Source organism: Micromonospora sp. SD19 (genome assembly GCF_054462275.1).
On record NZ_JBTLMN010000010.1, the window covers coordinates 171,423 to 228,698 of the forward strand.

General features: G+C 70.4%; 49 protein-coding genes and 1 pseudogene (2 of these 50 running past the window's edge). 30 read left to right on the forward strand and 20 right to left on the reverse strand.

The genetic code is table 11. The annotated features are described in order from the left end of the window. From ACX27O_RS27225 to msrB, 3 genes are all read right to left on the reverse strand, one after another. A protein-coding gene (locus ACX27O_RS27225; protein WP_210857673.1) for a TetR/AcrR family transcriptional regulator crosses the window boundary here: on the reverse strand, positions 1 to 487 show its 5' portion. The gene continues 170 nt to the left of window position 1, outside the view; the window shows 487 of its 657 coding nt (coding positions 1-487); it begins with the start codon at positions 485 to 487; the stop codon falls past the left edge of the window. A 283-nt stretch (positions 488 to 770) separates the two neighbouring features. Next, positions 771 to 1,277, reverse strand: a complete 507-nt coding sequence (gene msrA, locus ACX27O_RS27230) for a peptide-methionine (S)-S-oxide reductase MsrA (protein WP_030328375.1) — start codon at positions 1,275 to 1,277, stop codon at positions 771 to 773. Then, on the reverse strand, positions 1,274 to 1,765 hold the full coding sequence (gene msrB, locus ACX27O_RS27235; protein ID WP_210857672.1) for a peptide-methionine (R)-S-oxide reductase MsrB: 492 nt from the start codon (positions 1,763 to 1,765) through the stop codon (positions 1,274 to 1,276). Before msrB ends, msrA begins: the two co-directional genes overlap by 4 nt. Positions 1,766 to 2,209: 444 nt before the next feature. Here msrB and ACX27O_RS27240 point away from each other — a divergent pair, with 444 nt between their 5' ends. Further along, on the forward strand, positions 2,210 to 3,127 hold the full coding sequence (locus ACX27O_RS27240; protein ID WP_210857683.1) for an NADP-dependent oxidoreductase: 918 nt from the start codon (positions 2,210 to 2,212) through the stop codon (positions 3,125 to 3,127). A 49-nt stretch (positions 3,128 to 3,176) separates the two neighbouring features. Here ACX27O_RS27240 and ACX27O_RS27245 read toward each other — a convergent pair whose 3' ends face one another. The 5 genes from ACX27O_RS27245 to ACX27O_RS27265 all read right to left on the reverse strand — a co-directional run bounded on the left by ACX27O_RS27245 (position 3,177) and on the right by ACX27O_RS27265 (position 6,821). Continuing rightward, on the reverse strand, positions 3,177 to 3,584 hold the full coding sequence (locus ACX27O_RS27245; RefSeq protein WP_210857671.1) for a GNAT family N-acetyltransferase: 408 nt from the start codon (positions 3,582 to 3,584) through the stop codon (positions 3,177 to 3,179). Positions 3,585 to 3,630: 46 nt separating this feature from the next. Next, a complete protein-coding gene (locus ACX27O_RS27250) occupies positions 3,631 to 3,924 on the reverse strand; it encodes a DUF6510 family protein (RefSeq protein WP_051708151.1) in 294 nt (97 codons plus the stop codon). Between the two features lie 2 nt (positions 3,925 to 3,926). Continuing rightward, positions 3,927 to 4,667 (reverse strand): ferredoxin reductase, encoded by a 741-nt coding sequence (locus tag ACX27O_RS27255; RefSeq protein WP_458940300.1) that lies wholly within the window; start codon positions 4,665 to 4,667, stop codon positions 3,927 to 3,929. Then, on the reverse strand, positions 4,637 to 5,233 hold the full coding sequence (locus tag ACX27O_RS27260; RefSeq protein WP_458940301.1) for a sulfite oxidase-like oxidoreductase: 597 nt from the start codon (positions 5,231 to 5,233) through the stop codon (positions 4,637 to 4,639). Before ACX27O_RS27260 ends, ACX27O_RS27255 begins: the two co-directional genes overlap by 31 nt. A gap of 283 nt (positions 5,234 to 5,516) precedes the next feature. Then, complete coding sequence (locus ACX27O_RS27265; RefSeq protein ID WP_387217810.1) at positions 5,517 to 6,821, reverse strand: hypothetical protein; 1,305 nt, start codon at positions 6,819 to 6,821, stop codon at positions 5,517 to 5,519. A gap of 742 nt (positions 6,822 to 7,563) precedes the next feature. On the opposite strand from ACX27O_RS27265, the gene ACX27O_RS27270 reads away from it, so the two are divergent. The 7 genes from ACX27O_RS27270 to ACX27O_RS27300 all read left to right on the forward strand — a co-directional run bounded on the left by ACX27O_RS27270 (position 7,564) and on the right by ACX27O_RS27300 (position 21,634). Further along, the gene (locus ACX27O_RS27270; RefSeq protein ID WP_458940302.1) at positions 7,564 to 10,443 is read left to right on the forward strand and encodes a helix-turn-helix transcriptional regulator; all 2,880 of its coding nucleotides are present in this window, start codon (positions 7,564 to 7,566) and stop codon (positions 10,441 to 10,443) included. Positions 10,444 to 10,594: 151 nt separating this feature from the next. Beyond that, positions 10,595 to 11,620: a hypothetical protein gene (locus ACX27O_RS27275; RefSeq protein WP_210862638.1), complete on the forward strand. Its 1,026-nt coding sequence runs from the start codon at positions 10,595 to 10,597 to the stop codon at positions 11,618 to 11,620. A 146-nt stretch (positions 11,621 to 11,766) separates the two neighbouring features. Next, positions 11,767 to 14,037 carry a TOMM precursor leader peptide-binding protein gene (locus tag ACX27O_RS27280; protein ID WP_458940303.1) on the forward strand — a complete coding sequence of 757 codons (2,271 nt, stop codon included), beginning with the start codon at positions 11,767 to 11,769 and terminating at the stop codon, positions 14,035 to 14,037. A gap of 81 nt (positions 14,038 to 14,118) precedes the next feature. Continuing rightward, positions 14,119 to 15,582: a SagB/ThcOx family dehydrogenase gene (locus tag ACX27O_RS27285; RefSeq protein ID WP_458940304.1), complete on the forward strand. Its 1,464-nt coding sequence runs from the start codon at positions 14,119 to 14,121 to the stop codon at positions 15,580 to 15,582. Beyond that, entirely contained in the window at positions 15,579 to 16,388 is an 810-nt protein-coding gene (locus tag ACX27O_RS27290) for an HlyD family efflux transporter periplasmic adaptor subunit (RefSeq protein ID WP_030328351.1), read from the forward strand. Before ACX27O_RS27285 ends, ACX27O_RS27290 begins: the two co-directional genes overlap by 4 nt. Beyond that, a complete protein-coding gene (locus ACX27O_RS27295; RefSeq protein WP_210862668.1) occupies positions 16,385 to 18,568 on the forward strand; it encodes an NHLP family bacteriocin export ABC transporter peptidase/permease/ATPase subunit in 2,184 nt (727 codons plus the stop codon). The genes ACX27O_RS27290 and ACX27O_RS27295 overlap by 4 nt, the downstream gene beginning before the upstream one ends. 24 nt (positions 18,569 to 18,592) lie before the next feature. Then, on the forward strand, positions 18,593 to 21,634 hold the full coding sequence (locus ACX27O_RS27300) for an ATP-binding cassette domain-containing protein (RefSeq protein WP_458940305.1): 3,042 nt from the start codon (positions 18,593 to 18,595) through the stop codon (positions 21,632 to 21,634). 8 nt (positions 21,635 to 21,642) lie between these two features. Here ACX27O_RS27300 and ACX27O_RS27305 read toward each other — a convergent pair whose 3' ends face one another. Next, positions 21,643 to 22,422 carry a MerR family transcriptional regulator gene (locus ACX27O_RS27305; RefSeq protein ID WP_210858251.1) on the reverse strand — a complete coding sequence of 260 codons (780 nt, stop codon included), beginning with the start codon at positions 22,420 to 22,422 and terminating at the stop codon, positions 21,643 to 21,645. A 323-nt stretch (positions 22,423 to 22,745) separates the two neighbouring features. On the opposite strand from ACX27O_RS27305, the gene ACX27O_RS27310 reads away from it, so the two are divergent. The 5 genes from ACX27O_RS27310 to ACX27O_RS27330 all read left to right on the forward strand — a co-directional run bounded on the left by ACX27O_RS27310 (position 22,746) and on the right by ACX27O_RS27330 (position 28,351). Continuing rightward, entirely contained in the window at positions 22,746 to 23,108 is a 363-nt protein-coding gene (locus ACX27O_RS27310) for a hypothetical protein (protein WP_156057267.1), read from the forward strand. 147 nt (positions 23,109 to 23,255) lie between these two features. Next, entirely contained in the window at positions 23,256 to 23,630 is a 375-nt protein-coding gene (locus tag ACX27O_RS27315) for a class IIb bacteriocin, lactobin A/cerein 7B family (protein WP_030328340.1), read from the forward strand. Positions 23,631 to 23,657: 27 nt separating this feature from the next. Further along, entirely contained in the window at positions 23,658 to 24,824 is a 1,167-nt protein-coding gene (locus ACX27O_RS27320) for a YcaO-like family protein (protein ID WP_458940306.1), read from the forward strand. After that, positions 24,817 to 26,214 (forward strand): TfuA-like protein, encoded by a 1,398-nt coding sequence (locus tag ACX27O_RS27325; RefSeq protein WP_458940307.1) that lies wholly within the window; start codon positions 24,817 to 24,819, stop codon positions 26,212 to 26,214. The genes ACX27O_RS27320 and ACX27O_RS27325 overlap by 8 nt, the downstream gene beginning before the upstream one ends. Before the next feature lie 10 nt (positions 26,215 to 26,224). After that, a complete protein-coding gene (locus ACX27O_RS27330) occupies positions 26,225 to 28,351 on the forward strand; it encodes a B12-binding domain-containing radical SAM protein (RefSeq protein ID WP_210858255.1) in 2,127 nt (708 codons plus the stop codon). 308 nt (positions 28,352 to 28,659) lie between these two features. On the opposite strand, the pseudogene ACX27O_RS27335 reads toward ACX27O_RS27330, so the two are convergent. After that, positions 28,660 to 29,556, reverse strand: a pseudogene (locus ACX27O_RS27335) (caspase family protein); the annotation flags it as partial. 92 nt (positions 29,557 to 29,648) lie between these two features. Here ACX27O_RS27335 and ACX27O_RS27340 point away from each other — a divergent pair. After that, complete coding sequence (locus ACX27O_RS27340) at positions 29,649 to 29,882, forward strand: hypothetical protein (RefSeq protein ID WP_309140725.1); 234 nt, start codon at positions 29,649 to 29,651, stop codon at positions 29,880 to 29,882. Between the two features lie 112 nt (positions 29,883 to 29,994). On the opposite strand, the gene ACX27O_RS27345 is transcribed toward ACX27O_RS27340, so the two are convergent. Together ACX27O_RS27345 and ACX27O_RS27350 are read right to left on the reverse strand one after the other, a co-directional pair. After that, on the reverse strand, positions 29,995 to 30,900 hold the full coding sequence (locus ACX27O_RS27345; RefSeq protein WP_210858257.1) for a ferritin-like domain-containing protein: 906 nt from the start codon (positions 30,898 to 30,900) through the stop codon (positions 29,995 to 29,997). A 199-nt stretch (positions 30,901 to 31,099) separates the two neighbouring features. Beyond that, the gene (locus ACX27O_RS27350; RefSeq protein ID WP_458940308.1) at positions 31,100 to 33,556 is read right to left on the reverse strand and encodes a hypothetical protein; all 2,457 of its coding nucleotides are present in this window, start codon (positions 33,554 to 33,556) and stop codon (positions 31,100 to 31,102) included. A 645-nt stretch (positions 33,557 to 34,201) separates the two neighbouring features. On the opposite strand from ACX27O_RS27350, the gene ACX27O_RS27355 reads away from it, so the two are divergent. From ACX27O_RS27355 to ACX27O_RS27365, 3 genes are read left to right on the forward strand one after another with little or no spacing between them, the layout of a single operon-like run. Further along, positions 34,202 to 34,546, forward strand: a complete 345-nt coding sequence (locus tag ACX27O_RS27355) for a CU044_2847 family protein (protein WP_210866580.1) — start codon at positions 34,202 to 34,204, stop codon at positions 34,544 to 34,546. Next, a complete protein-coding gene (locus ACX27O_RS27360) occupies positions 34,543 to 35,553 on the forward strand; it encodes a S1 family peptidase (protein WP_030328326.1) in 1,011 nt (336 codons plus the stop codon). Before ACX27O_RS27355 ends, ACX27O_RS27360 begins: the two co-directional genes overlap by 4 nt. 5 nt (positions 35,554 to 35,558) lie before the next feature. Next, positions 35,559 to 36,545 (forward strand): hypothetical protein, encoded by a 987-nt coding sequence (locus tag ACX27O_RS27365; RefSeq protein ID WP_030328324.1) that lies wholly within the window; start codon positions 35,559 to 35,561, stop codon positions 36,543 to 36,545. 47 nt (positions 36,546 to 36,592) lie between these two features. Here the strand turns inward: ACX27O_RS27365 and ACX27O_RS27370 are convergent, their stop codons facing one another. Further along, complete coding sequence (locus ACX27O_RS27370) at positions 36,593 to 37,306, reverse strand: HAD family hydrolase (protein WP_357637862.1); 714 nt, start codon at positions 37,304 to 37,306, stop codon at positions 36,593 to 36,595. A 100-nt stretch (positions 37,307 to 37,406) separates the two neighbouring features. Between ACX27O_RS27370 and ACX27O_RS27375 the strand changes: the two genes are divergently transcribed. Continuing rightward, entirely contained in the window at positions 37,407 to 39,371 is a 1,965-nt protein-coding gene (locus ACX27O_RS27375) for a peptide deformylase (protein WP_210866578.1), read from the forward strand. Here ACX27O_RS27375 and ACX27O_RS27380 read toward each other — a convergent pair. Beyond that, positions 39,304 to 39,678: a CU044_2847 family protein gene (locus ACX27O_RS27380; protein ID WP_051708143.1), complete on the reverse strand. Its 375-nt coding sequence runs from the start codon at positions 39,676 to 39,678 to the stop codon at positions 39,304 to 39,306. The two genes, ACX27O_RS27375 and ACX27O_RS27380, sit on opposite strands and share 68 nt — an antisense overlap. 181 nt (positions 39,679 to 39,859) lie before the next feature. On the opposite strand from ACX27O_RS27380, the gene ACX27O_RS27385 reads away from it, so the two are divergent. Further along, entirely contained in the window at positions 39,860 to 40,792 is a 933-nt protein-coding gene (locus ACX27O_RS27385) for a helix-turn-helix domain-containing protein (protein ID WP_210858259.1), read from the forward strand. Positions 40,793 to 40,825: 33 nt separating this feature from the next. Here ACX27O_RS27385 and ACX27O_RS27390 read toward each other — a convergent pair whose 3' ends face one another. Both ACX27O_RS27390 and ACX27O_RS27395 read right to left on the reverse strand, forming a co-directional pair. Further along, the gene (locus ACX27O_RS27390) at positions 40,826 to 41,488 is read right to left on the reverse strand and encodes a response regulator transcription factor (protein ID WP_210866577.1); all 663 of its coding nucleotides are present in this window, start codon (positions 41,486 to 41,488) and stop codon (positions 40,826 to 40,828) included. Beyond that, the gene (locus tag ACX27O_RS27395; RefSeq protein WP_210866576.1) at positions 41,485 to 42,633 is read right to left on the reverse strand and encodes a sensor histidine kinase; all 1,149 of its coding nucleotides are present in this window, start codon (positions 42,631 to 42,633) and stop codon (positions 41,485 to 41,487) included. Before ACX27O_RS27395 ends, ACX27O_RS27390 begins: the two co-directional genes overlap by 4 nt. A 195-nt stretch (positions 42,634 to 42,828) precedes the next feature. Between ACX27O_RS27395 and ACX27O_RS27400 the strand changes: the two genes are divergently transcribed. Together ACX27O_RS27400 and ACX27O_RS27405 are read left to right on the forward strand one after the other, a co-directional pair. Beyond that, positions 42,829 to 43,341 carry a DUF1772 domain-containing protein gene (locus ACX27O_RS27400; RefSeq protein ID WP_036410727.1) on the forward strand — a complete coding sequence of 171 codons (513 nt, stop codon included), beginning with the start codon at positions 42,829 to 42,831 and terminating at the stop codon, positions 43,339 to 43,341. Next, on the forward strand, positions 43,338 to 43,847 hold the full coding sequence (locus ACX27O_RS27405; RefSeq protein WP_458940309.1) for a hypothetical protein: 510 nt from the start codon (positions 43,338 to 43,340) through the stop codon (positions 43,845 to 43,847). Before ACX27O_RS27400 ends, ACX27O_RS27405 begins: the two co-directional genes overlap by 4 nt. 4 nt (positions 43,848 to 43,851) lie before the next feature. On the opposite strand, the gene ACX27O_RS27410 is transcribed toward ACX27O_RS27405, so the two are convergent. Then, positions 43,852 to 44,379, reverse strand: a complete 528-nt coding sequence (locus ACX27O_RS27410) for a cupin domain-containing protein (RefSeq protein WP_030328307.1) — start codon at positions 44,377 to 44,379, stop codon at positions 43,852 to 43,854. Positions 44,380 to 44,615: 236 nt separating this feature from the next. Here ACX27O_RS27410 and ACX27O_RS27415 point away from each other — a divergent pair, with 236 nt between their 5' ends. From ACX27O_RS27415 to ACX27O_RS27440, 6 genes are all read left to right on the forward strand, one after another. Further along, a complete protein-coding gene (locus ACX27O_RS27415) occupies positions 44,616 to 45,851 on the forward strand; it encodes a low temperature requirement protein A (protein WP_210859327.1) in 1,236 nt (411 codons plus the stop codon). A gap of 89 nt (positions 45,852 to 45,940) precedes the next feature. Continuing rightward, positions 45,941 to 46,510 carry a TetR/AcrR family transcriptional regulator gene (locus ACX27O_RS27420; protein WP_279518697.1) on the forward strand — a complete coding sequence of 190 codons (570 nt, stop codon included), beginning with the start codon at positions 45,941 to 45,943 and terminating at the stop codon, positions 46,508 to 46,510. An 83-nt stretch (positions 46,511 to 46,593) separates the two neighbouring features. Continuing rightward, positions 46,594 to 47,769 carry a GDSL-type esterase/lipase family protein gene (locus ACX27O_RS27425; RefSeq protein ID WP_458940310.1) on the forward strand — a complete coding sequence of 392 codons (1,176 nt, stop codon included), beginning with the start codon at positions 46,594 to 46,596 and terminating at the stop codon, positions 47,767 to 47,769. 188 nt (positions 47,770 to 47,957) lie between these two features. Continuing rightward, a complete protein-coding gene (locus ACX27O_RS27430; RefSeq protein ID WP_030328301.1) occupies positions 47,958 to 48,257 on the forward strand; it encodes a hypothetical protein in 300 nt (99 codons plus the stop codon). 68 nt (positions 48,258 to 48,325) lie between these two features. After that, entirely contained in the window at positions 48,326 to 48,883 is a 558-nt protein-coding gene (locus ACX27O_RS27435; RefSeq protein ID WP_030328299.1) for a hypothetical protein, read from the forward strand. Between the two features lies 1 nt (position 48,884). Beyond that, the gene (locus ACX27O_RS27440) at positions 48,885 to 50,324 is read left to right on the forward strand and encodes a dihydrolipoyl dehydrogenase family protein (protein ID WP_458940311.1); all 1,440 of its coding nucleotides are present in this window, start codon (positions 48,885 to 48,887) and stop codon (positions 50,322 to 50,324) included. Between the two features lie 64 nt (positions 50,325 to 50,388). Here ACX27O_RS27440 and ACX27O_RS27445 read toward each other — a convergent pair whose 3' ends face one another. Beyond that, complete coding sequence (locus ACX27O_RS27445; protein WP_458940312.1) at positions 50,389 to 50,988, reverse strand: TetR/AcrR family transcriptional regulator; 600 nt, start codon at positions 50,986 to 50,988, stop codon at positions 50,389 to 50,391. Between the two features lie 218 nt (positions 50,989 to 51,206). On the opposite strand from ACX27O_RS27445, the gene ACX27O_RS27450 reads away from it, so the two are divergent. Next, a complete protein-coding gene (locus ACX27O_RS27450; protein ID WP_458940313.1) occupies positions 51,207 to 51,956 on the forward strand; it encodes an alpha/beta fold hydrolase in 750 nt (249 codons plus the stop codon). 85 nt (positions 51,957 to 52,041) lie between these two features. Here the strand turns inward: ACX27O_RS27450 and ACX27O_RS27455 are convergent, their stop codons facing one another. Next, entirely contained in the window at positions 52,042 to 53,262 is a 1,221-nt protein-coding gene (locus ACX27O_RS27455) for a PQQ-dependent sugar dehydrogenase (protein WP_030328292.1), read from the reverse strand. 450 nt (positions 53,263 to 53,712) lie between these two features. Between ACX27O_RS27455 and ACX27O_RS27460 the strand changes: the two genes are divergently transcribed. Next, the gene (locus ACX27O_RS27460; protein WP_210866571.1) at positions 53,713 to 54,291 is read left to right on the forward strand and encodes a hypothetical protein; all 579 of its coding nucleotides are present in this window, start codon (positions 53,713 to 53,715) and stop codon (positions 54,289 to 54,291) included. Between the two features lie 393 nt (positions 54,292 to 54,684). Then, positions 54,685 to 55,365 carry a lytic polysaccharide monooxygenase auxiliary activity family 9 protein gene (locus ACX27O_RS27465; RefSeq protein ID WP_210862966.1) on the forward strand — a complete coding sequence of 227 codons (681 nt, stop codon included), beginning with the start codon at positions 54,685 to 54,687 and terminating at the stop codon, positions 55,363 to 55,365. A 155-nt stretch (positions 55,366 to 55,520) separates the two neighbouring features. Here ACX27O_RS27465 and ACX27O_RS27470 read toward each other — a convergent pair whose 3' ends face one another. Continuing rightward, positions 55,521 to 57,276, reverse strand: partial view of a HelD family protein gene (locus ACX27O_RS27470; protein WP_458940314.1) — the 3' portion only. 410 nt of this gene lie beyond the right edge of the window; the window shows 1,756 of its 2,166 coding nt (coding positions 411-2,166); its start codon lies beyond the right edge, outside the window; its stop codon occupies positions 55,521 to 55,523.

A 57,276-nucleotide genomic window follows, 5' to 3' on the forward strand; every position in this document is an offset into this window, starting at 1 on the left:
GGCGCAGGAGACCACTGTCCCGCATCCGGTGCAGACCATCACTGATCAACTTTTCCCATGCCGCGAACGTCTCCGACAGCGACGATCGAGCCTGCTCATCTTGATCGGACAGCTCAAGGGCCATCGACCCGAGGCCGCACCCGTATTTGCCGTTGTTGAGTGAGTTGGCCTGGACCAGCGCGTTGCGCCACCGGACCAGCCCGGAGAACGATCTCAGTCGTTCGAGCCCCGCGCGCTCGCGCTGAAGCACGAGCGCGCCTCGATACTTGACCAAGGCGCGCACGAGTTCCTGCTTGTCGGCGAAGTGGTGGTAGAGCTGGGACTTGCTCGTCTGGCTTGCCTCGCGGATGTCGTCGAGGGTCGTCGCGTTCACTCCGCGCACGAGCATCAGCCGGTTCGCTGCGTCGAGGATCCGCTCGCGGGTCGCGATGCCCCGTTGACTGATCCTCCGCCTATTCGTCGGCGCAGCCACCTGCTCGTCGCTCATCTGTCAAGTGTATCCAGCGCGCCAGATAATCTCGTGCGAATGGGACTGTTGAGTCCACCTCGTGTCACGTCCCATTACCCGATGCGTCGTCCCAATGACCGTGTTTCCGCACCGCCAGACATCTTTAGCGGCAGCTGTTATGGACCATCTGGTCCTATTGGAAATGGGGTTTCCGGTGTTGTGCCGCGACGTCTCGGGTGCCGCACTCCGGCGAGAGCCGGGGTGAGACACCTGGATGGGTACGGACCGGCGCGCGGACCCTGAGGTCCGCGCGCCGGGGGTGTCAGGCAGTCGCCCGCTTCGGCAGCTTCCATCCCGGGCGGGGGAAGTGGCAGGTGTATCCGTTGGGGTACGTCTGCAGGTAGTTCTGGTGCTCCGGCTCGGCCTCCCAGAAGTCTCCTGCCGCGGTGACCTCGGTGACGACCTTGCCGGGCCACAGGCCCGAGGCGTCGACATCGGCGATCGTGTCCTCGGCGACCCGCTTCTGCTCGTCGCTGGTGTAGAAGATCGCCGAGCGGTAACTGAGGCCGATGTCGTTACCCTGGCGGTTCTTCGTCGACGGGTCGTGGATCTGGAAGAAGAACTCGAGCAGCGCGCGGAAGTCGGTCTTGTCGGTGTCGTAGACGACCTCGATGGACTCCGCGTGGGTGCCGTGGTTGCGGTAGGTGGCGTTCGGGACGTCGCCGCCGCTGTACCCGACGCGCGTCGACACGACGCCGGGCTGGCGGCGGAACAACTCCTCCATGCCCCAGAAGCAGCCGCCGGCGAGGATTGCCTTCTCGGTGTTCACATCGTCTCCTTGGCTGATGTCGTGCCCGTGTTGGTGTCACTCGTGAACAGGGTGCGGTATTCGCCGTACCCAGCGTTTTCCAGGTCGTCGCGGTGGATGAACCGCAGCGACGCCGAGTTGATGCAGTAACGCAGTCCGCCCTCCTCGGGGGGACCGTCATTGAAGACGTGGCCGAGGTGGCTGTTTCCGTGCAACGAGCGGGCCTCGGTCCGGATCATTCCGTGGCTCGAGTCTTGGCGCTCCACGACGTTCGTCCTGGCGATCGGCCTGGTGAAGCTCGGCCAGCCGGAGTTGCTGTCGTACTTGTCGACGGACGCGAACAGCGGCTCGCCGGACACGACGTCGACGTAGATGCCGGGCTCATGGTTGTCCCAGTAGGCGTTGGCGAACGGTCGCTCGGTGCCGTCCTGCTGGGTTACCCGGTACTGCTCCGGGTTGAGCCGCGAAACGGCCTCCGGGTTCCTGTGGTACTGGGTCTGCTGGTGCACAGCTCTCCCTTCGTGGCCTCAGCTGCGGAGCCAGGCGGAGCGCACCTGGACTCGCAGGTACAGACAATCTCCGGGCCGGCCGTATTCCCGCAGCCGTCGTCACACCTGGACGCCAAAGTCCAAGCAGAAGTCCATCCTCGCCCGAAGAGGTCTCGTTATAACGGTCCTGAACTGCAATTACTGCGGCTGCGGCGATGACTGGACGGTCGCATACTGGACTTGACAGACCACTTTTGCCATGGCTAGGTTCGGGACGGCCGACGAGCTGGCCGACTCGCCCGTCGGCATCGAGGTCGACAGGCGTTCCCGCCGACACCCCACCGCACTCCGGTCGCTACCGGTCGGCGTGGTGTGGCACGGCGCCGAGGCGTGGCGCCGCCGGTGTTGGGAACGAACAGTGCTTCTCGTGGCAGTGCGGCGAGGGCGGAATCCAGGAGGTATCTGATGAAGGCGATCGTGGTGACCGACGAGGCCGCCGGAACGGCCGGAATGACGTTGGTGGACCGGCCTGCGCCGGAACCTGCCATCAACGACGTCGTTGTCCAGGTTCACGCGTCGGGATTTGTGCCGACCGAGCTGACGTGGCCCTCGACCTGGACCGATCGCCTCGGTCGGGACCGGACGCCGTCGGTACCCGGGCACGAACTGGCCGGAGTGGTCAGCGCACTCGGGTACGGCACGACGGGGCTGTCAGTGGGGCAGCGGGTCTTCGGCCTCACTGACTGGAGCCGAGACGGCACCCTGGCGGAGTGCGTGGCGGTCGAGGCGCGCAACCTCGCACCGCTGCCCGGCGACGTCGACTTCACGGTGGGCGCGAGCCTGCCGATCTCTGGCCTGACCGCTTGGCAGGGACTCTTCGAGCACGGCCGCCTCCGGGCGGGGCAGAGCGTCCTCGTGCACGGCGCGGCCGGCGCTGTCGGTTCGATGGTGACGCAGCTCGCCCATGAGTTCGGCGCCTACGTCATCGGTACCGGGCGCGCCGCCGACCGGCAGCGGGCGCTCGACTTCGGCGCGCAGGAGTTCGTCGACCTCGAGAACGACGTCCTGGAAGACGTCGGTGGAATCGATCTGGTTTTCGACGTCATCGGCGGTGACATCGGAAAGCGGTCGGCAGGCCTGATTCGCGCCGGCGGAAGCATGGTGTCCGTCGTCGGGCCGCCCGAGGTGCGACCCGCGGACGCCCTGACGATCGACTTCGTCGTGACGTCTGATCGCGCCCAACTGGGTGAAATCGTCCAGCGGGTACGGGACGGGCGACTGCTGACGAACATCGCCAAGGTCGCGGACCTCGACGACGCCGTCGCCGCCCTCAACCCGACCGAACGGGCCACCGGCAAGACGATCATCCGCGTTCGCTCGTAAGGACTCGGGGGACAGCGGTCGGGGCGCGTTCAGGCGTGCCGACGGGTGCTCAGTGCCCTCGCTGGCCGGGGTGTGACCGGAATGTCGGGTCCAGCACGTCGGCGTACTCGGGATGAGCATCAACGAACGCTGCCGCGAACGGACACGTCACGGCAGCGGTCTTTCCCTGCCCGCGCAGCTCGTCGAGGACGCCGCCGAGAAGCCTGCTCGCCACTCCCTTCCCCCGGAACTCGGGGAACACGGATGTCGCCGACAGGATGACGCGGTCCCCGGCCGTGCTGTAGACGAGCCCTGCCGCTGTCCGGCCCCCTACCGTGGCCTCGTAGATGCCGTCCGCGCTGTTGTTGGTGATGACGAAGTCCTCCGCGTCAGCCGGGCCGGCGGGCGGCAGGGTCGAGTCGCCCGAGTCCTGCTCGGCGCTGGTCAACGCGATCATGTCTTCGGCGTTGTTCGCCACACTGTCTCCTGAATCCCGCTTCGTCGCGATTGTTCGAATCTCGTGCTCAGACCCGCGGCAGCGGGAGGCTGACCACGAGCGATCCACGCAGGTCTACCAGGGCCCGCGCGGTAGTGCGTACCAGGCGCATGACGACGTCCCCGCAGCCGGGGCAGCGGGCCACCAGGCCGGGCGCCCGGTCGAAGACGCGCATCGCGGCCAGCGGACGGGTCATCCGGCAGCCGGCGCAGGTGAGGTCGGCAACGGTGAGGTCGGCCCCCATGATCTCGCCGAGCGGGCCGGCGAGGGCGTTACCGTCCACCCAGTGTGGGTCGTCTGCTCCGACGGTGGTGGTCGACATGATCATCCTTTGGTGGGTCCGAAGCGTTCGGTGCGGATGGTCGCCGGGTTGTGGCCGATGGTGACGAGAAGGTCGGCCACGGTCTCGACGAATCCGGTGGGCCCGCAGACGAACGCGACGGCGTCGGCGTCGTGGGGCCACGCGACGCGGGCCAGGGTGTCCGCGTCCAGTCGTCGAGGTGGGGCCGGCCAGCCGGCGGGCGCCACCCGGGTGTAGACGTGGGTGACGGCGACAAGACCGCCTCCTGCGGCTTCTGCACTCGCGAGATCAGCCGTGAACAGCGCGTCCGACGGGGACCGGGTCGAGTAGAGCAGCCTGGTCGGAGCCGTCGCCGCCCGCACCATCGACATCAGCGGCGCCACGCCGGATCCGCCGCCGATCAACAACGCCGGGCGCGGATAGGTGGGTCGGCGCACGAACCAGCCGCCGAGCGGCCCACGGATCTCAAGCTGGTCACCCGGTTCCGCGACATCGACGAGGTACGGCGAGACCTCACCGTCGGCCACCGTCTGAACTGTCACCTCAAACCGGTCGGCCAGCGGGGCGGATGAGATCGAGTAGCTGCGCTGCGCCGTGTAACCGTCGGGAGCCGTCAACCGGACGTCGACGTGCTGGCCCGGCACGTGACCCACCCAGCCGTCGACGTCGAGGACCACCGTCCGCGCCGTCGCGGTCTCCGCCCTGGTGCCCGCGACGGTCGCCGGCCGCCAGGTCAGTCCGCCAGGTAGCGTTGCTCGCGCCACGGGTCACCGTAGTTGTGGTAGCCGGCCGTCTCCCAGAACCCAGGCTCATCGTCGTGACGTAGTTCCAGGGCGCGCAGCCACTTCGCGCTCTTCCAGAAGTACAGGTGCGGAACGAGGAGGCGGGCCGGACCGCCGTGCACCGCAGTCAGCGGCTCGCCGTCGAACTCGTACGCCACCCAGGCCTGGCCGTCGAGAAGGTCCTCAAGCGGAATGTTCGTGGTGTAGCCGCCGTAGGAGTGGGCGACGACGTACTCGGCCGAGGATTCGACATCGGCCAGCAACGTGTCCACCGAGACGCCCCGCCAGCGCGTGCCGAGCTTCGACCAGTGCGTGACGCAGTGGATGTCGACGGTTGTCTCGTCGGCAGGAAGGGCGGTGAACTCCGCCCATGACCACATGCTCCGCTCGCCAATCTCGGTGATGACGGCGAGCTCCCACGTGTCGAGCCCGATGCGGGGCGTGGGTCCCGCCGACAGCACCGGAAAGTCGTCAGTGCGGTACTGGCCGGGCGGAAGATCGGTGTCGTCGCGTCGGCGGCCACCGAAACCGCGTGAAATCACTGCCATGCGCCCCTCCCAGAGCAGCGGCCGCATGATCGCGACATCAGTAATTGGACCATCTCGTCCATGGTAAGCCGATGTGCTGGCTGGCGGCAAACGTTGCTCACCGTCGGCGAGTGCGCCCAGCAGCGATTGCCGTCCGACACGGCGGCGCAGGTGGTCCGACGGGCCTCGCCGCACTGGCGACTTGATGGACCAGACCGTCCATGTGCTCGCGGCCGGTCGGCAGAAGAAGTCAAGCGGCGGCGGGGGTGCGCGGAATGCTCGCACCAGGGACGACGCCGGCCGATCAGGATTCCTCTCTGCTGCCCAACTGGCGCTGCGCCCGCTCGGCGATCTCGCCGGAGGCCCTGCCCATCATCGACCTGGCCCGGCCGAAGGCCGCCACACCGAACCGGCTGGCGACGCCCACACCCTCCGCCCCGGTCTCCAGAACCTTCTCTCCCATCCCGGTTCCGGTGTCGAGGACCTTGTCGCGTACCTCGGTCCCCGTTTCGAGGACCTTGTCACGCACTTCCGCGGCGGCGTCCAGCCACCGCCTGGCATCCCACGACCGTCGGTCGCGTTCGAGGCCGAGCCGCCCGTGAAAGTCGACGACGGTGGTCGCCACGTGGTTGGTCGAGTGCACCACGGCACGGGATGTGCTCGGGTTCAGCAGCACCTTCGCGTTGGCGGTGCCGGCGGCAGCGTCCATCCGGGACAACAGGCGCGAGGTGCTGCGCGAGATGAGGTCGAGGCGGTTGCGGCGGGCGGCCCGGATGGCGACGCGATGCTCCTCCAGCTCTCCCGGGGACGTGTCCAGCACTCGGTCGAGTTCGAGCACGGCGACCGCGTCCTGGAGTTGGAAGCAGCGGGCCAAAACGGCGAGCCACTCCTGAACCTTGCTCTCGGCCTCCTTGGCCGTCTTGGCCAGGTCGCCAACCTTGGTCTGGGTCTCCAGCTTCTCGGCGATGGCGTCGAGCTGCCGCAACGCGTACACCTGGGTCCGGGCCAGCGGCACCGGCGTGGCCTGCACCTTCGACCAAGTGACCTCGGAGACCCGGCCCACCTGCTCGCGGATGGTCAGGGCTTCGTCGATGACGAACTCCACCCCGATCATGTCCGCCACCACGGCGTCGGTCTGCGCGCGCAGCACGGCGTCGACCTTCGCGTCGATCACGGCGAGATAGTCGGTGATCTCCTCCATGGTCTGTTGCATCGCGAGCTGCGCCATGAGTCCGGCGGCGCCGGTCAGGATCGCCGGGTTGGTCAGCATCGCGCTGGGGGTCCGAACCACTTCGAGCAGACCGGTGATCTTGCCGTGGTCGGTCAGTACGGCCCGGCTGACACCGCTCTCCGAGCCCGTCATGAGGTTGTACTTCTTCATCGCCTCGGCGGACTCCGCGGTCAACCGGACCCAGCGGCCGGAATGGTCGGCGATCTCGGCGCCGCCCTTGGCGATGGTGGATCCGGTACGGAGGGTGGAGCTGAGTCGCTGCAGCCCGAGGTCTTTCGACGGCAGTCGCTCCGCGGTGAGGAAACGATCGACAGCCGCCGGATGCCCGATGACCGCCAGGCCATCGCCGTCGCTGATCAGTTGGATGGCGTTGTCCACCGTCGGCTCCTTGAGGCGTGGCACGGATTGGCCTCACGCTACCGCCGGCGTCGTCGGCCTCACCATGGTCCGCTCGTCTCGATGATCTCGGGATCGGAGGATGTCGTACCGCCGCCCGTCCGGTGGCCAGTTCGTTCAGCGGCGGTGAAGGTGGCGCAGTGAAGAGGTGCGCGGTGCGTTTTTCGTGGGCGGGATCGCCTGCGACTTTCCCTCCGTTCGTGCCGCGTCTGCATGTTGCGGATCGCATGTTGAACGCCGACGACCGCCGGTCAATTCTGGGCGCGGCATTGCGGCCATTTGTCCGCAGTGGGAACCCGCGCCGATGGTTCACCAAGTGGGACGGGCGTCAGGGTGAAGGCGAAGGCAGGAATATGACCGCTTAGGGTGATTCACCATAGCCGGCCATGATCGTGGTGATATCAGATTAGACGTGGCCGTACGCGGGATTGACCAGGTGCCCGGGTGGTCACAGCGCAGTCCGGCAGCCGTCGCGGGTCGTTGACGGTCGTAGCCCGAGACCGGCAGGTCGCGGGCGATGTAGGGGTTTCCGGGATATTGTTCCGCGCTTCTGGCCACCGGTCCTTTTCTGCGGCTTGTGAGGTGATGTCGGAAAGAACCTGCACCGCGACGCCAACTGTTGGAATGGGAGTGGCTGGCATCGGTATGTTTCGACATTCGGCGGTGCTTCGGTATAGTGCGATCAATTCCCCTTGAGTGTGCCGGAAGGCGTCTGGTCTGCGTGATGACACCTGGGCTGGAAAGCGCATCATTGAGCCCGCGCTTCGTTGGGCGGCGACCACAGTTGGCGCGTATCGGGAGAGCCCAGGCGACTGTGCTGAGCCGACGGTGGCAAATGGTGTGCGAGGTGGTCGGAGAGCCGGGCATCGGCAAGACCCGGTTCGTCCACGAGGCTCTGCAGCGGTGCGGGCCCACCATCCCCTGGGCCGTCGGGACCTGTTCGCCGGACGAACGAGGAGTTCCGTTCCACGTGTTCCGACACGCCTTCACCGAGGGGCAGTCACTTCGCCACGAGGTGCGTGCCGGGCAGCCCACCGAGGAGACCTGGGCGGAGTCGGTCGCGGCGGTGCCAGCCGCGCCGGCGCGGGCGTCGGACGCCCGGCGGTTCCGGACGTACCAGCTGGCCCGCCGGCTGATCGGTCTGGCCGCCCGGGACGGTCTCGTGCTGGTCCTCGACGACCTGCACTGGGCGGATGCCTCCTCCACCGGTCTGATCGCCCACCTGCTGCGATACCCGGTGCCCGCCCCGCTGCTGCTCGTCCTGGTCTACCGACCGCGGCAGATGGCGACGCCGATGCCTTTCGGGCCACCGGTTCCCGCCGAGCACGCCGACGCGGAACCGACGTCACACGATCGGATCGAACTGCACCCGCTCAGCGTCGCCGAGGTCGGGCTCCTGCACCCCCACGTCGACCAGGTGGAGCTGCGCGCCCGGTACGACCTGAGCGGTGGCAACCCCGGTTACCTCGCGGTGCTGCCCAGCGGCCCCACCTCGACCAGCGCGGACCCGATCCGGGAAGCACAGGGCGCCCGGCTGGCCGACGCGGCGGTGGCCGTGCTGCGCCGCGAGTGGGTGGACCTGCCCCCCGTCGAGCTGACCTGCCTGCGGGCCGGGGCGATCGTCGACGCGCCCTTCACCACGGACCTGCTCGCCGAGGTCGCGCAGGTCCCGCCGCCAGTGGCGGTCGAGGCCAGCTGGCGGTTGGCCCGGCTGGACCTGATCCGCCGCGTACCCGGAACGGGACGGTTCGCCTTCCGACACCCGGTGCTGCGGATGGCGGTCGCTCAGGACACCGACCCGGCGTGGCAGGTGAAGGCGTGTGTGCGCGCGCTCACCGCGCTCGTCGAGCTGGGCGCGCCACCAACGGACCGGGCCCGCTACGCGGAACGCCTGCTCTCCCTGCCGAACGGTGGCTGGGTCGACCGCTGCGTCACCGTGCTCTGCCGGGCCGCGCAGGAGGTCCGGCGCGAGACGCCGGACCTGGCCATCCGCTGGCTGCGGCTGGCGCTGTGTGCGTTACGGCCGACGGCCGGGCTCACCCAACGTCGCCAGGACGTGTCGCTCGCGCTGGCCCAGATCACCGGGGAGGCGGGCGATCTGGCCGAGAGCAGGGCCCTGCTCCAGGAGATCGTGCCGCTGTTCCCCGTCGACGCGGACGGGCGGCGGGCGCGGGCGGTGGCTCTCTGGGCGCGGGTGGAACGTCTGCTCGGCAACTACGCGGAGGCGGCGGCCATCAGTCGGCGGGAACTGGCCGCCCTGCCAGCCGGTGCCGGACCCGCCGGCGGTTACCGACTCGCCACCGAGATCGGCGTCGCCGGCATCCTGGCCGGGCACCCCGTGACCGGGCTGCCCGACATGCTCAGTGGAGACCTCGGCGGTTCCGGAGCGGACCGGGCCAGCCTGCTGGCCGTCAGCAGTCTGGCCGCCGCCCACGACGGCGCGCTCGACGACGCCCGGGGCCTGCTCGATGCCGGTGCCCGGATCGTCGACGCGCTGCCGGACCGGGACATGCGCGATCACCCCGACTGCTTCACCGCGCTCGGTCTGAGCGAGCTGTACCTCGAACGGCAGGCCGATGCCGCACGACACCTCGACCGCGGGCTGACGCTCGTCCGCGCCTCGCACCGCGACGACGGGCTGTGCCAGCTGCTGCTCGGACGTAGCCAGGTGGCCTACCACGGCGGGCAGCTGACCACCGCCATCGCACTGGCCACCGAGGCTGGCATCGTTGCCCGGCGCATCGGCAGTCACCACCTGCTGAGCTTCGCCCTGGCGTTCGAGGCCGAGGCGACGGCGTGGCGGGGTGGGCTTCGGGACGACGACCGGGCGGTGGCGCTGGCCCGCAGCGCCGTCGGCATCGCCACCGACCTCAGCACCTGGTGTGGTCGTACCGCCGCGACGGCGTTGGCGACCGCGGCGCTGCTGTCGGGTGATCCGGCGACCTGTGCCGAGCTGGTGCTCTCGGCCGGCGGCGACAGCCGACTCAGCCGGCTCCAGACGTCCCTGCGGCCCCGGTGGTACGAACTGCTGTGCGCCGCCGCGCTCGCCGCCGGCGAGACGGCTGACGCCGAGCGGCAGGCGCGGCTGGCAATGACCGAGGCGGACCAGGTGGGTCTGCGTGGGCAGCGGGGCTTCGCCGAGTCGGCGTACGGCGAGGTGCTGCTCGCCCGCGGCGAGTTCCGGGCGGCGCTGCCGCACCTGCAGACCGCTGCCGACCTGTTCCGTACCGGCGGCATGGTGCTGCGGCGCAGCCTTGCGCTGGCCTCCCTGGCCCGGGCGGCGGAAGCCGCCGACCAGACCGGCCTGGCGGCGCGGGCCCGCCGCCGGGCGTTGGAACTGGCCGGGTGGTGCGCAACGGAACGGGTCGGCCTGCGACTGGCCCGTCCGGTCGGTCCGCGCGAGGTCGCCGCCCTGACCGACCGGGAGTGGCACATCGCCCGGCTGGCGGCGACCGGGGCCACCAGCCGACTGATCGGTCGGCAGCTGAACATCAGCCCCCGCACGGTGGAGGCGCACCTGACCCGCATCTACCGCAAGGCGGGCGTCGCCTCCCGATCGGCTCTGGTCGCCTGGGTCGCTCGGCTCGATGACACCGATCGGTGACCACGACCCGGGCCGGATGACGTCGTTTCGTGCAACGTCGACAGGCCGGGCAGCACGAGGCAGCGCCGCCGCCGTCGTAGCCCGACAGCCGCTCACATACTCGACTGCATCCGGTGCGATTCCCGTGCGCCGGTGGTGGATGGAGGACGAGATGCTGCGCAGAAGGTCCGTCAGGAACCCGCGTACCCTCGCCGCGCCGGTGCCGGCGATCCCGTTCGCCGCCGCCACGGTGGCGCTGCTGGTGCTGACCGGCTGTGGTGGCGAGCCGGTGGACGCGGCCACCCCGGCGCCCCACGGCTCGGCCGCGTTCGGTCGGGACCGGGCCGCACTGGTGCTCACCGCCTTCGACCAGGCAGACTCGGCCGCCTCGGTGGCCGGTGACGTCGAGGCGCTGCGGACCCAGGAGGTGTCGCCCTCGCTGGACCTCAGCATCGCCGCGGTGCGGCGGGCCGAGTACAACCAGCGTCCGCAACCGTCCTTTCAGCACATCAACCCGGCCTTCGCGGTGCCACCCGGCGAACCGTCCTGTTTCCTCGCCACCGCCACGCTGCGGCTGACCGGATCGGAGCTGGCTCCCACCGATGTCAGCCAGTTCGTGCGCGGTGCCGATGGTCAGTGGAAGCTCAGCCACAACGTTCAGGTCACCCAACCCTCGCTGGTGGTGGCCCGCAGCCTTGACGGCCGACCGGCCACCGCGGGCGGCGCCGCCCTGGACGAGACCAGTCGCCGGGCCCTCGCCGCCGAGGTGTTCGCCCGCAGCATCGGGTCCACGACGGGCAACCGTTCCCTCGTCGCGTCGAGTCCGCTGCTCGACGGCCAGTTCGCCGGCGGTTGGGAGGTGTACGGGCAGCAGCTCGCCGGTGTCGGCGGGGCGGTGCGACGGACGATGGACCGGGCCGAGTGGTCCGACTGCGCGGTCGCCGTGCCGACCGGCACGCTCACCTTTCTGACGATCCACGCCACCGACACGCTGCGTCCGGCGCCGGGCGGCCCGGCGACCGTCCGACTGGAGCCGCAGAGCCCGGACCTGATCGCCACCGGTCATCGCACGGCGGTCAGCGGAAAGTCGATCCGGGTCACCCGGGTGGAGACCTTCGCGCTGCTCGTGCCGGCGCAGACCGTCGGCACCTCGGTGCTGGGGCTCAACGACACCGCGTTGACAGTCACCGCCGGCTGACCCCGCCGCCCCGTAGCCACGGCACCGGCGACGGCAGAAACCGGTGGCATCGCTCGGATCGGGGCGCACCGGACCGCGACGATGGCAGCAGCCGTGATCAGAGCAGGCCCCGCTCGGTCCGGTCACCAGGCCCGGGAGGAACCCAGATGTGGCGTCCGCGCTTCCGAACGGACTACGTGCCGGTGCGGCTGCCCGACGGCCCGCTGGTGGTGCTGGGGGAGACCCGCAGCCTGCTCATCGACGACCCGGTCGCCGCGGACCTGGCGGACCAGCTCGACGGTGCCGCGCCGCTGGCCGACGTGGTGGCCCGGTTGGCCACCCGGCACCCGGTCGCCGCCGTCGCCGCGGCCCTCGCCCGGCTGCGCGACCACGGCCTGCTGGTGTCCGGTCCGGCGCACACCACGCCGGCCGAGGCCGCAGGCTGGGACGCCCGGGGTGTCCCGCCCGACGCCGCACGACGGTGGATGGCCGGGGGAGCGGTCACCATCGTGGACCTGGGCGCGCCCCGGGTGGCCGAGACCGCCGACGCCCTGCGCGCCCTCGGGCTCGCCCCGACGGTCGTCGGGCCGGACGCGCCGGACCCCGGCGCGGCCACCGACCAGGTGTTGGTGCTGCCGTCGTCGATGCTCGACCCGCGGCTGGCGCTGATCAACGACCGGCACCTCGCCGCCGGTCGCGCGTGGACCCTGGCCCGGCCACACGGCAACGTCGTCTTCCTCGGCCCGCACCTCGTGCCGGGCCGCACCGGCTGCTGGGCCTGCCTGCGGCAACGCTGGCAGGAGAACGAACAGGTGAACGCCTTCCTCGACGGGCAGGACCTGGCCGGTCCGCTGCCGCAGCCCGGCCGTGCGGTACTGCCCGGTCTGGCCACCATGGCGGCCGGGCTGCTCGCCGCCGAACTCGCGGTGCTCGCCGTCCGGGGCGCGTCGCCCCGCCTCACCGGCCGGATGGTCGCCCTGGACACCCGGGACCTGAGCACGGAGAGCCACCAACTGGTACGCCAGCCGCAGTGCCCCGCCTGCGGCGACCCGGACCTCGTCCGCAAGGCCGAGGCGCGGATCGACCTGCCACCGAGCGGCGCCCAGCCCAGCCGGACCGTCGACTCCCGCACCAGGCAACCCGCCGAGGCGTACGCCGCGCTCGTCCACCACGTCAGCCGGTACCTGGGCGTGGTCAGCCGGCTGACCCCGCTGGAGGCGACCGACAACGGCGTCACCCACACCTACTCGGCCGGGCACAACTTCGCCCAGCCCCGCCAGCTCGCCGCGTTGCGCCGCAACCTGCGCGGGCAGAGCGGCGGCAAGGGCCGGACCGACCTGCAGGCCCGGATGAGCGCGCTCGGGGAGGCGGTGGAGCGCTACTGCGGGGTGTGGCGCGGCGACCGGCCCGTACACCGGGCGACCTACCGGCAGCTCGGCCCGGACCGAGCGGTGCACCTGCGGGAGCTGCTGCTGTTCTCGGAACGCCAGTACGCCGACCGGGAGCGGCTCAACCGCGACCTGGGGCACCTGCACCGTGTTCCCCGCCCGCTGCCCGACGAGGTGGAGCTGGACTGGACCACGGGTTGGTCGCTGACCCGTCAGACACCGCGCGAGCTGCCCGCAGCGCACTGCTGGTACGGGCATCCGGAGCTGACCGGGCTGGGGGTGTGCTCGGCCGACTCGAACGGCTGCGCGGCCGGCGGCAACCTGTCCGACGCGATCCTGCAGGGCTTCTGCGAACTCGTGGAGCGAGACAGCGTGGCCCTGTGGTGGTACCACCGCTCCCGGATGCCCGGTGTGGACCTGACCTCGTTCGCCGACCCGTGGACGGCCGCCTGCGTCGACCATCACGCCACCGCCCTCGGCCGCGAACTGTGGGCCCTCGACCTGACCGCCGACCTGGGCGTACCCACGTTCGCGGCGGTGTCCCGTCGCGTCGACCGGGGGCCGGAGGACGTCCTGGTCGGCTTCGGCGCGCACCTGGACGCGCGGGTCGCGCTGACTCGGGCGCTGACCGAGGTGAACCAGTTCCTGCCCGCCGTCGCCGGCCCCGGGCGCAACCGGTACGGCGTCGACGACCCGGACACCGCGCGCTGGTTCGGCACCGTGCGGGTGGCCGAGCAGCAGTGGCTGGCCCCGGATCCCAGCCGGCCGCCGCGCACCGCGGCGGACCACCCGCCGCTGACCACCGGCGACGTCGGGGACGACGTGCGGTGGTGCGTACGCCGGGCCGAGCAGGCCGGCCTGGAGGTGATCGTCGTCGACCAGTCCCGACCGGACGTCGATCTGGCGGTGGTGAAAGTCGTCGTTCCGGGCCTGCGGCACTTCTGGCGTCGACTCGGTCCCGGCCGGCTGTGGGACGTGCCGGCCCACCTTGGCCGGAGCCCACTGGCCGTCGACGAGACGTCGGCCAATCCGCTGAACGTCTTCTTCTAGCCGGTGATCCCGGGCCCACCGGGACCGCGGGAAGGATGTGGGGATGACCACCGTCGTGGACCCGGTCGGTCGGCGACCGTCATGAGCGGCTCCGTCGTCGGTCCGCCGATACAGGAGTCGTACCGGCTGCGCCGTGACGCGGAGCTGCGGATCGGTGCGGACGGCGCGCTGACGCTGCGGCAGACCCGTTTCCAGCTCAGCCTGGAGCAACCGGGCATGGGCCGGCGGGCGCTGCTGCTGCGGCTCGCCGCCGACTGGGTCAACGACGTCGAGGTCGGCCGGCTGATCAGCGGCCTGGAGGGGGAGAACCGGGTGTTGCCCGCGCAGCTGCTGCTGCGCCGGTTGCTCGCCCACTCCTGGTTGGAGCGCCGCGTCCAGGTCGACGATCGGCCGCTGCTCGACCTGGTGCCCACCGGCCTGGGCCGGGGCAGTCTGCCGGAGACGCGCCCGCACACCCCGGGGGTCCGCTACCGGCTCTCCCGCTTCGCCACCCTCCAGCACGACCGGGACATGCTGGTGGCCGCGTCGGCGCTGAGCACCCTCGTCGTCGGCTGCGCCGACGCCGCCCTCGGCGCGGTGCTGGCCGCCGCCGCGCCGGGCGTCGGACCCGACGTGGTGGCCCGCACGCTCGGCGTGCCGCCGGATGTCGCCGGCCGGGTGCTCGACGAGTTGACCACCGCCCGGGTCCTGGTCACCGACGCCGAGTTCGAGGCGGAATGCGACGAGGCGCCGCTGGCCTACTGGTCGCCGGAGGAGCTGCGGCTGCACCACCGCTCCCGCGCCGGCCGGCACGCGCTGCCGGTGGGCGGCACCTACCGGATGCGGGAGCGCTTCACCCCGCAACCGCTGCGCCGCCCGTACGACGGGAGTCGGGCGGTCGAGCTGCCGCTGCCGGACCTGGCGACGATCGCCAAGGAAGAACCCTCGTTCAGTCAGGTCGTCGCGGACCGGCGCAGCGTGCGCGAACACGACGACGCGGCACCGCTGCCGCTGGAACGGCTGGCGGAGTTCCTGTACCGGTCGCAGCACACCACCGCCGTCGGCGAGGCCGGCGGGCAGGAGGTCGGCCACCGGCCCTACCCGGGTGGTGGCGGCGTCTACGAACTGGAGATCTATCCGCTGGTGGCGCGCTGCGCCGGGCTCGATCCCGGGCTCTACCACTACGACCCGGTGGGGCACCGGCTGGAGCCGGTCGCCGCCTGGGGGACGGCCGCCGACCGGCTGCTGGCGTACGCCCGGGCGTCCGGGGCCCTGCCCCGGCCGCCGCAGACGGTCCTGGTCGTCACCGCCCGCGTGCAGCGGCTCATGTGGAAGTACGAAGGGATGAGCTACGCCATGATTCTCAAGGACGCGGGTGTGCTGACCCAGCAGATGTATCTCGTCGCCACCGCCATGGGGCTGGCGCCGTGCGCCCTCGGCGCCGGGGACTCGCAGGCCTTCGCCGAGCTGTCCGGGCTCGACCCGCTGGTCGAGCCCAGCGTGGCCGACTTCCTGCTCGGCTCGCGTCGCGCCACCGGCCCGGCCGCCGGGGAGGGCCGGCCATGAAGTTCCGGCGGCAGGCGCTGCGCCAGCTGGAGGCGCCCGAGCAACTGGACCGGGCGGTCCGGCTGACCACGGTGCCGAACTGGCTGGCCACCACCGCTCTGGTCATCGTCGTGGTCGCCGCGGGTGTCTGGTCGGTACGCACTGTGGTGCCCCGGACCGTCGAGGCGGCCGGGGTGCTGATCCACTCGAACGGGATCTCCGCGCTCGACGCGCTCGACGCCGGCCAGGTGACCAAGGTGTGGGCGGCACCGCACCAGCGGGTGCCGAAGGGCACGCCTCTCTACAGCCTGCGCACGGCCGACGGCAAGGTACGGGTGGAGACGGCGCCGGGTGACGCGTACGTCGTCGCCTGGCTGGTCTCCGAAGGCGAGATCGTCACCCCCGGGACTCACCTGGCCGACCTGGAACGGCTCGACGCCGCCGGGGACGCGTTGCAGGCCGTCGTCTACGCCCCCGCCGTCGCCGCGCCGCTGCTGCAACCCGGCGTCTCCGTCGAGGTGGCCGCCGCGGCCGCGCCGCGCAACGTGTTCGGCACCCTGGCCGGCCAGGTCACCACTGTCGGTGCCTTCCCGGAGACCGAGGCCTCGCTGCGCGCCTTTCTGGGCACCGGGCCGGACGTCCGGCGACTGCTCGCCCGCGGCAGCGTGGTACGGGTGACGGTGGCCCTGGAACCGGACCCGGCCGCCCCGGGCGGCCTGCGCTGGACCAAGTCCCCACCGCCGTTCCAGCTCAACTCGGCCAGCGAGGTCACCGCCTGGTTCACAGTGGACCGGGAGCACCCGATCGACTGGTTGCTGCGGCGATGAGCGCGCCGACGACAGCCGCCAGCGGCACACCGCAGCTGCCCAGGATCCGGCGTCGCCGGGTCCGCACGCCCGCCCTGATCCAGATGGAGGCGGTGGAGTGCGGTGCCGCCGCGCTGGGAATCCTGCTCGCGCACCACGGTCGGCACGTGCCCCTGGAGGAGCTGCGCCGGGTGTGCGGGGTCAGCCGGGACGGCTCCACCGCGGCCACCGTGCTCAAGGGGGCCCGCCGGTACGGGATGGTGGCCAAGGGTTTCCAGATGGACCTGGCCGGCTTGGCCACCGTGGCGCTGCCGGCGGTGCTGTTCTGGCGGTTCGAGCACTTCGTGGTGCTGGAAGGGCTCGGCCGTAAGGTCCACATCAACGATCCGGCCACCGGCCCCCGCGCGGTGAGCTGGGAGGAGTTCGACGGCGCCTTCACCGGCATCGTGCTCACCATGGAGCCTGGCCCGCAGTTCCAGCCCGGCGGCACCCGCTACCGGCTGGTGCGGGCGCTGGCGCAGCGGTGGCGCGGCCCGGGTTCGGCGATCGCGCAGATGCTGCTGCTGGGCCTGCTGATCGCCGTGGTCGGTCTGACCATCCCGGTGATGGCCAAGGTCTTCGTCGACCGGGTGCTGCTGCAGGAGGATCGGGCCGCCTTCGCCGGCCTGGTGGCGGCGGTGGCGGTGGCCACCGTGCTGACCTTCCTGGCCAGCCTGCTGCAGCAACGCCTGACCGTACGCGCGGAGACGGCGCTCGCCCTCGCCAGCGCCGCCAGGTTCTTCCGACATCTGCTGCGGCTGCCGCCGACCTTCTTCGACCAGCGGCAGGCCGCCGACCTCAGCCAGCGGGTCCGCGGCAACGAGGTGGTCGCCGAGGTGCTCACCCGCCGGACGGCCACCACCGTGGTGGACACCGGCCTGGTGCTGGCGTACGGGGCTCTGCTCTGCCAGTACGACCTGCTGCTCGGACTGTGCGCGGTGGTCCTCGCCGGGCTGAACGTCAGCGTGCTGCGCTACGTCGCCTCGACCCGGTCCACCGCCGTCGTCGGCCTGCAGGCGGACCGCAGCAAGCTGGTCACCACCGTGTACACCACGGTTCAGATGATCGAGACGGTGAAGGCCGGCGGCGAGGAGGAACGGGCGGTGGCCCGGTTCGCCGCGCGCCATGCCACCGTCGCCACCCGTCAGCAACGGCTGGGGGTGCCCACCGCGGTGCTCTCGGTCCTGCCGGCGCTGCTCGCCTCGGCGACCACGGCGGTGCTGTTGGGGTTGGGCAGCCGGCAGGTGGTGGCCGAGTCGATGAGCGTCGGTGTGCTGGTCGGCATGCAGAGCCTGGCGGCGGCGATGAACCGCCCGCTGGGCAATCTGACCGCGCTGGGTTCCCGGTTGCAGGACATGAGCGCCGACCTCAACCGGCTGCGTGACGTGGAGCGCTACCCACTGCCCACGGTCCAGGACCGACCCGCCGGTCCGGTGGCCCCGATGGAGGGGCACCTGCGCATCGACGGGGTCACCTTCGGCTACAACCCGTTGGGCCGTCCACTGCTGGAGAACTTCAGCCTGGACCTGCCGCCGGGTGCGCGGGTGGCGCTCGTCGGGCGGTCGGGCAGCGGCAAGTCGACGGTCGGCAGGCTGGTCGCCGGGCTCTACCGGCCCTGGACCGGGCGGGTCACGGTGGACGGTCTGGAGCGGGCCGCCGCCGACGACGGTCTCTGGGCGGCCACCGTCGCCATGGTGGACCAGGACCAACGCCTGTTCGAGGGGACGGTGCGGGACAACGTCACCATGTGGGACCTCACTGTCGCCGACGACGACGTCGTCACCGCGCTGACCGACGCGTGCCTCTACGACGAGGTTGCGGCCCGCCCAGGTGGTCTCGGCAGCCCGGTGCGGGAGAACGCCCGCAACTTCTCGGGTGGGCAGCGGCAGCGGCTGGAGATCGCCCGAGCGCTCGTGCGCAACCCCCGGGTGCTGGTGCTGGACGAGGCCACCAGCGCGCTGGACGCCGAGACCGAACGCCGGATCGACCTGCACCTGCGTCGGCGCGGGGCCACCTGCCTGATCGTGGCCCACCGCCTGTCCACGGTCCGCGACTGCGACCTGATCGTCGTGCTGGACGGCGGCCGGGAAGTGGAGCGCGGCACCCACGAGCAGCTCGTCGCCCAGGACGGGGCGTACGCGCGCCTGGTCCGCGACCACTGACCACGACGATCCGAGGAGACGCTGATGAGTGGCGCGGTGGAGGATGCCCCGGCCGGTGGCCTGAGCGCTTTCTGCTCGGACGGCGTACGCCAGGTGTGTCGCCTGGACGGCCCGGCGGCGGGCTGGCTGGTCACCGGCGGTGAGGCCGACCTCTTCGCGGTACGCCGGGCCGGGATGAGCCCCTCGCGTCGGCACCACGTGGCCCGGCTGCCGGCGGGTGGCCTGGTGCCGACGTCCACCGCGATCGGTGCGTGGCAGTTGATCCTGGTGCCGTTGCCCGGAACGGAGCTGCGCGGGTTGTCCCGGCGTCACCTGTCGGTGCTGGAACGGCATGTTCGGCTCGGTCGGGTGGCGGACGAGGGGGCGTCGCTGCGGGCGCGGGTCGCCGCGACGGAGCTGGTGGCGGCGGTGGATCTGGTGCTGGTCGCCGTCGCTGACGCGCTGCGTCGCGGGCAGGCGCCCCGGCAGGCGTCCACCCTCCAGGGACGCGAGATCATTTCGTTGGCGCAGGGGAGTGCTGTCACCTCCACCGGCGGGGCGTGGTGGCTGCGCAGCGCCGGTGGGCAACTGCGACGCAACGACGGTGGTCCGGCGGAGATGTCGGGGGAGCGGGAGCTGCTGCTGGTCGCCGAGCGGGACTGGGTGGTGGCCGAGTCGGCGTGCGCGGTGGAGAGCCACGGCAGCTGGGACCTGCTGGTCAACGGTCAGCTCCGGTCGGCGGTGGACCAGCATGTGGCCCGGTTGCTGCGAATGGTGGAGATCCGGATCGAGGAGGCCGACGCGGCGGTGCTGGGTGCCGTGCATCGGCGTCGGGAGGCCGACGCCGCGGTGCTCGCCGCGGCGGCCCGCCGGTCGATCGGGGTGATCGGCGCCGGCGGTGCGGGCGGTGTGGTTCCGCTTCCCGACGGCGAGGCCGGCTTCGACCGGTACGGACGGGCGGCCTCGGTGCTCCGGGTGGTCACCGAGGGGATGGGCAGCCCGATCAACGAGCCGGCCGACCGCAGCCGTGCGCCGCTGGACGACCGGGCGGCGGTGCACGCGGTGACCCGCGCGTCCAGCCTGTTCCTGCGGGAGGTGCGGCTGCCGGAGCGGTGGTGGCGGCGGGACCTGGGGCCGCTGGTGGGGTGGCGGCCCGGCGACGACCCGCAGCGCGCGGTCGCGGTGCCGCTGGTGTTCCGCCGTGGCCGCTACCACCACGTCGACCCGGACACGAGGGCGTACGGCCCGGTCGACGCGACGGTGGCCGCCACGTTCGCCGCGGAGGCCACCGAGGTGCAGGCGCCGCTGCCGTCGACCGCTCGGATGCGCCACCTGCTTCGGGCCGGGCTGGTCGGTGCGTCCGGCGACGTACGGGGACTGGTGTTCGCCGCCACCTGCGTGGCGGTGCTGGGCCTGGGCGTGCCGCTGGCCACCGGCGAGGTGCTCGGTCAACTGGCCCGGCAGGGCGAGGTGACCGGCCTTGTCGGTTTCCTCGCGCTGATGCTCAGCGCCGCGGTGGTCGCGGGGCTGGTGGGTGTGGTGCAGAACCTGCGTCTGCTGCGGTTGGACGGCCGGATGCAGTCCGGGGCGCAGCTGGCGATCTGGGACCGGCTGATGCGGCTACCGGCCCGGTTCTTCGCCGGTCGCAGCAGCGGCGAGATCGCCAACTCGATGCTGGGGATCTCGTTCGTCGGTGAGGCGTTGAGCGCGTTGCTGCCGCAGCTCGTCACGGCGGCGGCGACAGTCGCGGTGACCCTCGGCATGCTCCTGGTGGTCGAGCCGGTGCTCGGGCTCTGGGCAGCGGGGATCGTCGCCGTCACCATGCTGACCTTCGGCGGGTTCGCCGTGTTGATCGTCCACCAGCAACGGTCCGCGCTGCCGGCCGAGCACCGGGCGGCGGCGATGACCAACCAACTGCTCGGCGGCATCGTCAAGATCAAACTGGCGGCCGCCGAAACCCGCGCCCACGCGCGCTGGTCGGAGGTGGCCGCGACGGCCCGGGCGGCGCTGCAACGGGTCCGGCAGAGTCAGGCGGGCCTGGTCGCCTTCGGCACCGTGCTGCCGGTCGCCGGTCAACTGGTCCTGTTCGCCGTGCTGATGGGGCCGCTCGCCGGCCGGGTCGCGCCGGCCGACTTCTTCATCCTCAACGTCGGCTTCGCGATGCTGCTGGGCGGGCTGCTGGTGCTGGTGTCGGCCGGGGTCGAGGTGATCGCGGCGGTGCCCCGGCTGGGCAGCCTGCGGGAGATCCTGCGCGCTGACCCCGAGGCGCGGCCGGACCGGGTGGACCCGGGCGAGTTGCGCGGCGAGATCGCGCTGCGCCGGCTCACCTTCGCCTACCAGCCGGACGAGCCGCCGGTGCTCGTCGACATCGACCTGCATATCCGCCCGGGCGAGTTCGTCGCCATCGTCGGGCCGAGTGGCTGCGGGAAGTCCACACTGCTGCGGTTACTGCTCGGTTTTGAACGCCAGCAGCAGGGCGCCGTGCTCTACGACGGGCAGGACCTCTCCGAACTCGACGTGCACGCGGTCCGCAGGCAGTGCGGGGTGGTCCTGCAGGACGGTCAGCTCTTCGCCGGTTCGGTACGCGACAACATCTGCGGCGCCGGCAGTTTTCCACTCGACCAGGTCTGGGAGGCGGCGCGGATGGCCGGCCTCGCCGACGACCTGGAGGCGCTGCCGATGGGGATGAGCACGATGGTGCCGTTCGGCGGCGGGACGCTCTCCGTCGGGCAACGTCAGCGGGTGCTGATCGCCCGCGCGCTGGCCCCGCTACCCCGGATCATCTTCCTCGACGAGGCGACGAGCGCCCTCGACAACCGCACCCAGGAGGTGGTCAGCCGCAGCACCGCGGCGCTGGCCGCGACCCGGGTGGTCATCGCCCACCGGTTGTCGACGGTCCGCGCGGCGGACACCATAGTGGTCCTCGAAGCGGGGCGGATCGTCCAGCGGGGCACCTTCGACGAGTTGATGGGCGACAGTGACGGGCTGTTCCACCGGTTGGCGCGGCGGCAACTGCTCACCGAACCGGAACGCTCCGACGCCGTGCCGGAGAGCCGACAGGCGGACGGTCAGCCCGCGACCGGCTGACGGTCCGGTCAGCCGTTGTCGATGACGGTGCTGTCCTCCAGGCACACGTCCGCGTCGAGGTGGTTCTCCAGCAGTTCGGCGATGTGTGCCTCCGACTGGTTCTCCACCGCCAGTCGGAACGCCTCGGTGAGCACGTTGACCACGCCCTGGGTGAGCAACAGGGTCTCCCGGTCGAGATCGGCCCAGGACGACCGGGCGTCGCTGCGTACCAGCTCCGGAGCGAGGGTCAGCAGCCGGGCGGTGACGGCGGCGACCAGCTCGTCGGCCACCGGTCGGAGGCTGTCCAGCACCTCGCTGAGGGTCTGCAGTGCCGGTACCGTGCCCACCCGTACCCGGTGCAGGTCCAGGGCGGCGCGCAGCGGACGCGGCCGGATGGTGCGGACGGTGCCGTCGGTGGTCCGGCCGATCACGCCGTGCCGGGTCAACGCGTGGGCCAACGCGGGACGGTCGGCGGTCAGCCGTTGCAGCATCGCGGTGAGCCCGTCGGGCGCGTCGTCACTGGCCCGGACCCCGAGCATCGCCTCGATGGACACCAGGTTGAAACCCTGTCGTTGCAGGGCCAGGATCGCGTCCAGCCGGCGGACGTGGGAGTCGTCGTAGAGCGCGGCCCGACCGCGGCGCACCGGCGGGGGCAGCAGCCGCCGGGCCTGGTGGGCTCGGATGTTGCGCGGCGACATCCCCACCTTGCGGGCCAGCTCCTCCACGCTGTACCCGACCGGAGCGCCGGACGTCGTCGTCACCTCGTCGATGGTCACGGTGGCCTCCGGCAGCACTCGGTGACGGAACACGGCAACCCCGTCGAACCGCTGTCACGCTGGGCGGTCCGCCGCTCGCAGCGTAAGTGCGGGCACCGGGCGGGTGAAAGGCGAGGAATTACTACTTGTCCACAGTGGTGACAATCATTAGGATCACCATCCGCCGCAACTCGCTGATTCCCAATTACCCGGCTTTCGCCGCAGCGCGACCTTTTCGCGGCCACATTCGGTGAAATTCCCGCTCGCTGAGCCGACCGGATCCACCGGTGACCCACGATGAAGCGAAACCGGCGGCCCGGACCCTCCCGCGCTGCCTGTCGCCGCCATCGGCGGCCGACCATCGAAGGGAGCAGGGTGTGACACCTGTCGATCGAGCGGTCTTCGTGGCCGCGTACAGCCGGCTGGTCGCCGACGTCTGGGCCGACCCGGCCAAGGAGCAGGCGCTCGACCGCGACCCGCGCGGCTTCCTCGCCGGCTACGGGCTCCAACTGTCCGAGGACGTGCAGGTCCGGGTCGTCCGGGACATCACCGACGCCGATCCGGACCTGGAGGTGCAGGTCGAGTCCTGGCAACAGGCCGGCAGCACCGGCACGTTCGTGCTCTTCGTGCCGTCGCTGCTGCCGGTGGCTCAGGCGGAATTGGCCGAGGACGAACTGGACAGCGTCGTCGCCGGCCTGGACCCCAGTTGCGCCTGCTGCTGCCCGTGCTGCTGCACCTGACACCGAAGTCTGCCGCCCATTCTCCGCCACGGCAGATTCTGATGGCAGACAGCCGAGAAACATTGATTGTCGAAGCTCGATCTTCGTAGCGTTCTCGCCACGACGATCACACCCCGTCTTGCAGCCACCCGAGGAAAGGACCGAACGATGAGCAACGACGAACAGGAATATGGCGCGAGGTTCGTGACCAAATACTCGGAACTGGTCACCGCAGTGTGGCGCAGCGACGAGGAACTGCAGCGCCTGCTCGCCGACCCGACCGGCTACGCGACCGCGGCCGGCCTGCCGGTCACCCCCGGCGCCCGGGTCGAGGTCGACCGCGCCCAGCCCGCCACGCTCTACACCAAGGACCAGATCGTCGCCGACTGGGCCGGCACGCCCGGCCTGCACATCCTGCACGTGCCCGAGGTGCCGCTGGTCGACCTCAACGAGCTCACCGAGGCCGAGCTGGAGACGGTCGCCGGCGGCGTGGCCCCCATCGCCGACAACAACGTCAACATCATCGCCGTCCTCATCCTCTGAGTTCCCCACCCCCCGCCGGGAGCCTCGATGACTGACACGACCGAGACCATCGCCTTCCGATCCGGCACCTACCGGACGGCCACCGTGGAGCAGACCTGGGAGCGGGTCGGACACCTGCTCGACCGGTTCCGGATCACCCGGGTCGCCGACATCACCCGGCTCGACGAGATCGGCCTACCGGTGCACGTCGCCTACCGGCCGGTGGGAGCCACCATGGCGGTGAGCGTCGGCACCGGCGCCACGGCGATGCAGGCCCGGGTCAGCGCGGTCATGGAGAGCATCGAGTCCTGGCATGCCGAGAACCTCCGGCCGGGGACCGTCGTCCGGTCCCCGGCCGAGGCGCTCGACCTGCCCTACGACGTCCGGTGGCTGCACCTGGCGGAACGGTCACCAGTGACCCCCGCCGTCGAACTCGACTGGGTGGCCGGCCGTGGGCTGGTGACCGGGGCGCACTGCCTGGTGCCGCGCGCCACCATCGAACTGGACTTCACCATCCGGCGTGGCTGGGACCGCGCCCTGTTCACCCCCAGCAGCAACGGGCTGGCCACCGGGAACACCTTCGCCGAGGCCAGCCTGCACGCCCTGCTGGAGGTCGTCGAACGCGACTGCATCGCCCCGTACTGCACCGCGCCGCTGGACGAGCGCACCTACGCCGACCCGGGCACCGCCACCAACGCGATGACCCGCACGGTGCACGACGCGCTGGTACGCGCCGGTTGCTGGGTGGAGGTCTGCGACATCACCAACGCCGTCGACGTGCCCTGCTACGCGGCCTCGATCTGGTCGGAGGACCTGCCGGTCACCTTCGGCGGCTTCGGCTGCCACGTGGACCCGGAGATCGCCGTCGGTCGAGCCATGGCGGAGGCGGCACAGTCGCGCCTCGTCATGGTCTCCGGAGCCCGCGACGACATCGACGCCACCGCGTACCACGATGTCGGCGCGCCGCCGGTGCCGCCGCCCACCGTCGACCGGCCAGTCCGGCCGGTCCGCCGGAATCCACCACCGGCCGGGGACGTGACCCAGGTGCTGCGCGAGCTGGCGTCCCGGGTGCAGCGGGTCACCGGCGTCGAGCCGTTCAGCGTCGACCTGACCCACGACGACATCGGCATCGCGGTGAGCAAGGTGTTCGCCCCCGGCCTACGGATGTTCGACGAGCGGGCGCTGAGTACCCGACCGGGGGTGCCCCGTGACTGACGTCGTCTTCATCGGCCCGAGCCTGCCCGCCGACGAGGTCGGTCGGCTGCTGCCCGACGCGGTGGTGCTGCCCCCCGTCGCGCACGGCGACCTGCTCCGCCTGGACGTCGCCCCGGGCGACCGGGTCCTCGTCATCGACGGGTTCTTCCTGCAACACCCGCCGGTCCGCCACCGGGAGATCCTCGACCTGCTCGACCGTGGCGTGACAGTGGCCGGCGCGGCCAGCATGGGCGCACTGCGCGCCGCCGAGCTGTGGCCGTTCGGCATGCGTGGCGTGGGCGAGGTCTTCCAGCTCTACCGCGACAGGGTCGTCACGGGCGACGACGAGGTGGCCGTGGTGCACGGCCCCGCCGAGGACGGCCACCGCGCCCTGAGCGTTCCGCTGGTGAACATCCGGGTCGCGCTGCGCCGCGCCGTCGCGGCCGGCGTGCTCAGCGACACCGAGGCGGTGCTGCTGCTGAACATCGGCCGGGACCTGCCCTTCCGTCGACGGTCGTACCGGGCGCTGGAGCGCAGCGCGCCACCCGAGGCGAAAGACGTGGTGGACCGGTTCCTCACATGGCACCGGCAGGACCCCAGCGACGCCAAGGGCGCCGACGCGCGGCTGCTGCTGTCGATGGCGGCGGACAACGCCCCCGAGCTGTGCCCGGCGCACCCCGGCGACCAACCGATCGACAACCTGAACACCCGCTTTCTCGACAGCTGGCGCTCCCGGTTCGCCGGCGAATCGGTCGGCGGTCACTGGACCAGCGACCGGGAGGCCGCCGCGGTACTGATGCTGCTGCATCCCGAGTCGCCGACCTGGCACCGGCGGGGAGTGCTGGCCGGGCTGGCCGAGGTCGACATCACCGACCCGGCGGTCGAGGAACGCGCCAGCGAGGTGGCCCGCCGACGCGGGCTGACCGGTGCCCCGGCGAGCGGGTGGGACTGGTTGACCGACCGGGAACGGGATCTCGACGACCGCGAGGCGGTGCTGCGGGTGCTGGTGCGCGCGTTCGGCACCACGCCGTACCGCAGCCTGGCGCTGTGGATGGTCGCGGCGCCGCTGCGTACCCCCGCGTTGCTCACCGCGGCGCGGCAGGTCGCGGCAACCGCGGCGTCGCTGAACGAGACGCTCGTCCCGCGGACCACGGGGCGTCGCCGCCCGGGTGGTCGGCTGCACTTCCGCACCGAGATCGTCGACGCGTGTTTCGCCCGGCTGTGGGGCTGTGCCGTCGACGAGATGGAAGCGGCGGCGTGGGACCGGGGCTTCGTCGACCTCGCGGCGTTCCGGTACGCCGCCGAACCGTTGGTCGCGTACGTCAAGGCGTTCGGTTCCCCGCGACTGCCCACCGTGGGCACGCGGGCGCAGGAGGGCACCCTGGCCGGTCCAGCGGCCCGGGTCGGCTGAGGAGGCGTCGATGAGCGGCACGGTGAAGGCGGCACTGATCTACCCCCCGCTGACCGATCCCACCTCGGGATACCACTCCCTGAACTACCTCGACTCGTACGCCCGGGCGCAGGGGCACCGGCCGGCGGAGATCATCGACGCCAACATCGAGGCGTTCCACCACTCGTACACCCCGTCGGCGTACGACTGGCTGCGGCGGGAGCTGTCCCGGCTCTCGATCGACGACCTCAGCGGCCCGGACGCGCTGATGGCCCGGGCCAACCAGCTCGGCCTGCCCGACCCGGATCCGGAGCGGCTGCGTCGGTCGATCGGCGTGCTGCAGGATCCGACCCTGTTCTACGACTACCGGCACTACCAGGACGCCGTCGAGGGCGTGATCTCCTGGATGGACGCGCTCGGCACAGTCGGGTTTCCCGGACAGTTCCACGCCGGCTTCCGGCTCCACCCACCGCCGATGATCTCGATCGGTTCGGTGGCCGCGCTGACCGACGAGGCGCTGCTCGCGCGGCTCAACCGGCCCTTCCTGCCGTACTACGAGGACGTGCTGATCCCACGGCTGGCGGCGGGCGGGCACCAGGTGATCGGCATCAGCGCCACCTACCAGTGGCAGCTGCCGTTCGCGCTGTGGATCGCCCGACTCGTCCGGCAGGCCTGCCCGGACGTCTTCCTCATCGCGGGTGGCACGGAGATCTCCGACGTCTGGAAGTGCGCCAGCAAACCCGAGTACGTCTTCCAGGTGCTCGCCGACTTCGACGCGATAGTGGTCGGCGAGGGGGAGAGCGCGTACACGGAGATCCTGGACGCGGTGGCGGCCGGCACCCTGCCGGCCGGGCACCCCAACGTCCGGCTGCACCCCAAGTACGGCCGCCAGCGTCAACTGCCGCTGCGCTACGAGCGCCTGGCGCAGGTGCCCGTACCGGACTTCTCCGGCCTGCCCTGGGACCTCTACCTCAGCCCGGAGAAGTTCGTCTACTACTCGCCGACCCGGGGCTGCTACTGGAACAAGTGCACGTTCTGCGACTACGGGCTGAACACCGACGGTCCCACCAGCCCCTGGCGGCAGGACACGGTGGGCACCATGATCGCGGACGTCACCGAGCTGTCGAAGTTCGCCAAGTTCATCTACTTCTCCGTCGACGTGCTCGCCCCGGCGACCATCCTGCGCTTCGCCGAGCAGGTCGTCGAGCGAGGGCTGGACTTCCGCTGGGGTGCCGAGATCCGGCTGGAGAAGTACTGGTCCGACGAGCGCTGCGAACTGCTGCGGCGTAGCGGCTGCGTGGCCATCTCGGTCGGCTTCGAATCCGGCAACCAACGCATCCTCGACCTGATCGACAAGGGCACGAAACCCGAACAGGTACGCCGCACCATGACCGCGATGACAAAGGCCAACATCGGTGTGCAGATGATGGGCTTCACGGGTTTCCCCACCGAGACCCGCGAGGAGGCGCTGGACAGCGTCACCTTCCTGCGCGACAACCCGGACCTGTGGACCCTCGGCGGGCTCGGCGACTTCATGCTCACGCCGGGCGCCATCGTCGCCAAGGAACCCGAACGGTTCGGCATCACCAACGTGCGGCCGGTGGAAGGCTCCGACATCGTCCGGATGCTCAAGTACGACGAGCCGGTGACCGAGGCGGCGCAGGCCGAGGTCGCCCAGGCCAAAGCGGGCCTGAACCCGGGGCACTACCACCGTCCGTGGCTGGGCAGCACCGACACCCCGCACACGTTCTTCTACCACGACCGGTACGGCACCGCGGTACGCGGCGTTCTCGCCAACGACCGGGTCCGGCACGACACCGACGACCAGACCGAGTTCCTCGCCAACGGCTCCTTCGTGGAGCGCGACGATGAGCAGGTCTGGGAGGCGTACCGGCGAATCCGCTCCGACGAGCAGGACGGCACCCCGGGCGACCTCCCGGCGGACCGGCACCTGTTCCGCCGGGTCGACGGTCAGGTGTTCGCACTCAACCGCAGCAGCCGGCTGTTCCTGGACCTCTTCAGCGCGCCGCTCACCCTCGCCGAGGCGCAGCGTCGGCTCTGGGTCGTCGAACCGACCGTCGCGGACCGGGTCTGGCGGACCTTCATCGGGCAGCGGCTGATCCGCCGGCACCGGCTCCCCGCCGAGCCGGCGCGGTGAGCCGACCTCCCGGCGCCGAGGAGGGCAGACTTGCCCGAGCCGGGCGAGCCCGTCACCACGAGCATCCCGTTCTGCCTGGTCCGTAGCCAGCCGACGATCGCCAGCAGGGGATCGCGTCGGCCGGCGAAGTGCCAGCCGACGTCGGCGGGCAGGTCGATTCCCCGGTACTTGAGGACGAAGTGCTGGGCGGCGCGGCTCGACAGCGCTCTCCGCCGCCACTGTTTCGTTGGCACGCTGCCGTTCAGGGACACCGCGTTGTAGTGCGGATTCGGCAACCGCACTGATCCCACCATGTCGTGCTGCGGTGCCTGGCTCAGGCCCAACTCATCGAACCGGGCCGTGACCGCGTCGACGATGTCCATCGTGTAGACATAGCGGTCGTTCTCAGTCCACCAGGTGTCGTCGCGGAGCACTCCGGCGAGCGCGGTCGTGAATGCCGCCTCTCTGGCCGGCTGGTCGTGATCGGCTGATCCGATCACCGCGAGGCTGGGCTTGCTGCGCGGGTCCGCGAAGGTGTACCGCTGGAGTTCCGCACGGAACGCCGCGGCGATGTCCTGCACTCCACCGGCCGCGCTGCACGCGTCGATGAGCAGGAGGATCTGCTTCACCTTCTTCGCGGCGAGCAACTGTCCCAGCGTCCGGCCGGCCACTGCGTTGTCGTCGCGCGGACGGGTCGGCGTCTCCCGCGACCAGAGGTAGAGATGGTTGCCGTGCGTGCTGCCATGACCCGCCCAGTACAGCACCACAAGCTCGTCCGAACTGGGTGTCCACTCGCCCGACGCTCGCCGGATCGCCGGCTCGGAACCATCACGGGCCAGGTCGAACGGGTCGACGGTCAGACCGAATCTGCCGAACTCGGCAACCGTCGCCGCGACGGCGGGGGCAGGATCCGCAGCGGAGCCACATGATCGAACTCGTCGATGACGACCGAGGCGATGCAGCCGTTCCCCGTCGCGGCGAGCGGTGGGCCGACAATGACTCACTTCGGAGGGCGCCGGCGGTCGACGGACCTGAGCCTCGCCCTCGACGCGACCGGCGTCGCCTACCACCCGGACCTCCCCGACCTCGACGTGTCGGCGTTTGCCGGAGACGGCACCGTCGCCCCGTTCTCCTGCCTCCCGGCCGGGCACGACTCGACTGACAAGGCGACGTACTGGCCGGTGCGGCACTCCGGGTTGCAGAGCGACCCCCGCGTGCTGGACCACCTCGTCGATGCCGTCAACGGGATAGACCTCGGCGCCGCGCTCGGCCCCGAGCCGGAGCTGAGCCTGACCCTCCCCGAAGTGGTGCGGCGGGCTTGCCCTGCCCCATCCACGTCACCGCCGATGTCGAAGACCTGCCGTTGCGGCTGCACATCGAAGACCCGCACGGCCGGCCACTGAGCCCGCCGACGGCACTTCGGCTGGCCGGTGACGGTTACCACGCCGCCCCCATGCTGCCGGGAGGAGCCTGGCACGTGTCGGTCCGGACCTCGGGGATCTCACCAGCGACCGAGGTTGGCGACATCGTCGTGGCGGCCGGCACGATCTGAGGCTTCCTGACAACCGTGGCGGCTTTCGAGGCGGCACCGAAGCTGTCGCCGACGATGACGCCCTGTGCCCGGTAGGTGAGGAAGCGGGCCAGGCCCGGGGTGTACGCGGCTCTCAGGCCGCTCCGGCGCTCACCGCGATTTCGCCGTTCATGCCGGCCGGGTAGAAGCCACCCGAAGTCACCGAGGTCGGGCTCAAGTACACGATGTTCAAGACGGACTGGGCCGCTCGGCCGTAGCACATCCCATTTTCATCGGTGGGGATGAAATTCGGGTCGGCCGCCGTGCCGACGTCCTGGTCGTCATCCGTCGGACCATCAAGACTGTTGCGCGCGTCAGAGATTTTTCGTACCGAGTCGAATACTGTCTCGTCGGTGAGTCCGGCGCTGTAGAGCGCGGATCGGACAATCCCCGCGTGGTACGCCTCAGTGGCCAGCAGGCCGGCTGCCGCATCCAGGTACGTTTTGTTCGACAGCAGTGACGCGGAGCCTTTGAACGCCGACACTCCGACGTCTTCGAAGAGGAACGCCGCAAAGAGGAAGTTGAGGTCGTTCGCGTACGGATCAAAGCTTTCGCCCTGCTTGATCAGACCAGCGGCAGTCGCCGCCGCGGTGAAGCTCGCGTCCAGCGAAATCGCGGGACGAGCAACGGCGGCGTTGCCGAGCGCGGACCGCAGAAAGGCCACGTGCTGCATCTCGTCAGCGGCGATTTCCTTCGCGAACCTCTGCACGAAGTTGCTGCTGAAGTTGACTGAACCTCCGCCGGACACCTCGCCGCGCACCCCGTTGCCGGTAGTCATCTCGTCGGGAAGCCCGGATCCTGTCGTCGCGCGGAGATAGAACTCAGCTTCGAGATATTCGAGATTGAGCGCGAAGTTGAGGATAGCCGCGTCGCTCGGCGAGCCGCCACCCGCCGGGTCGGCTGCGCACACCCCAGGATCTACCAAGGCCGTTAGCCTTCGCCGATCAATTTCGGATTCTGCACTGCGTGACACCGCCTCAGAGATGAACCACTTGTCCATGCTGCCTCCGTTTGGTGCATCCAGGTGCTAGCTGTCCGTCTCAGCCAACCTGGCGGAAATGGATGACTCTCACGTTAGCTGCGCGACGAACCTCAGGAATTGATTGTGGAAAGGCGGTACGAGGCGAATCCAGCATCGACTACGCTCCGCGCGATGAAACTGCACTCACACCGGACCAGGCCGCCAACGTCCGCGCGCATCAGCCTGCGTGGCGCTCGAACAGAACGTCGGCGTCCTTCCAGCACTCGTGCGCCTTCGGGGGCGCGAGAGCCCGCGCCTGCCGGAACTGGTCCTTGGTCATGCCGCTGCTCCGGGCCTGGTAGGCGTCGAGGGCCAGTTGACGACGTGGGGGATCGGAGTCGGGGGCCGCGTAGAACTTCCCGTCCCGCAGCAGGGCCTTCACCGCATCCGGTCCCATTCCCAGCTCTTCACCGATCGCGGCGCGGCTCATCCCCGACTCCTGAAGGGCGACCGCCCGCTGGCAGCGCTCAAGTCGTGCGGCACGTGTTGCGGCGTTCGCGTCGGGGTTGGTGGTGCGGGGTGCCGGTGAACCGGGCTTCCTGGGGCGCTGGAGCCGTGGATCGCTTGCTCCGCCGAACAGGGCACTCGGCACCGGCCGTGCCTCACCGATGATCCACGACGCGAAGACGTTGTGCAGGTTGCCGAGGTCCGCCGAGGTCACGCCGACGAGGCGGATTCCCGTGCGAGCCGCGAGTTCGATCTTCCGCGTCATCTTGTTCGCGTAGGCCGGCTCGTCCGGGAGACCCCAGGCCTCGACGTAGGTGCCGTCGTCGAGCAGCCAGTCGGCCCGCAGGCCCGTGGTGTTGAGGTCGGGATCATAGGGCCAGTAGGGCTCGACCTCGTGGGCGATGCCGTTCACGGTCAGGAAGTCGTCGACGTGCCGTTCGAGGAGGGACCGGCACAGGTGGCCGTCCGAGGCGACGGTGACGGTGCCGCGCGCCAACTGCACCCCGTCGCCGAGCAGTCCCGCCCGCTTCAGCCAGTCCGCCCAGATGAGCGGCGCGCGCTGCTCGGCTCCGGCATCCGCACGGCGGACCCGGGCCCGCGGAACGTGCATGCGGACGAGCATGGCGCGATCCGTGGCGGTCGGTTCCGCTGTCGACACCAGCCGCGGGATCTGCGCCTGGCTGGGCGGGCCGCCCAGCTCCACGGCGAGCTGCTGCAGGCACCAGAGGGCCAGTGGTTCCCACGACTCGTCGGCGCCGCGGTCGACCAGGAACCCCTTCACCGCCTTACGGGCGCATCCGGAGCAGTACGCGAGCGGCCTGGCTCCCGGCTCCTCGCGCCGGGTTGCGGTCAGTGCGTCTCTGCCGCAGAGACGACAGGGAACGGGCTGCTGACCGTGCTGGTACTCGCCGTGGTCGTGCGGACCGAACAGGGACTCCAGGTCACGCAGGTAGTAGCTGTCGTGGTGGAGCCAGTAGGTGTCGTTCTCAGCGAAGATCCGGTTCTGCTTCTCGTCGGTCCACCGCAGGGGCGACAGCTCGGCCAGCCCGTTGGGAAACACGTCCCGGTGACGGGCCCACATCCGCCACACCTGCTGCTCGGCCAGGTCCGACGCCCGGCGTGACTCGGTCGCGTACCGGTCGGTGACACCGAGGTGACGGAGAAACTGCTGGGGATCGGGTGCGGCCCAGCGAGTGGCGACGGGGACGATGCCGTGCCGCCGCAGGAGGATCTCGGCGGGCTCCCGGTACGCGTCGGCGTGGACGTGAAGAACGTCGGTCCCGGGGTCGTACCACCCCATCGAAGGCCCGGTGCCACGCGGTGTGAGAAGCCACCGCGCACCCCGGTGCACCAGCACCGCGTCGGGAAACCAGTCCCCGACAACCGCGTCGTGTTGCGCGATGCCCGCGCGTTCGAGCGCGTCCAGAGCCGTCCGCCGGTGGCGCTCGTCGTCGAGGAACAGCACCCCGTCCTTGACCTGCCCGAGGCGGCCTCCGGCCTGGTTGACGACGTGGACCAGGTGGTTGCCGAACACGGACCGTTGCTGGACGCGCAGCGGTGTGGGGGAGACGTCGGCGGGTGTGGCCCGCCACTGGCGTACGTGGCCCTCGGCTTGCGCTTCGAGCAGCACGGCCTGCTCGACCCGTGCCGGCGGAACGTGCTCCCTTGCCTGTGCGGCCAGCACGGACGTGACGAGAGCGCGGTCCGCTCCCCGGCCCGCCGGGGTCCCACCACGGCGCAGGAAGTCGTCGATGAGCGCGAGCGCCTCTTCGGGTGCGGGCACCGACAGCTGCAACTCGCCGTCCGACCGACCGGCCTTCACCCGGGCATGGCAACCGATCTCCGCCGGCTGCGCCGCCCCCGCCAGGTCGTGGAAGCGGTCTCCTCCGACGAAGCGGTGGTCGGCGTCGTACACGAAGGCCATGTGCCGGTCCCGGTACGACCCGCCGTACGTGATCGGCTGGGCGATCGAGATCGCCTTGGGGTTGTAGTCGTTGTCCGGTCGGGGGACGAGCGCCACGACGACGTCGATCCACTCGTCCCGACTCCCGCCGCCGTGGCGCAGCAGCTCGATTTCGACGAACTCGGTGAACCGTGCTCTCACCCACGTCGCGAAGTCGACTCGGCGCTGCCCATGGGGGAGCATCCACAGGCCGTGCTCGGCGCTGAACGTGATCGCTGCTGACACGAGAGCGAATGATGCCAGGGATGATCAAGGAAGCTGCGGGGGGTCGGGGCACGTCAACCTCGTGGCGCTGGCCGAGGTCACTGTTCGCCGAATCGCTGCGAGGATCCGATGGCAGACACGTCCGTGTGCCGGCGCAGCGAGGTCCGTGGGCTTCCGTCGTGCCGCCGCGACAGCTGCGGTATCTGCTTCCGCACTTCCCGGATGGTGTCAACAAAGGCCGCGACATCGTCGCGTTCTTCTCGCACGACGGAATGCCTCTGTCGTAAACAAGACACACGAACATCGGCCCCGGCGAGCTGAGCGGAAATCGGTTGGCCGACGTATTGATTGGCGTACCGGAGCAGCGCGATGCCGGCCTGGCGGAAGGTCTCATCTTCCCATCGGGCGCCTCGGCCGGTCACTGAGGACAGACGCCGGAGACACCCGGGCCGAGCTGGGCTTCGTCGTCCACAAGGGCCGTCCAGGCCACCATCGTCGATCGGCGTACGTCATGCCCGAAGCGTCGGATGAAGCTCCTACCACCCATCCGTCCGATGTGGTAACTCGGCTCGGACGCGACGACCGTGCGTTGATTGACGGTGAACGTTCGGGTGTCTTTGCCGACTGTCCATCTTGGTATGGTCGAGCCCAATCCTGGGGGGAACGATGCCGGAAACCGAACTTGTCAGATTTGTTGTCCGTGACGGCACCTCGGTCATTGTCGAGGTGGAGGAGGAGCGCCGGGGCTCGACTCCCGCTGGCAGGCGGGTGAATGGCGTCCGGGAGGCGCGGGAATTCTTCGAGGCGAACCTGACTCATATTCGCGATGCGGCCGAAGCCGTCCTCGCCGACCTGCGCAGAGCGTCCAGCCCCGACGAGATCAAGATCGGATTCGGGGTGAAGTTGACGACCGAGGTGGGCGCGGTGATCGCCCGTTCCGCGGTGGAGGGCAACATCTCGGTTGAGCTGCTCTGGCGCCGCGACGACTCCACGGACACCCGCACGCCATGACCGGTGTGGATGAGGCGTGGCGCTTGGAGGTGACCGGCGCCAGCACGGGGTGCGGCTTCGCCGTCACACCCACCCGCGCGCTCACCTGCGCCCACCTCATCGCACCCGGCCAACGGCAGTGCCGGGTCGCCTCGCTGCCCGGCATCCGTGCGGTGGACGTGCCCAGTGCCTTTGACAGCGGCGTCAACCCGGTTCCGGACGTTGCCACGATCGACATCACTGGTCATCCGGCGGACGCCGTCGCGCCGATGGGGCCGGCAACCCGACCCGCTCCGGGAACGATCCTCGACCTCTTCGGGCTTCCGGACCGCGGCCAGGAAGGCCGCCGCAGCCAGGCGCGCGTCTCAGGCCCGAGTCGCACCGGCGAATGGCTCCAGATCGACGCCGTCCACGGCCACACGGCATGGGTCGAGCCCGGGTTCAGTGGCGGTGCCGCCACGGACGCTGCCACGGGACTCGTCGTCGGCATGGTCGTCAGCGCGGACAGGTCGCTCGCGGAGCGATCCGCCTGGATCATTCCCAACGACACCATCGTCGGGAGCGCGCCGTGGCTCGCCGCTGTGCTCGCCGACCCGCTCGCCGGAGACCCCGACCACGTCGCCGTGCTGCGGTCCCTCGACGCCCGGCGCTACACCGCGGCTCTCGACCGCCTCCCCGATCTGCACAGCAGGCACCGCCGCAGCTCGGATCTGTACTACTACTGGGCACTCGTGCTGCTCCAAGGTGTCCGCCCGGCGAACCACTCCGGCGAGGTCATCGACGGCATCGAGCGGCTGCTGGGCGAGGCATGCCGCCTCGACCCGGGCTCGGCACACGCGAAGGCGCTCCTGGCGCTGGTCCGTGAGGACTACTACGGTCTGCGCAGCCTGCCGGTGTCAGGTCGCGACGGCCACTACGACCCGGCCACAAGCCACGTGTCGACCGGCCACGCGATCGAAATCGTCAGCCACGTCCCGGCGACGGAGTGTCTGACCTGGCGCAACCTCTATCGGCGATCCATGGGATGAGTGGCATGACACAGAACCACACGACGCAGAACCCCACTCGGCAAGAGTTGGTACACAAGTACTTCAACCTGGTGCCGCAGAAGCCCTCGTACGTCGGGGCCCTGATCGCGCTCGGCGGCGGCGGCCTGCTCCTGGTCGTCGGCCTGTTGTCGCTCGTCGGTGCCTCCGCCGACAGCGGCCTGGCTGGTCTGGCATGCCTTGGCTGCCTGGGCATCCTCGGCGGTGGTGCCGCCGTCGTCTTCGGTGGGATCAAGCTCGCCGGGACGTACTCGGCCTACAACTCGGCGGTCGCCGCGGCCTATCCCCGCGCCACCGACAGCCAGATGGACGGCTGGCTGCAGGAGGGTGAGAACTACGCGGCGGACGCCGGTCGTCGGCGGTTGAACCGGCACCCGGGCGAAGTCACCCTCAAGTGGGGCGAGAACCTCCTGGTCTTCCACGGTCTGCCGCCGGAGATCCCGTACCAGATCGCTCGTGGTGCTGACGGCGTCCTGCGCGCCTCGCTCTACAAGATCCTGGTGGTCTACCTGTCGAACTATCGGCTCCTGACCTACGAGTCCATCCTCGACATGCGGACCGGCGCGACGGTCAGCGACGCGACGAAGGAATACCACCTGCAGAGTGTGGACGGCCTGGAGACCGCCAGTGACCGGGTGAACTTCTTCCTCCCGCCGGCGAACCAGGCGCCGCCCCCCGGCCAGCCGATGCCGCAGAACCCGACGGCGATCCCGATCGCCACCGCCACCGGGAGCATCGTGCACGTGACCGGCAGGCAGACGCTGCGGCTCATGGTCGCCGGACGACCCGCCATCGAGCTGGTGATGGGTATCTCCGCCACCGACCAGCTCCACATCGAGGGTGTCTCGGGCTCGACCACCGAGGGCATGATCCATACCCTTCGGGAATACCTACGCCGTCACAACGGCGGCATCTCGGGGCAGACGAGCATGCCCAGCAGCCTCCCGCCGCTGCCACCGCTCGGCCCGGAGTGACGCCGACGACGTCGGCGCGGTGACCACGAAGGTCGACGACGCTGGGGTCAGCCGTGCCGGTGGCGCGCTGGTCCCGGTGTCGTGTGGGTATCGCCCGATGCACCGTGGGTCGCGGGAGACACCACCTGACGCAGCGCGGACACGGTGAGCTGACCGAGGCTCGGCACCTGGACCGCCCCGAGCTGCCCCTGGTCACCGACCAGCACCACCGGGCATCCGGCGGCGACCGCGCTGGCAACACCCGTGGGGGAGTCCTCGACGACGGCGCAACGGCCGGGCGGCAGACCCAGCCGCCGTGCCGCCAACAGGTACGGGTCGGGGGCGGGCTTCGTCCGCTTCACGTCGTCGCCGCAGACCACCACGTCGAAGCGGGGAGCACCGGGATGACCAAGCAGAGCGTCGAGGATGTACCGGCTGCTCGACGTGACGAGCCCGACGGGCACACCGTCCGCCCGCAGCGCCGTGATCAGGCGTACGCCGTCGGCCTGCCAGCTCGTCGCCCGGTCACGGTAGAGCTGCCGCACCGCCGCCTCGACCTCCGCCACATCTGCCGCCGGGTCCCACTCGGACCAGCCGATCCGGCGGTGGATCGTCGTGATGGCCTCCAGCGCGGTGAGGCCGAGCAGGCCGTCAGTCGCCCCGGCCGGAACGGGCTGTCGCCCGTTGATCAGGGCTACGAAAGCGGACCGCCAGATTGGCGCGGTATCGACCAGGGTGCCGTCGAGGTCGAACAGCACTGCCCACTCATCCATGCCGGTCATGCTGCTCCTCGGTAGGCCACGAATCAACGCGCCATCCTGGCTGGGCCAGGATGCTGGCCGATACGATCGGCGAACCGCTTTCCCGACGGAGGATGTGCTGATGTACCGGGTCGAGCAAGCGATCGCCTTCGTTCTCGACCGGGCGAAGGCCGACCCCGTCGGACTTGCCTTCCTGGTCGGGGAGCGGTTGATGCTGACCTGCGCGCACGTGGTGAATGTGGCGCTGGGCCGTCCCGCCCGACAGGTGGAAAGAGTTCCGAAGAACAGCCGCGTCTCGCTGCATTTCGCTCTGCTGGGGGCGTCGAACAGTTGGATCGAACGCAGCGCCGAGGTGGTGGCGTGGTTGCCGACCGGTGACGACTTCGACGTGGCTGACGTCGCGGTGCTCAGGCTCGGCGAGGGCCTTGCCGGCAGTGGCGCGGAACCGCTTCGCATCCGGGCGGACCTGAAGGACCGTTACAACGTGCCGGTGCAGATGTGGGGGCCCGGCCAGGGGCGTGACCTGGGCAGGCATGTGCAGGGCCGGTTGCTCGGCGCGGTCGGCAGACACCGGTTGCAGGTCGACGAGGTGGTGCACCGGGTCTTTCGGGTTCAGCGCGGGTTCAGCGGAGGGCCGGTCTGGGATCCCGCCACCTCCGCGGTGTTCGGCATGCTCCAGGCGATCACCACCGACGACTCGGCCGAGGTGCTCGTGCTCGACGGCGCCTTGCTGGAGCGAGCGTTGGCAGCGGTCGCCACCGCGCGACCCGGTCTGGTGCTGATACACGACCATGGCGAGGTCCATTACGACGGCACGCAATACACCCTGCGCCAACGGCGTGTGCTGCACCACGGCGGCACCGCCCCGCGCGCGAAGTACGAGATGAAAGTGTCAGTGCAGCGCTTTCTCAACGACGAGGCCGTTCGTAATCTGCGCCACCACGCGCAGCACCCACTCAGTGTTGACGACCCTGTTCGTGACATCGGCCTACGGGCCTGGTGCGTTTTCGACGGTGAATCCCATCCGATGGATGCCAAGCCGACAAAGGTGCGGCACGAGGAGATCAACTTCGACCTCTGTTTTCCGGCGTCGAAACTGCTGACCCCGGGGCAGCAGGTTGTCGTCGAGTACACGTACCGCGTCAGTGACGAGATCTGGGGGCAGTGGTACAAGCGCAACATCAAGCCGAACACCGACCGGTTGTCGGTGGAGGCGCACCTGCCGACCGAGTTGGAGCCGGAGTGCTGGGGCGTGACCTCGCTGCCGTCGGAGACGGACCTCGAACCGTTGCCGGACGTCCAGATACGGGTCGAGGATGACCACACCATCTACTCCTGGGACCGAACCGCAGAGGAGGACGACCTCGCCGAGGAGCGTCGCATCCGGCTGGACTGGTTCTTCTGGAAGCGCATCCCGGACAGCAGTGTCTGCGCCGACGCGCCGAGCGTCCTTCGGCAGTTCGGCATCAGGCAGCTGCGGGGCGCGGCACGCGGGCGACGGGCGTCGGAGCTGCCGGTCAAGACGCGGGAGATCAACTTCGACTCACCGAGCGACCGGCTACTGGCCGGGCGGGTGCTCGCGCACCTGCGCCGCGTCGCCGGATGGGTCAACCGGTACCACTCGTTCAAGCCCGAGGTGAGTATGGGGATCGCCGCCCCTCAGCTCGGCATGGCCTACGCCATCGCGATCGTCAAGGTGCCAGGTTCACGGGACTACATCGAGCTGATCAACCCGAGCGTGCTGGAGCGGACCGACGAGGAGGTCCGCGACTATGAGGGATGCCTGAGCTTCTTCGACGTCCGCGGCATCGTTCAACGGCCCTACGGTCTTCGCGTACGCCATCGGACCGCAGCGGGCGACCTGCGAGACGTCGTACTCACGGGAGGGCTCGCCCGCAGCGTCGCTCACGAGATCGACCACCTGAACGGCAAGGTCTACACCGACGCTGACCGCATGCCCGAGGGCGAGGAGCCTGTCGACGTCCCCCGTTACCGTCGGCTGCGGGAGGAGGGCGCGTTCACCGCGCCGGTGCCCCCGACGCAGTTGAGGTGGCAGCAGCCAGGGGCTCACTCCGCCGCCAGGTGACGTTCACGGTGAACGTCGCCTCGGTGGTTCCCTTGGTGAAGATGAGACCGGTCTCTCCGCCGATGGCCAGGCCGAGTTCGACGGAGATCTCATCCGGCGCCGCCGCCGACCGCAGCCGGCCGATGACGGTACGCAACGCGGGCAGCACCCTCTCCAGCGACGCGGTCAACGTGGTCGCCGCCCACTGGCCCCGGCCGTCGTCCGCCGCGGCGAGTTCGATCCCCGCGAGGTCGCGGCGGTCCACCTCCACCTCCACGTATTCATCGCTACCCTCGGCGACCGGAACCTTGAGCAGCACAGTGCTCATGCACTCTCCCCGGGTTTGATGTCACGAACCGTGTCTGTCGTCTGAGCAATGTGTAGCAGTTGATCGCCCGTCAGCGGAAGGCGAACGGGTCGCGGCCGGTGCGCCGGGGGCGATCCCGGTCCACGGTGCTGGCGCGGACGCACCGCGTTGGTCAGACTTGAGCTCGATGGGGGGACGGGCGATGGACACCTCCGCTCAGGACGAGGCCGCTGCGGCGTTCGTCCGGGAGCTCGCGTACTGGCGCCGCTACCGCGCGATGTCCAAGAAGACGCTCGCCGGCCGGATCGGGTTCGACCCCTCGTACGTCAGCCACATGGAGAGCGGGCGGCATCAGCCCACAGAGGAGTTCGCCCGCCGTGTCGAGGCGGTGTTGGAGACCGGGAACCGCGTGTGGCAGCGGTACGTCGTCTTCGCCGGCACCAGACGGCAGCGTGGTCTGAGCCTGGCTCCCGCTCCTACCGCGATCGCGCCGCCGGCTGGCCCGCACCTGGTGATCGAGGAAGAGTTGGCCTCCCTCGCCCTCGTCGACGGCTGGTACGAGTGCCGGATCTGGCGGCACCTGCACAGCGTCGGCACCGAGCCGATCACCCGGCACACGGTGCAGATCGACATCGACCGGTTCCCCGACGACCCCGAACGATCCATGGCGTTTCACGCCCGCCATCCGCTCAGCACCGACGAGGTCGACTTCCGGGCCTCGATCGGCGTCGACCAGCCGGAACCCATGAAGTGGAAGGTCACCCGCAGCCGAAACGCCTTCCTGAAGATCGTTCTTCTGTTCGGCAGCGACGGGGTTCCCTACCCGCTCTATCCTGGTCAGCGCACGTTGATCCACTACGCCTACCGGGTGCCGGAGTGGAAGTTCGGCGACTGGCTCCAGCGCGACATCCGGCTGCCCACGCGGCGACTGAACATCAGGCTCTCGTTCCCCTCCTCCAGCCATCCTGCGGTCTGGGGCAGCGAGACATCCTTCACCACCGATGTGACGACCGACGTGACTCCGTCTTCCCGAGAGCGCGACGGTCTGGTCGAGTACGAGTGGGAGGTGCCCCGGCCCCGACTACGCGCCCAGTACCGGCTGAACTGGCGCTACCCCGATCTGAGTCTGCGGTGACCGGAGCGACGCGCCCGCGCGCAATGCGCGGGGTCAGCCCTCGCCGGGGCGGACCAACCCGCTCTCGTACGCGATGACCACGAGCTGGGCGCGGTCACGGGCGTTCAGCTTGTGCAGCAGGCGACTCACGTAGGTGCGGGCGGTGTCCGGGCTGAGGTGCAGGGCCGCCCCGATCTCCACATTCGACCGGCCGGTGCCGACCTGTGCCAGCACGTCGCGTTCCCGCCCGGTGAGCCCGGTCAGCCGGGCCGGGTCCGCGACGGGGGTGCGGGCCGCCGCGGCGATCACCCGCCGGGTCACCGCCGGTGACAGCAGCGCGTCCCCGCCGGCCACCACGCGGACCGCGTCCCGCAGGGCGTCGGGCGGGGTGTCCTTGAGCAGGAAGCCGGCCGCGCCGGCGCGAATGGCCTCGAAGAGGTACTCGTCGTCGTCGAAGGTGGTCAACATGACCACCCGGACGTCGGCCAGCGTCGGGTCGGTGAGGATGCGCCGGGTTGCCTCGATACCGTCGCCGCCGGGCATCCGGACGTCCATCAGCACCACGTCGGGCCGGTGCTCGCGAACGACCGCCAGGCCCACTCGGCCGTCGCCGGCTTCGCCGACCACGGTGATGTCCGCGGCGCGTTCCAGCAACGCGCGGAGCCCGGTGCGCACCAGGTGCTGGTCATCGACGAGGACGACGCGTACGTCGCTCATGCGGGGACCCCGGCCAGCGGTAGGTGGACCGAGACGCGGAAGCCGCCCTCGGCGGTCTCGCCGGCGGCGAAGGTTCCGCCGAGCAGGGCAACCCGCTCCGACATGCCGCGCAGCCCCTGACCCGTCTCCACCCCGGCGGCGCCGGGAGATCCCCGGCCGTCGTCGACGACCTCCGCCGACAGCCGGGCCGGGGTGGCCCGGATCGTCACCGTGGCGCGGGTGGCGTGGGCGTGGCGCAGCACATTGGTCAGGGCCTCCTGCACGATCCGGTAGACGGTGCTGCCGACCACCGTGGGCAGGGCGTCGACAGGACCGTCGAGACGCAGCTCGACCGCCAGCCCACCACTGCGCACGCCCTCGACGAGCGGGCCCAACTGGGTGAGACCGGGGGCCGGCTCGCGCGGTCCGGGTTCGCGGCGCAGCGTGCCCAGCGTGGCCCGCAGCTCGGCCATGGCGCTGCCACTCACCGCGTGGATCGCGGCCAGAGCGGCCTCGGCCTGTCCGGGCTCGGCATCGGCAAGGGCCTCCCGGGCCACCGCCGACTGCAGGGTGACCACCGACATCGTGTGTCCGAGCGTGTCGTGCACCTCCCGGGCGATGCGCAGCCGCTCGGCCTCGACCTGCCGGGCGGCCTCCCGACGGCGTTCCTCGGCCGCCGAGGCGGCCTGCCGGGCCAACGCGGCCCGTAGCGAACGCCGGTTGCGCACGGCGTCACCGAGAGCGATGACGGCGAGCATCAGGGCCGCCTCGGAGCCGAGGCCAGCACCGATCACGACGGAGATGTCGTCTCCCTCGATGAGCCGGGCGGCCACCGAGACGGCCAGCAGGCCCCCGCCGACAGCGGCGGCCGGCTGCACCCGACCCCGCTGGGCGGCCAGGTAGAGGATGGCGGCGGCCGGGGCGGCCACGCCGACCGGCGGCAGCTCCAGCGCGTAGTAGCCGAGGATGCCGGCTGCGGTCGCCAGCAGCGCCGGAACCGTCCAACGCCGGGCCACCAGCAGCAGGGTGGCCCACCCGGCCCCGAATCCGCCGGCCAACGCCGCCTGGGCGGCGGACGCGTCCTCGGTCACCACCGCCGCCGTCACCAGGCTCAGGATGGCGACAGCGAGCAGCGCCTCGGTTCGGGTGGGTGAGGTGGCCGGCACGTCCGTGAGCCTAAGTCGGTGCGGACCCGCGCCGCTGCCGTCCGCAGGCAACACCCCCACCCCGCCAGGTACGTCGAGAAGCGATGCCAGCTCGCGCGGCTGCGCGGCAGACGGTGCCGAGTCGGCGACCTAGCGTCGACGGCGACATCACCGATCGTGCCCACCAGGGCCCGGAAATGACGGAGAAGTGCCACTGTGTCCCGTATCAAGCTGACGTGGATCGTGCTCATCGTGCTCGTCTGGGCGGCGATGATGTCCTTTGGTGGGGTCGCGGCCGAGACCGTGATGCTCTACCCGAACATCTTCGGTGACGCGCCCGCCTCGCTGGACCGGGCCCGCGAGTTCCTGGTCGCCGGCGGCCCGAGCGACTACTTCCCACCGCTGGGCGCCTCGGTCGTGCTGACCAGCCTCGCCGCGACCGCCCTCACCTGGCGCAATCGGCGACTGCGGTGGTACGTCGCGGCAGCCGCGGTGGTCTTCATCGCCTGCGAGTTCCTGTTCTCCGTGGTGTTCTTCTGGCCGCGCAACGAGATCATGTTCGTCGACCCGGTCGGCACGCACTCCCCGGAGTATCTGCGCCAGGTCGCCGAGGAGTTCGTCGCCGGCCACTGGGTACGCCTCGCCGGTGGCGCGGTGACCTCCGCGCTGGCGTTCACCGCCCTGCTGCGTTTCGCCCGGGAGACCGCACCGGTACGGGGCGAGCGATGAGCGCCGCGCGGCGTACTCTCGGGTTCTCGTGGCCGGCCCTGGTCGGGCTCGCCGCGTTGGCCGTACCGCGGGTGATCCTGCACGACCTGCACGTCGTGGAGGGAGGGCAGCCAGCCGCCGTGCTGCTCGCGGTCGTACCCCTGATCTGTTGGGTGGCCGCCGTGCTGTGGCGGCGTCCGCCGCGTCCGTTCCTGACGGTGGTGGTGATCGGGGCGGTCCACGGTGTTCTTCTCGCGGTTGGTCACCAGGTGCTGTGGGACGAGGCGTTCGGCGCGACCGAGCCGAGACTCGGCACCGTCGACCCTCGGGCGCAGGAAGCGATCCTTCGGGTGGCGGCGGTGTTCTCCAGTCTCGTCACCGGGGTGCTCACCGGGGTGGTGGCCGGGGCGGTGGCGGCGGCGCTGAGGCGCTTCGTCATGGGGTCGCGGCGAGCCGCCGAGCAGCCGGTCGAGCAGACGTGGGGCGGCCCGGACGACGCGCGGGGGACTCGGCCACCGCACTGCTGACCGGTCAGAGCATCTCGGTGCGGTATTCGGGAGCCAGGTCGGCCGCGCGTCGCCGACGCTCTGCCAGCTCGTCATCGGTGAGCTGCGGCGGCGGTGCGTCTTTACCGGCAACCACGTCGCCGACGCGGAGGAAGTATTCGTCCTGTCCCGCAGGGGTGCAGACGCACAACATGCGGGCGGGCGCGCCGGAGCTGTTGCGGAAGTTGTGCGGCGCGTTGGCCGGGATGTTCACTGTGGAACCGGCGCGGACGAGGTGCCTCTCCCCGCGGAAGGTGAACTCGATCTCGCCTTCGAGGATGGTGAACATCTCCTCGAAGTCGTGCCGGTGCGGTGGCGGTCCTCCGCCGTCGGGGATCCGCATGTCGATGAGGCAGTACTGCCCGTGGGTCTGCTCGCCGGTGACCAGCATGGCGTAGGTGCCTCCGGCGAGGGAGAGGTAGGTGGTCGCGGGGTCGTCGGGGTCGGCCACCGTCAGCGTTCGGTTCGGATCGTCGTCCGGGATGGTCGGGGTGGCCCGGTTGCGGTCGGTCATGCGGCTGTCCCTCCTGGTGTGGCTGCGCGAGGTGAACGGCGCGTGTTCCCTCGTCGCCGCGCTGCCTGGCCCTTACCCCGGATCCGGGGACTTCTCTCCTCACGAGGTGATGAACCGGCCTCGCGGCGACGGCTCGTTCGATTGTCGGGGGTGAGGCCAATCCGGTGCGCGTCCGCTGACGCAACTCCTTCCGCTGCCGCGTCGTTGGTGCGACCAGGGGCGGATGGAGGCGGTCGATGGCGGCGGGGCGGGGTGCCGGGCTACTGCGTCCGCCGACGAGTTCGGGCCGTGCGACGTTCCTGGAACTGTTCTTCGATCTGGCGTTCGTGGTGGCCCTCACCCGGGTCTCGCAACGGTTCGCCGGACTCGGCGAGGACACCGGCTGGACGCTGGTGCTGGGGTTCGGGCGGACGCTCCTGCTCTTTCTGGCGCTCTGGCTGATCTGGTCGCACACCGCCTGGATCACCAGCCGTTACGAACCGGAGCAACCGGTCATTCAGGCCGTCGTGGTCGGCACCATGTTCGCCGGTCTGATCATGGCGGTGACGTTGCCGAGGGCGATGGAGGAGCGGGCGCTGCCGTTCGCTGCCGCGTACCTGATGGTGATGGTGGTGCGGCCGTTGGTGATCGCCGCCGCGCTGCGTGGCCATCCGCGACGGCTGGTGCCGTTCCGGCTTGCCGTGTGGGCCTCGGCGAGCGCGCCACTGTGGTTGGCCGGCGCGCTGGGTCCGGACGACCTCCGCCTGCCGCTGTGGGTTGCCGCTGTCGCTGTCGACTACGTCGCGTGGGCCCTGGGTTGGCCGCTGCCCTGGCTCGGGGCCTCGAAGGTGGCCCGGTGGCGGATCGCCGGGACGCACCTCGCTGACCGGTATCAGCAGATGTTCCTCATCGCACTCGGTGAGTCGATTCTGGTCATCGGCGTGGTTTTCAGTGGCACGGACTATGCGGCGGACCGGGCAACTGCCTTCGCTGTCGCGTTCGCGACCAGCGCGCTGCTCTGGCGAATCTATTTCCACTGCGCGGGTCTGCTCCTGACCGATGCGTTGGACCGGGTGGCCATGCCCGCTCGGCTGGGCACGGCGTTGGAACGGACGCACCTGTTGCTCGTGCTCAGCGTGCTCGTCACGGCGGTCGGCTACGAGTTGGTGATCGATGATCCGTTCGGGCGGCCGAGGCCCAATTGGCTGCTGTTCGTGGTCGGCGGTCCGATGCTCTTCCTCGTCTCCCGTGTCCGGTTGGAGTACGAGATCTTCGGGAGGGTGTCCCGGTCCCAGCCGATCGGACTGGTCGCTCTGCTGCTGTGCACGCCGGCGCTGGCCCACTGGGCGCCGATGGTCGGGCTGAGCGTGGTGGCCGGGGTGCTGGCCCTGGTCGCGCTTGTCGACGCGTGGTGGCGGCGGGGGCGACCGATGGAGGCTCCCGGGTCACCGACCGGAGGGGAGAAGCCCGACGTCGGCGATTCCGAGGCGTGACGCGGCAGCGGGCCCCGGTCAGGCACCGGCGGCTGTCCTAGTACTATTAGGCCGTAACCTGATAGTGCTAGGCAGCTGGGGGAGGGGTCATGGAGAAGCGAGGGCTCACGCCGGAGCGTCTGACCCGAGCGGGGGCGGAGCTGGCCGACGAGGTCGGCTTCGACGAGGTCACCGTCTCGGCGCTCGCCCGGCGGTGCGGCGTCAAGCTCCCCAGCCTGTACTCGCACCTGAAGAACTCACATGACCTCAGGGTCCGCATCGCGCTGTTCGCGCTGGACGAACTCGCCGACCGGGTGGCCGATGCCGTCGCCGGTCGTGCCGGCCGGGATGCCCTGGCCGCGTTCGCCGAGGCCTACCGCGACTACGCCAGGGAACACCCGGGCCGTTATGCCGCCGCTCGGCTCCGGCTCGATCCGGAGACGGCAGCCGCGAGCGCCGGCGTCCGGCACGCGCAGATGGCCCGGGCGATCCTGCGGGGCTACGGGTTGAACGAGCCGGACGCGACGCACGCGGTCCGCCTGCTGGGCAGCGTCTTCCACGGCTTCGTCAGCTTGGAACTGGCCGGCGGTTTCGCGCACAGCGCCCCCGACGAGCGGGAATCCTGGGACTGGATCGTGGATTCACTCGACGCGCTGCTGCGCAGCCGCAGCGGTTCCTGACGGGGTGAAGGGCCGCCCGTCCGCGCGTGGTTCGCGGCGCGGCGCGCCGATGAACACCGACATCCCTCGAAAGGCTTGAGGCAATGACCACCGATCATCGATGGACCACCCCGATCACTGCGGACCTGCTGCGCGGCGTCGTCGACCTGGAGACCACCACGCGCGGTCTGCTGCCGCATCGGCTGACCGTGCGGGCGCGCCGGCAGATCCCCGACGACCAGTTGGCCATGGCCGAGGCCCAGCCCTCCGGTGTGCGACTGGTCTTCCGGACCCGGGCCACCACCATCGAACTGGACACGCTGCCCACCAAACGGGTCTACCAGGGCTTCCCGCCGGCCGCGGACGGCGTCTACGACCTGCTGATCGACGGCCGTCTGGCCGCGCAGGCCTCGGTGTCCGGCGGCAACGTCCGGACCGTCACCGACATGTTCACCCAGACGTCGGTGCTCGCCGAAGGACCGGCCGGCACCGCTCGCTTCGCCGATCTGCCCGCAGGTGAGAAGGACGTCGAGATCTGGCTCCCGCACACGGAGATCACCGAGTTGATCGCGCTGCGCACCGACGCGCCCGTCGAGCAGAGCCCGCCCAGCCGCCGCAGGACGTGGCTGCACCACGGCAGTTCCATCAGCCACGGCTCGAACGCCGGTCATCCCAGCGCCATCTGGCCGGCGCTGGCCGCCGCAGCGGGCGGCGTGGAGCTGGTCAACCTGGGGTTCGGGGGGAGCGCACTGCTCGACCCGTTCACCGCCCGCGCCATGCGGGACATTCCGGCGGACCTGATCAGCGTCAAGATCGGCATCAACATCGTCAACAGCGACGCGATGCGGCTGCGCGCCTTCACCCCCGCGGTCCACGGTTTCCTCGACACCATCCGGGAGGGGCACCCGAGCACGCCACTGCTGGTCGTGTCCGCCATCCTGTGCCCGGTCCAGGAAGACACGCCCGGCCCTCTCGCACCGGACCTCGACGGCGGGAGGCTGCGGTTCACGGCCACCGGAGATCCGGCCGAACGCAGCGCCGGGCGGCTGACCCTCACCATCATCCGGGACGAACTCGCCAAGATCGTTCAACAGCGGGCCGCCGACGACCCGAACCTGCACTACCTCGACGGACGTGACCTCTACGGCGAATCCGACTACGCCGAATTTCCCCTCCCTGACGAGGTCCACCCCGACGGTGCCGGACATCGCCGCATCGCGGAGAACTTCGCGCGGCTCGCGTTCGGCGACGGCGGGCCCTTCGCCACGAAGACCCGATAAACCCTTCGAGTACGCGGACAGCAGCCGGCCCAGGCCCGCGACGTGCCGGCCCGGACGCGGGTCGACTCTGGGTGAACAGAACGATCGGTCTTGACGATCGGGGCGCCGTTCGCTACCGTTCTCAGAGACAGAACGTTCGTTCCGCCTAGCGGCAGTTGACTGTGCGGCGGTGACCGAAGGAGAGCGCCATGCCCACCAAGATCACTCTGATCATCGGGAATCCCGCCAACCCGGACGAGTTCGAGAAGGTCTACGCCGACGTACGCCGGGCCGCGGAGACGTTCCCGAAGCTTCAGCGGGTCGAGTCGGCCAAGGTGTGGCCGAAGGAGGACGGCACGCCCACCCCCGCGTACCGGACGCTCGACCTCTACTTCGCCAGCTACGAGGACGCCTCCGCCGCGGTCGCGACGCCCGCCGCCGGCGCCGTCTTCGGTGGGCTCCAGGGCGCTCAGGTGGAGATCACGGGGCTGTTCTCGGACGTCGAGTAGCCCCGCCCCTCCAGGGGCCCCGCACCCCGCTGAACGTCAGTTCGCTCCGGAATCCTCGAGAGGATGACATGACCACCGTTGCCGTTCCCGGCATCTCGACGACGGCCGCCGCCCTGCGGCGGTTGTACTTCGGCCGCTTCGCCTTCGCCATCGTCTGGGCTGCCGTGACCTTCCCCCTCGCGAAGCACCTCAACCCCCTCACCGCCACGCTGCTCGTGCTCTACCCGCTGTTCGACGTGGCCGCCGCCATCGTCGACGTCCGCGCGTCGCGGGCCACCGGATCGCCCACCCTGCTGTACGTGAACGTCGCGATCAGCCTGCTCGCCGCGGTCGGCCTGGGCATCGCCGGTACGTCCGGCGTCCCGGCGGTCCTGCGGGTCTGGGGTGCCTGGGCGGTCGTGGCCGGGCTGGTGCAGCTGATCGTCGGCGTCACCCGCCGTAAGATGGGCGGCCAGTGGCCGATGATCATCAGCGGTGGTCTCTCCGTACTCGCCGGTGGATCGTTCATCGCGGCGGCCTCGGCGGACAACCCGGCCCTGACCAACGCGATCGGCTACGCCATCCCCGGCGCCATCTTCTTCCTCATCGCAGCCATCCGCCTCGGCCGCACCGCGAAGGGCAACTGACATGGAGAGCGCCACCTACGACGTCGTTGTCATCGGCGCGGGACCGGTGGGGGAGAACGTCGCCGACCGCGTCGTGCAGGGCGGCCTGACCGCCGCGATCGTCGAGCGGGAACTGGTGGGTGGCGAATGCTCCTACTGGGCCTGCATGCCGACCAAGGCGTTGCTGCGCAGCCAGACCGCGCTGCGGGCGGCCCGCCAGCTGCCGGGTGCGCGCGAGGCGGTGACCGGCGAACTGGACGCGGCGGCCGTGCTGCGCCGCCGGGACTCCATCGTGTCGCACTGGACGGACGACGGGCAGGTGTCCTGGCTGAACTCGGCGGGGATCACGCTGTATCGCGGCCAGGGACGGATCAGCTCCGACCGGACCGTCGAGGTGACCGGCGCGGACACCGCCCCGACCTTGCTCACCGCCCGACACGCTGTGGTCATCGCGACCGGCAGTAGCGCCCTGCTGCCGGACGTCTCCGGTCTGGGCGAGGCGGCACCGTGGACCAGCCGGGAGGCAGCCGCCGCGAGCCAGGTGCCCGGGCGGCTCGCCATCATCGGTGGTGGCGTGGTGGCCACGGAGATGGCGACCGCGTACGCGGGCCTCGGCTCGGCGGTGACGGTGCTCGCCCGGGACGGACTGCTCACGCGGGCGGAGCCGTTCGTCGGCGAGCGGGTCACGCAGTCCCTGCGGGAAGCCGGCGCGTCGGTGCGTCTGGCTGCCGAGGCCGCGTCGGTGAGCCGCGACGGCGACGGCACCGTGCACATCACGCTCACCGACGGCGAACAGGTCGACGCCGACGAGGTCCTCGTCGCGATCGGCCGTACGCCGAACACCCAGGACGTCGGCCTCGACCGGATCGGCCTGAAGCCGGGTGCCTGGCTCACTGTCGACGACACCCTGCGGGTGCTCGACGACGCCGGGGCGTTGATCGGCGACGGGTGGCTGTACGCGGCCGGCGACGTCAACCGGCGGGTGCTGCTGACCCACCAGGGCAAGTACCAGGCTCGCGCGGTGGGTGACGTCATCGTGGCGCGGGCCACCGGCGAGGCGGTGGACGACCGCCCGTGGGGTCGGCACGTCGCCACGGCCGACGCGCGCGCCGTGCCGCAGGTCGTCTTCACCGACCCGGAGGTCGCGTCGGTGGGGCTGACCGCAGCCGCCGCCAAGGCGGCCGGGCTGCGGATCCGGGTCGTCGACTACGACCTGGCCGCCGTCGCCGGGTCCACGCTGCATGCCGAGGGCTACCAGGGGCACGCCCGCATGGTCGTGGACGAGGAGCGGCGGGTGATCGTCGGCTTCACCCTCGTCGGCCCGGACGTCGCGGAACTGCTGCATGCCGCGACGATCGCCATCGTCGGCGAGGTCCCACTGGACCGGCTGTGGCACGCCGTGCCCGCGTACCCGACCGTCAGCGAGGTCTGGCTGCGCCTGCTGGAGGCGTACGGCCGCTGAGCTGAGCCGTCGCGGTCGTGCGCGCCGTCACCGGCCGCGCACGACCGCGGCGGACTTTTGGCGGCTACCGTGCCGCCTGACGCTGCGCGTTGATCCTGAGGAGCCCTTGGATGCCACTCAGGAACGTCTCGGACACCATCGTCGGGTCCGAGAGGCATCCGGCCGCCATGGCGCCGTCGCGGAGCATGACGAAGTGACGCGCCGCGGGATCCGCCGTTTCTTTGTCGACCTGCGCCATGAGCATGGTGATGGTGTCCAGGAACCACTGCCGGTGGGCCATGAGTTCCTTGTGCACGGGATGGTTCGCGTCGGGATATTCCGCTGCGGCGTTCAGGAACGCGCACCCCCGGAACCCGGGGGACTGGATGTTCTGCGCGATGGAACCGGCGATGGCCAGCAGCGGATCGACCGGCGACCGGTTGGCGGCGAGAGCCTCGTCCACCATGCCGCGCTCCATCTGCTGCACCTCACGCAGATAGGCCAGAATGAGGTCGTCCTTGCTGGGAAAATGTCGATAGAAGGTGGCCCTGGTCACCTTCGCCTCGGCGATGATCCGGTCGACGCCGACGGAGTGGATGCCCTCCGTGTAGAAGATCCTGGTCGCCGTGCGGAGCAGCCTGAGTCGTGCCTCAGAGGGCCGGGCCTCGGGTTCTTCGCGCGTCATCCACCCATCTTAGCGAATAGAACGTTCGGTCGCGCCGCGTGACGTGTAGACCGGCGCCGCTCAATTCCTCGATCTCGGCGACAGTGGCCAGACAATGCTGGATTCTGAATGCGGCAATCCGCCGGATCCGGGATGCGCGGCTGATGCGCGCGGCCCGGTCGATTCGGCTCTTCGCGCCAGCCCTGGCGAACGGCGAGGCACCTCGAAAGGAATCCCAGATGAGCATTGCTCCTGACATGTCTGCCCAGGGTGCGGGGATGCCGACAGTGGTGCTGGTCCACGGGGCATTCGCCGGCTCGTCGAGTTGGAACGGGGTGATCGCCGACCTCAAGCGTCGGGGCTATCCGGTCATCGCCGTCGCCAACCCGCTGCGCGGTGTGCAGAAGGACGCCGCGTACGTTCGGGCTCTCCTGGACAGCTTGCCCGGTCCGGTCGTGATGGCCGCCCATTCCTACGGCGGGCTGGTCATGACCGAGGCCGCGGACGGTGCCGCCAACGTCAAGGCTCTGGTGTACGTCGCCAGCGTGAGCCCGGAGGCGGGCGAGAGTGTGATCGGGTTGCTCGGCAAGTACCCCGGAAGTCAGCTCGCAACGAGCATCGCGATGGTCGAGATCCCCGCCGACGGGGGCGGCACGACAATGGATCAGTACATCCTGCAGGACAAGTTCCCGGAGGTGTTCGCCGCCGACGTCGACCGCGGCACCGCCGAGATCATGGCGGCGACGCAGCGACCGGCCTCGGCGAGCGCCCAGGAGGAGAGCGTCACCAGGGCCGCCTGGAAGACCATCCCCTCGTGGACCATGGTCACCACCGAGGATCAGGGCATCCCGCCGGACCTGCAGCGTTTTCTCGCCGATCGGGCGGGGTCCACGACGGTGGAGATCGCCGCCTCCCACGCTGTGGCGGTCTCCCGACCCGGCGCGGTCGCCGACCTCATCGACAGCGCCGCCCGCGCCACCATGAGTTAGGGGTGGACGGCGTCGGTAGCCAGTTGCCGGATACCGACGCCGTCCGCGCCCGTGCCACTCAGGGACCGCCGACCACGCCCTGCCGTCAGCGGGCGGCTGGCTGGACCCGCTCGAACCGCACCCGGCTCAGCCAGCCGGGAAGGTCACTGAGCACGTACAGTTCGCCGTTCACGTCGGTGCCGATCGCGGTGGGTTGGATGGGGAAGTTGCCGATCGTCGCGGACTCGTACCCGCCGGTGGGCTTGGGACGCACGGCGAACGCGAGGGTCGAGCAGTAGTCGCTCGCCACGTAGACACCCCGCGCCTCCGGGGTGGCGGACCCTCGGTACACCACGCCGCCGGTCACCGAGCAGTTCTCCGTGAGGTAGTGCTCGTACTCGAAGACCGGGTCGGTGTACCGCGTGCCCGGCCGGCACTGCGTCTGGTCGAAGACCGGAGTGCCCTCTCGGCAGGACCAGCCGAGGTTCGCCCCACGCTGCCACGGCCGGATGTGGTTGATCTCCTCGACCAGGCCCTGGCCGACATCACCGATCCACAGCGAGTTGTCGACCGGGTCGATGGAGAACCGCCACGGGTTGCGCAGCCCGAAGACCCAGATCTCCGGCCGTGCACCTGGCGTGCGGACGAACGGGTTGTCGGAGGGCACGCAGTACGGCTTCCCGCCGCAGGCGCGGTTGACGTCGATCCGCACGATCTTGCCGAGCAGGGTGCCGAGGTTCTGACCGGACTTGAACGGGTCGTTCGCGTGACCGCCGTCGCCGAGTGACCAGTAGAGGTAGCCGTCGCGGTCGAACGCCACCTGTCCGCCGTTGTGGTTGCCGTATTCGGCGTGCTCCTGGGTGAGCAGCACCTGCACCCGGTCAGGGGCCCCGATGGGCACTCGCGCCAGGGTCAACGCCCCGGCCGGCAGGCTCGTGTAGGCCACGTAGAGGATTCCGGTCCGCGCGAAGTTCGGTGCCGGCGTGATGCCGAGCAGGCCGCGCTCGTTGTCCGAGGTGTCGATCCGGGAGGTCAGGTCGAGCACCGGCTCGGCCGCCAGGCCCGTGTCGGGGTGATAGGCGCGGACGGTGCCGTTCTTCTCCGCGATCAGCATCCGGCCGTCCGGCAGCCCGGTGATCGCGATTGGCCGTTGCAGACCGAAGGCCACCTGTTCGGAGACCACGGTCAGCTCGGCGAGGGGCACCGCGCGGGTGCGGGATGGGCCGGCCGCGCCGGCTACCGGCGCCGGTGGTAACAACAACGCACACAGGGCCAGAATGAGCAGCCCGGCCAGCATGGTGGCCGGGCGACGACGCCGTCGCGACATGTTTCAGCTCCTCAAGCAGGGTGGAGGTACGGGACGCAATCTGGGAGCGTTCCCACGATACATCGATTCGCACCAATCTCAAGCCCGTGCTCGCGCCGCCTCGGGCTGGGTGGCCGGACGAGTCCACGTTGAATACCGTCGATGTTGCACGAGCGGATCAGACGTGTTGGAATGGCTCATATCGCCGCAGCGCGGGGGCAACCGCGCTGGGAACGGCCAGCACGGGAGCATCGCAGTGCCAGCAGGGCGTCGCTTTGGCGGGCGCTCGCATGGCGCATCGCCGGGCCATCTCCCTGTCGACGGGCACGTGCCGGGCAGGCACCCCTCGCCCGCCCGTGCCCATCTCCGGTCCCTGTCCCCGGCGGTTGACGTGCTCGACGTCTGACCTGCCAGGGGCGTCCGATGTGGTCTGCCAGCGCACCAGAAGCGGCGACGAGGTGAGAAGCAATCATGATTTCCCGAGAGAGTTTCGCGGGCTGGTACCGGAACCGCTTCGTGTGGGTGGCGGTGATCGTGCTGGCGGTGTCGATCGGCGCGGTCGTACTGGTCAACCGGGCCGAGTCGACGACGGAGCCGGTGGATCTGCAGGGCCAGATCACGGCCCGGATGCGTACCACGCTCGAACAGGCGGACCCGGGGCAGCACAACCACGCGGGGCACGGTGCCCAGCAGGCGGCCACCACGGAGAAGCCGCCGGTGATCTGCGGGGTCCGCGTCTACGGCTACGAGCCGTCCGACGTCACGGCGCTCGCCGACGTGCGCACGGTGTACGGCTTCCACCTCTGCGGCGTCGCCGAGCAGAAGCGGCCCTGGGACGTGGCGGTCAAGCTGGCCGGGCCCGTGATCATGGACATGTCCACCCAGCCTCCCGGGATCCAGGTGGTCGAGGCGACCGCCGACGTCATGTTCGTCGACCGGCTGCGGGAGATGTTCCCGGACAAGTACGAGGAGGTGGCGCTCAAGGAGGCGCTCACCGAATCGGAGATGGCCGAGCAGCGCCGCCGGTACGACGCCGCGGCCGGGCTGTGACCATGCCGGACGGTCGGGCGGGGTGGTCGTACCCGCGGGGCCGCCGGTTCCGAACCTGCGGCTGGATGTCTCCTTCGCGGGTCCTGCGGTAGCGGCGAGCCGAGGGGGCGCCGTCGCGCGCGATCCGTTCGACGGTGCTGCGGATCTCGGTGTGCCGGACCGTCGTTGGCGCGTCGTCGGGTCAGCGGTCAGTGCCACAGTGCACGGCGGGTGGCGGTGATCCGGCCCTGGTGGGCGGCTTGTCCTTCAGCGTGCCCGACCGGTGGGCCCCGCCAGCTTGATCCACATTCGACCATTTATGGATCCGTATTGATATTTACGGTCACGGATGTAACAGTTGGTTTGGGAGCGTTCCCATTGTGATCTCTCGTACCGAAGAGCGGAGGATGAACAGTGCGTTCACACAAGCCCGATCAATCCGGTGGGCGATCTCGGTCACCCGTCCGTCAGTCCATCCGGGCGGTCGTCCTGCTGTTCGCCATGGTGGTCGGCACGCTGCCCTGGACCGGCGCGGCCCAGGCCCACGGCACCATCATCAACCCGGCCAGCCGGGCCTATCAGTGCTGGAAGACCTGGGGCAACCAGCACATGAACCCGGCCATGCAGCAGCAGGACCCGATGTGCTGGCGGGCGTTCCAGGCCAACCCCGACACCATGTGGAACTGGATGAGCCAGCTGCGGGACGGCCTCGGCGGCCAGTACCAGGCCCGTACCCCGGACGGGCAACTGTGCAGCAACGGCCTCTCCCGGAACGACTCGGTGAACCAGCCCGGAGCGTGGAAGGCGACCAACGTCAGCTCCAACTTCACGGTCCAGCTGTACGACCAGGCCAGCCACGGTGCTGACTTCTTCCGGGTCTACATCACCAAGCAGGGGTTCAACCCGAGCACCCAGAAGGTCGGGTGGGGCAACCTCGACCTGATCGCGACGACCGGGCGCTACGCGCCAGCGCAGAACATCTCGTTCAACGTTTCGGCCTCCGGGCGCTCCGGAAGCCACGTGCTGTTCGTGATCTGGCAGGCGTCGCACCTGGACCAGGCCTACATGTGGTGCAGCGACATCAACATCACCTGATCGGCGAGATCGGCAACCGCAACACAATCCGGCCCAGGACGGTGACGTCCTGGGCCGGATTGTTCCTGGGCCAGAGTCCGGCGCCGACGATCGAACGTACGGCATGAAGACGTCGACCCGGCCGGTGTTCAGCCGCAGATCGGCGGCGCGGGCGACTACGGCGTGAGGACCAGTTGGCCGAGTTCCTGGGTGCACCGGGTGAGCGCGACGTACAGGCCGTTCCAGCCGCGCGGTTCAGCGGCGATGCCCTGCGGGTCGACCAGTAGCGTCGCGTCCCATTCCAATCCCTTGGACTGGGTTGCGGTGAGCACCGGCACATCGCTGACCACGGCGAGGAGTTCGGCGACGCGGTCCGCTGGGGCGATGACGCCGACAGTGCCGCCCTGCCACCGTTGTCGCAACCGCCGCACTGCCTCGACGACGGCACCGGAGAGCTCGGCAGGTGTGATCGTGAGTTCCCAGGGGGCGATGCCGGAGGAGCGGACCGCTCGGGGTGGCGTGCCGTGGCTGCCAGCCTTCGCCAGGACCGGTCCGGTGAGGTCCATGACCTCGCGCGGGGTCCGGTAGCAGATGGTGAGTTCGGCAGCGGTCCAGCGGTCTCCGAAGACGGCCCGCACCGCTTGTGCCCAACTGGTGTGCCGGTGCGCTGCCTCGGCCTGGTCGATGTCGCCCACGGCGGTGATGGAGCGGCTGGGGCACCGCCGCAGAACCATCTGCCACTGCATCTCGGACAGCTCCTGCGCCTCGTCGACGACGACGTGGCCGTACACCCAGCCACGCTGTCGCCGGGCGCGGTCGGCGACGAACTCGCCCTGCGGTTGCGGGGTGTCGACCTCGCCGAGCAGTTCGGCGAGGGCGTCGAGCAGAGGGATGTCGCTTGGTGCCCATCCGGCCGGCTCGGCCGAGACGGCGGCGATCTCCTCGGGGGACAGATGTGGGGCGAACCGGGCCAGCAGGGCGGGATCGGTCAGCAGACCAGCCAGCAGGGTCTCGGCATCGAGGGTGGGCCACCATGCCTCGATGAACCGGGCGACAGCGGCGTTCTCGGCGATGCGGGACCGCAGATGCTCGACCTCCTCCTCGGAGAGCAGCCCGTCGACGTCGCTGCCGGTGGACGTCCGGGGGGCGTGGTGCTCATGCTCCATGCTCTTGTCGACGCGGGCGAGGATGTCCTCGAAGCCCTCCTCCATCTCGTCCATCAGCGCCTCGCGCTGCTCGGCGACGACATCGGCGAGGAGGTGGTGCACCTGCTCGGCGAACGCCGCGCGGGCGCGGTGGTACGGGCGTCCCTGTGTCGCCGAGGCGAGCGCCTGTGCCACCGTCGCGGCCGCGATGACGTAGAACTCGCCATCCCAGCGCAACGTCAGCTCGCGGGGCCGGGGGAGTAGTGACGCGACGTAGCTTTCGAGCGTGGCCTGCCAGAGCGCGCGGCCCTTGATCTCGGCGAGAAGCCGGCTCTCGTCGCGACCCACCTGGACGTCGGCCAGCAGGGTGTCGCAGGTCGCCGAGACGACGGCGGTCTCACCGAGCGCGGGCAGCACCTGGGCGATGTACTGGAGGAACCGCGGCGAGGGGCCCAGGACCAGGACCGCCTGTTCGGCCATCTTCCGGTACGTGAACAGCAGGTACGCGACGCGGTGCAGGGCAACCACCGTCTTGCCCGTGCCGGGGCCACCCTGAACGATCAGCGGGCCGGTCGCCTCAGCCCGGATGATGTCGTCCTGTTCCCGTTGCAGTGTGGAGATCGCCGTCGACATACGGCCCGTGCGCCGCTGGTCGAGAGCAGCCAGGAGGGCGCCTTCGCCGACGAGTTCGCCGGTCATGCTCCCGTCCAGCGGCTCGTCGTCCACGCCGACGACTGTTGATCCCGTGGTGCGGATGTGCCGGCGCCGTGCCTGACCCTGTGGGTCG

Coding starts and splice junctions, on each gene's coding strand:
- ACX27O_RS27240 (WP_210857683.1), top strand. CDS start 2,210: ATGAAGGCGATCGTGGTGACCGACGAGGCCGCCGGAACGGCCGGAATG.
- ACX27O_RS27250 (WP_051708151.1), bottom strand. CDS start 3,924: ATGTCGACCACCACCGTCGGAGCAGACGACCCACACTGGGTGGACGGT.
- ACX27O_RS27260 (WP_458940301.1), bottom strand. CDS start 5,233: ATGGCAGTGATTTCACGCGGTTTCGGTGGCCGCCGACGCGACGACACC.
- ACX27O_RS27270 (WP_458940302.1), top strand. CDS start 7,564: ATGACACCTGGGCTGGAAAGCGCATCATTGAGCCCGCGCTTCGTTGGG.
- ACX27O_RS27275 (WP_210862638.1), top strand. CDS start 10,595: ATGCTGCGCAGAAGGTCCGTCAGGAACCCGCGTACCCTCGCCGCGCCG.
- ACX27O_RS27280 (WP_458940303.1), top strand. CDS start 11,767: ATGTGGCGTCCGCGCTTCCGAACGGACTACGTGCCGGTGCGGCTGCCC.
- ACX27O_RS27285 (WP_458940304.1), top strand. CDS start 14,119: ATGAGCGGCTCCGTCGTCGGTCCGCCGATACAGGAGTCGTACCGGCTG.
- ACX27O_RS27290 (WP_030328351.1), top strand. CDS start 15,579: ATGAAGTTCCGGCGGCAGGCGCTGCGCCAGCTGGAGGCGCCCGAGCAA.
- ACX27O_RS27295 (WP_210862668.1), top strand. CDS start 16,385: ATGAGCGCGCCGACGACAGCCGCCAGCGGCACACCGCAGCTGCCCAGG.
- ACX27O_RS27300 (WP_458940305.1), top strand. CDS start 18,593: ATGAGTGGCGCGGTGGAGGATGCCCCGGCCGGTGGCCTGAGCGCTTTC.
- ACX27O_RS27315 (WP_030328340.1), top strand. CDS start 23,256: ATGAGCAACGACGAACAGGAATATGGCGCGAGGTTCGTGACCAAATAC.
- ACX27O_RS27320 (WP_458940306.1), top strand. CDS start 23,658: ATGACTGACACGACCGAGACCATCGCCTTCCGATCCGGCACCTACCGG.
- ACX27O_RS27330 (WP_210858255.1), top strand. CDS start 26,225: ATGAGCGGCACGGTGAAGGCGGCACTGATCTACCCCCCGCTGACCGAT.
- ACX27O_RS27345 (WP_210858257.1), bottom strand. CDS start 30,900: ATGGACAAGTGGTTCATCTCTGAGGCGGTGTCACGCAGTGCAGAATCC.
- ACX27O_RS27355 (WP_210866580.1), top strand. CDS start 34,202: ATGCCGGAAACCGAACTTGTCAGATTTGTTGTCCGTGACGGCACCTCG.
- ACX27O_RS27360 (WP_030328326.1), top strand. CDS start 34,543: ATGACCGGTGTGGATGAGGCGTGGCGCTTGGAGGTGACCGGCGCCAGC.
- ACX27O_RS27365 (WP_030328324.1), top strand. CDS start 35,559: ATGACACAGAACCACACGACGCAGAACCCCACTCGGCAAGAGTTGGTA.
- ACX27O_RS27370 (WP_357637862.1), bottom strand. CDS start 37,306: ATGACCGGCATGGATGAGTGGGCAGTGCTGTTCGACCTCGACGGCACC.
- ACX27O_RS27375 (WP_210866578.1), top strand. CDS start 37,407: ATGTACCGGGTCGAGCAAGCGATCGCCTTCGTTCTCGACCGGGCGAAG.
- ACX27O_RS27380 (WP_051708143.1), bottom strand. CDS start 39,678: ATGAGCACTGTGCTGCTCAAGGTTCCGGTCGCCGAGGGTAGCGATGAA.
- ACX27O_RS27385 (WP_210858259.1), top strand. CDS start 39,860: ATGGACACCTCCGCTCAGGACGAGGCCGCTGCGGCGTTCGTCCGGGAG.
- ACX27O_RS27390 (WP_210866577.1), bottom strand. CDS start 41,488: ATGAGCGACGTACGCGTCGTCCTCGTCGATGACCAGCACCTGGTGCGC.
- ACX27O_RS27405 (WP_458940309.1), top strand. CDS start 43,338: ATGAGCGCCGCGCGGCGTACTCTCGGGTTCTCGTGGCCGGCCCTGGTC.
- ACX27O_RS27410 (WP_030328307.1), bottom strand. CDS start 44,379: ATGACCGACCGCAACCGGGCCACCCCGACCATCCCGGACGACGATCCG.
- ACX27O_RS27415 (WP_210859327.1), top strand. CDS start 44,616: ATGGCGGCGGGGCGGGGTGCCGGGCTACTGCGTCCGCCGACGAGTTCG.
- ACX27O_RS27420 (WP_279518697.1), top strand. CDS start 45,941: ATGGAGAAGCGAGGGCTCACGCCGGAGCGTCTGACCCGAGCGGGGGCG.
- ACX27O_RS27425 (WP_458940310.1), top strand. CDS start 46,594: ATGACCACCGATCATCGATGGACCACCCCGATCACTGCGGACCTGCTG.
- ACX27O_RS27430 (WP_030328301.1), top strand. CDS start 47,958: ATGCCCACCAAGATCACTCTGATCATCGGGAATCCCGCCAACCCGGAC.
- ACX27O_RS27435 (WP_030328299.1), top strand. CDS start 48,326: ATGACCACCGTTGCCGTTCCCGGCATCTCGACGACGGCCGCCGCCCTG.
- ACX27O_RS27440 (WP_458940311.1), top strand. CDS start 48,885: ATGGAGAGCGCCACCTACGACGTCGTTGTCATCGGCGCGGGACCGGTG.
- ACX27O_RS27445 (WP_458940312.1), bottom strand. CDS start 50,988: ATGACGCGCGAAGAACCCGAGGCCCGGCCCTCTGAGGCACGACTCAGG.
- ACX27O_RS27450 (WP_458940313.1), top strand. CDS start 51,207: ATGAGCATTGCTCCTGACATGTCTGCCCAGGGTGCGGGGATGCCGACA.
- ACX27O_RS27455 (WP_030328292.1), bottom strand. CDS start 53,262: ATGTCGCGACGGCGTCGTCGCCCGGCCACCATGCTGGCCGGGCTGCTC.
- ACX27O_RS27460 (WP_210866571.1), top strand. CDS start 53,713: ATGATTTCCCGAGAGAGTTTCGCGGGCTGGTACCGGAACCGCTTCGTG.